We start from the raw sequence: 57,671 nt of genomic DNA on the forward strand, positions 1-57,671 counted from the left end.
TTTTCTTTGTAGTAGAATTACGACAATTTTTAAAAAACTTAAAAAATAATGTTATCTCTATCGAGATGGTGATCTGCCTTACCGACCTTTATAGATTTTTTACAATTTTATCCTCCTTAATTTTTTAAATGGGATCATAATTCTTTTTTAATTTGACTTAACCGAATCAGATCATCGACAAAAGTGTTTGAAAATATAATACATTGTCAGTGCTAACAGCGAACATGCTTTGGAACAGCCTCCAATTTAAAAAATCATGAATAAGGCAAAAGTGAAGATTACAAGTCGGTAGAATCCCTATATCTATATTAGTTGATAAGTTATTTGAAAACTAAAAAAAAGCAAAATTTGATAATCAAAGACGTAATTTTTACCATTTCAGACGTTTTATTATATTATGATTTGCTATTTTTGTTAGCATGAAATCAAAAGGAAAACTAGTCATCATTGGTGGTGCTGTAAACAAAGGCAGCTTTACAGAAACCAGTTTTGACCAAAATGTTGAAAAAAACCTCAACTTTTTTGAAAGAGGTATCCTCAGAAAAATTATTGATGAGTCCAAACATCAGGAAAACTCTGTCATAGAAGTCATTACCACAGCTTCACAAATCCCTGATATTGTAGGTCCCGAATATAAAAAAGCTTTTGAATACTTAGGGATTAAAACCTGTAACATTCTTGATATCCAAAACCGCGAGCAGGCCAATAGCGATGCTATCGTAGCCCGTATCAATGCCGCAGACGTCGTGATGTTTACCGGTGGTGACCAACTTAGACTCACTTCTATTCTTGGTGGAACAAGATTTCATGATGCAATCCTTACCAAATACCAGAATGAAGACTTTATTTATGCCGGCACTTCCGCTGGGGCTGCAGCTGCTTCGGAGAACATGATCTATCAGGGATCAAGTTCTGAAGCTTTACTGAAAGGCGAAATTAAAACTACACAAGGACTAGGCTTTATAGAAAATGTAATTATTGACACGCATTTTGTTCAACGCGGCAGAATTGGCCGCCTATTTCAGGCAGTGGTGAACAACCCGAGAACCTTAGGTATAGGGTTGGGAGAAGACACCGGGCTTTTTATTGATGATGATAAAATGACGGCTATTGGTTCCGGCCTTGTGATTATTGTGGATGGCCTTCAGATCAAGGATACCAACCTTACCAACATCGAGTTGGGACAACCTATCTCTATCAAAAATATGATTGTCGATGTCCTCTCGATGAATGACACGTTTGACCTGAAAACAAGGGAAATGACAATTGTTAATTCCCAATACAACCCTATCCCTCATGTCAATTCTGAGGAATAAGGAATCCTCAGTTACACACGAATTTTTGTCTGAGGCTCTTAAAGAATGTCAGTCTGAGGTTCTCGAAAACCCCACAAAAACTAAAACTCCATCTTAATGAAAATAATCATCCATGGCGGATTTTTCTCAGAAAGCAGCCAAAGCCACGAAGTGAAATTAGCCAAACAGGAATCACTGAAAGCTATCACCCAAAAATCTTTTGAATTTTTGAAGGATCATTCGGCATTCGAAACAGTTGCTTACGCCGTTTCCCTCTTGGAGAATGATGAGCTATATAATGCCGGCATCGGATCTCAAATCCAAAGTGATGGCATTATCCGCATGAGTGCCGCTATTATGAATGGAGAAACCCAGAAGATGAGTGGTGTAATCAACATTCAGGATGTTAAAAACCCAATTTTTGTAGCGCAGTCTTTAATTAACGAGGACGACCGCATCCTGGGCGGCAATGGCGCCAATCAATACGCCAATCAGCACGGATTCGCAAATTTTTCCACAGAAACACCTCAGCGCAGGCAGGAGTATGAGGAAAAACTAAAAAGCGGTGGCAAAGGGACTGTGGGCGCCGTTGCACTGGACAAAAGCGGCAAGCTTGCTGTGGCCACCTCCACAGGAGGAAAAGGCTTTGAAATCCCAGGAAGAATCTCAGATTCGGCAACTGTAGCAGGCAATTATGCCAACCCATATTGTGCAGTAAGCTGTACAGGTGTAGGTGAAGATATCGTCAGCAATGCAACGGCGGCAAAAATTGTAACCCGCGTTACGGATGGGCTTTCCATAGAAAATGCCTTTGACAGGACGTTTGAAGAACTTAAAGACATTGATGGTTTTGCAGGTGCCATTGGCATAGACTCCGAGGGGAATATATTTCATCAGGATTCCTATCCTACGATGGTTTTTGCAAGCTTTGACGGTGAGGATTATGAAATCTTTGAGTAAAAATAAAAACGCTTTCTTAATAGAAAGCGTTTTTATTAATTTTATTGTTAAAAAATCACTCTAGCCAGCCTTGTTCGCGCATCCAGTCGTCGTTATAGATCTTCCCTACATAACGGGAACCGTGATCGTGAAGCAAAACAACAATCACGTCATCTTTTGTAAATTGGTCCTTCATCTGAACCAATGATGAGATGGCACTTCCTGCGGAATAACCACAGAAAATTCCTTCCTCTTTCGCAAGCCGCCTAGCGTAGATGGCTCCATCTTTATCAGTGACTTTCTCAAAATGATCGATCACGCTCATATCATAATTTTCGGGGATAATGTCTTCGCCAATACCTTCGGTAATATAAGTATAGGCATGGTCATAATGCAGTTCGCCTGTCTCATGAAACTCTTTCAGGATAGATCCGTAGGTATCCACACCAATGATTTTGATATTGGGATTTTTCTCTTTAAAAAATTTCCCACAACCAGTTACTGTACCGCCTGTCCCTGCTCCTGCTACAAAATGGGTTAGTTTTCCATCGGTTTGCTCCCAGATTTCTGGTGCTGTACTCTCGTAATGAGCCTGCCTGTTAGAGAGGTTATCATATTGGTTCACATACCATCCATTAGGCGTTTCATTGGCCAGTCTTTTGGAAACCGAATAATACGAACGTGGGTCGGTTGGCTTCACATCGGTTGGACAAACGATCACCTCGGCACCCACGGCACGGAGAATATCGCATTTTTCTTTGGACTGCTTGGAGTTGGTTACAAAAATACATTGATAACCCTTCTGGATTGCTACAAGCGCCAATCCCATCCCAGTGTTCCCAGAAGTCCCTTCGATAATAGTTCCGCCAGGTTTCAGCCTACCATCCGCTTCTGCATCCTCTATCATTTTAAGAGCCATTCGGTCCTTTACAGAATTTCCAGGATTAGTCGTTTCAACTTTAGCCAAAACCAAAGCCGGAAAATCCTCCCCTAATACCCTGTTTAGTTTTACCAAAGGTGTGTTGCCTATGGTTTCAACTATATTATTATAATATTTCATAACGTTTTATCATTAATTATTGATGAGGAATAAATACTCTACCGATCATCGTTTAGCACTTATATGTTAGCTGTACTTGATTGCTTTAAGTGGAGAAATTCTGCTAATCAGATAGCTAGGCAAGATCATGGCAATACCGGAAACAATAAAAATACCTACAGAAACCGCAACAATGTACAACGGATTAAGCTCTACAGGAACCGTGCTGATGAAATAATTTTCAGGATCCAGCTTGATGATGCCCGTGTATTTTTGAATCAGTAGTAATCCGATACCGATGATGTTTCCGGCCAAAAGACCAGGCACCATAATCAGCAACGTGTAATTGATAAAAATAGATCTGATCTGCGCATTAGACGCACCAAAGGTCTTAAGAAGGCCTATGGAATTGGTTCGCTCGATAATCAGGATAAGGAGCACCATGATGATGTTTATCACCACCACAATTAGCATAATGGCAATAATCAGTGATATATTTTGATTAAAAATGTTAACCCAATCTAGTATCTGAGGATATTTCTCCGTCACCTTTTCCGCATAATTTTTGTAACCAATATACTTTTCGATTTTAGGAAAAACAGAATTGATTTGACTGGTATCATCCAAGAAAATATCCAGGCCTCCCACTTCTTTCTCTCCCATGTTCATCACTTTTCTCACGTGGTTGATATCGCCAATCATGTAGAGGTCGTCAACCAGCTTGATGTCGGTTTTGTAGATCCCTTTAATCAGGAATTTTCTGTATATCGGTTTTTGGTCTTCCTTAGAAAAAATAGCAACAATACTATCATTGGCTTTTAGGGAAAGATCATTGGCAACCTTCTCAGATAGGATTACCTCATTATTATATCCATCTTCCTTATAATCCGGGATAGAACCTGCAATCATAAAAGGCTGAAAGCGCGTTTTATCAAAATCCTTGCCTACTCCCTTCAAGATAACGCCCGCAAAATCTTTGTCCGTCCGTAAAATCCCGCTGACCGAAGCATAAGACTGAAGTCCTGCCACACCGGAAATAGATTTCAACGCTTTTACATCCAAACCTTTGGTATCCAAAACGGAAGAATTATATGAAGAATTGGACCTTGTCGACTTTACAGAAATATCACCGCTAAAGTTGGAAATTCTATCCTCTATCGCCTTTTTGGAACCTAGACCTGTAGAAATGGTAATTAATGAAACAATGATGCCCAGCGCCACAGATAGCCTGCCGATGTAGACAATCACTTTGGAGAGATTATTTTTGTTATCTTTGGAAAACGCTATTTTTTTCGAGAAATATAACGGAAAATTCAAATCAATGATTTTAAACCTCAAAAGTAAAACTTTAGTTTTTATCCTGCTAATTTATTTTGGTACATTAACTTTTATTAAGTCCCAATCCTCTTGCAAAGACTGTTTTGCCGCTGCCGCTGACCGTCCAGAACTTTACTTGCCGCTTCTCAAAAACAAAAATGTAATTGTAGCCGCCAACCAAACCAGCTTGCTGAAAAACAAGACACATCTGGTAGATTTTTTGGTGGAAAATAATATTAAGATTAAATCCATTTTTGCTCCGGAACATGGTTTCCGTGGTATTGCTGATGCTGGCGAGCATGTTAAAAGCGGCAAGGACAGCAAAACAGGCCTTCCCATTGTTTCGCTGTATGGCGACAACAAAAAACCCAAAGCGGAATATCTTAAAGGTGCGGATGTGATATTGTTTGATATTCAGGATGTGGGTGTCAGGTTTTACACGTATATTTCTACTTTATCATATATCATGGAAGCCGCGGCAGAAAACCATGTGGAAGTGATCGTACTAGACAGGCCAAACCCCCATGACGGGTATACCGACGGCCCGGTGATGAAAAACGCATGGAAAAGCTTTATCGGCCTCCATAATGTTCCGGTTGTTTATGGCCTTACTATTGGCGAATATGGCAATATGGTGAACGGTGAAAAATGGATGAAAAGCGGTGCTACCGCAAAATATACCGTTATCCCAATGCTGAATTATCATAAAAAACAACGGTATGGTGTTTCCGGAAAACCTTCGCCCAACCTACCTAACGACAATGCTATTAATCTCTACCCCAGCTTATGTTTCTTTGAAGGGACACAGGTGTCCGTGGGACGTGGGACAAGTTTACCTTTCCAAATTTATGGATCACCATGGACTAAGGATTTACCGTATCAATTCACACCTCAGCCAACAGAAGGTGCCAAAGATCCTTTCCTGAACGGCAAATTATGCTATGGAGAAAACCTCAGCAAAAAAGATTATAACCTAAGGGAAATTGACCTTGGCTGGCTTCTAAAGGCTTATAAAAATTACAAAAATCCGGCACAAGATTTCTTCTTAAAAAATTTGTTTTTTGATAAACTTGCCGGCAGTGATGTTTTGAGAAAGCAGATCGTGGCCGGAAAAACAGCAAAAGAGATCAAGGAAAGCTGGAAGAATGACCTGGATCAATTTGAAAAAATAAGACAGAAATATGTGATCTATCCTAATTAAAATACAGGAATCTACAATAAAAAAAGGTGAATTTAAAATAAATTAAATTCACCTTTTTTTATTGAGCAATCTTTTCTTTAAGGTCCTTGATGTATTTCTTGAGTTCCTTATCAATTTTTGAAACATCGCGGATGGTGTCGCAGGCATACATTACCGTAGAGTGGTCTTTCCCTCCCATTTCTTCACCTATTTTAGTAAAGGTAGCATTCGTGTATTCTTTGGCAAAATACATAGCCAATTGTCTTGGTAGCGCAATTTCACGCTTTCTGGTTTTGGAAAGCAACTGTTCTCTTTTGATCCCAAAATAATCGCAAACAATCTCCTGAATGTACGGGATATTGATGGTTTTCTTTTGTGTCGTCGCCAGTTTATTGATGGTATCTTTTAACAGATCCAGACTAAAATCAGACTTATAAACCGTTGAGTAAGCAATCACGGCATTCACCACGCCAATCAGCTCACGCACACCATTGGTTTTGACTTCTGATGCCAAATAATCCAACATATCATCAGTCAATTCTATCCCGTCGCGGTTGAGTTTATCAACAATAATCTTTCTTCTGGTTTCAAAATTCGGGGATTTGATTTCCGCAGAAAGTCCCCATTTGAAACGGGAAATAATTCTTTCCTGCGTATCCAAAATATCTGCAGGCGCCTTATCAGACGTTAAGATAATCTGCTTGCCATTCTGGTGCAAGTAATCAAAAATATGGAAAAAACTATCCTGTGTTGCAGCTTTCCCAGACAAAAACTGGATATCATCGATAATCAAAACATCGATCATCTGATAATAATGCTGAAAATCGGTCTTGTTTTGGGATTTAGCGGCCTTCACAAAATCCTGAATGAATTTTTCCGAAGACTGATACAGTACCACTTTTTCAGGGTAAGACGCCTTGACTTCCAAACCAATAGCCTGAGCCAAGTGCGTTTTCCCAACGCCATAACCACCATAAACAAATAATGGGTTAAAAGCCGTAGAACCTGGTCTTTTGGCAATATTCTTTGCAACAGTGTAAGCAAATTTATTGCTCTCGCCTTCTACAAAATTGTCAAATGACTGATCTGCCTTCAGGTTAGAATCAATATTGACTTTTTTGATGCCCGGCACCACAAAAGGGTTCACATTGCTTTCTTTAGGGATAGGTCGTGCTTCCTGAATTTTAGGAGCCTGCGTAGAGATGCCTTTTACGTTGACCGTAATTGGTTTTTCTTTACCCGCAGGTTTATTCTCCATCACAGAGTACCATAACTTAACCCCTTTCCCGATATTTTTTTTGAGCGCAGCAGACAGCAAAGACAAATAATTGTCTTCTATATATTCTTTGTAAAAATCACTGGGTACAAGCAACGTGAGATTATTGTTCACCAAAGAGATTGGCTGAACTTTATCAAACAGTAAGTCAAAAGAGTTTTCTAACTTTTTGAGGTCTGTATTATCCTCCGCTGCGTTTAGATTGTCCCGCATAAATTGGAGACACCTATCCCAGATTAATACTAAATTTTCATTCATTTTTCTGCTGCTATTACCGGTAAGATTTTAGTTTTTTTAGAAGAAGACAAATATCTAATTATTAATCTTTATAAAAAAATTAATTCACTATTGATTATTTAAAAATATATTTGTATGACCTAAAAATAACGAAAAATGATACACACAAGTCACACATTACGAGTGCGTTACGGAGAAACCGACCCAATGAAATATGTCTATTACGGCAACTATGCAGAATATTTTGAAGTGGCAAGGGTTGAACTTTTCCGGGAGCTTGGGATGTCTTATGACGAGATAGAAAAGCGAGGCGTTTTCCTGCCCGTTTCCGAATATAAAATCAAATACCTGAAACCCGCTTTTTATGACGAAGTTTTAGAAATCCACACCCTTATCAAAAAAATACCAGGTGTCAAAATTGAGTTTGATTACGAAATCTATAACCAAGCCGGCACTAAGATTACCCAAGCTTCCACCACTTTGTTTTTTCTGACTTCGGACACCAATAAAATTATAAAATGCCCGAATTTCCTCATGGAATTAATAGAAAAAAATTGGAAAGACTGATTTTTGCTCAGAATTTGTATTGCAATTGTTTTAGCAATCAACTTTTACAAATTCTACAGCATGAAAAATATTGTACTCATCGCCTTCTTACTTAGTTTATGTTCGTGCGTACGGACCGATATGGATCTCAAAACGCTTCAAAATGTTATCAGTAAAAATTCTTTTACCAATAAATTAACTATTAATGATGAGATGGTTTTTTACCAGCCAAATGGCAAAAGGGATACCCGGTTTGAAAATTACCTACGCAAACATAACGTAATGACGATGATGTCTGGTGATTTTAACCACGATGGCGAGGAGGATTACCTGGCCAATGTTTCCAACAGTTATAACAGGACTTCTGCCGTGCCATCACAATATTTTCCCATTATTATTACATTGAAGAACGGCAAATATTTTATCTACAGGTTGGATCAATTCTACAACGCCAAATCGGTTGGCTCCAAAATACAGGTGAAAGACAAGGATTATATTCTATTGTTTTCAAAGGATTTGAAAAAAGACAATCAGGTGGTAAAAGACACCTTCACTTTTGCCCACAATAATATTATGATGTTTAACAAAGACTCTATCCAATAAACCATTACAAGCAAAGATCATTTGGCTCCCGATTAATTTGGGAGCTTTTTTTATATTGAAACACAACAATATTATTTCTATTTAATTCAACAAATTTCACATTAAGACTAATTTTAATTAATAAACTTAATTTTAAAAATAAAAATATTCAACAATCAGCTAATAATAAGATTAATTTTATAAATTTATACTTCATTATAGATTTTAAAAGAGAATGGAGTTTTTTCTGACATCAGAAGATAACGATGACCGGGAGGTTTATTTGACAGGAAATTTTAACCAGTGGAATCCCAAAGATCCCAAATACAAACTGGAACAGCTGGATCATAAGCATTATTACATCCATATTCCTGATGAAAAACTGGCAGATCATATCGAATATAAATTCACAAAAGGTGGCTGGGAAAATGTCGAGATTGATCAATACGACAACATCACGCCCAACAGAAAAACCAACAAAGAGAAGAAGAAAACCCAGGATAGAGTTGAGAAATGGAGACTAAATTGGGGACCATTTAAGAAAGAATTTTTCCCGATTGTGGAACTGGTAGATGATGATTTTTATATTCCTCAGTTGGATAAAACCAGGCGCGTATGGGCACTTTTGCCCTATGATTACTATGAATCTGAGAAATCATACCCTGTGCTTTATCTTCAGGATGCGCAGAATTTGTTTAATGAAGGTTCTGAATTTGGAAACTGGGAAATTGATAAAAAACTCGCTTTGCTGGCAGAATATGGCCGTGGCGATCTGATTGTAATTGCGGTGGAACACGGCGAAGATGACCGAATTAAGGAATATATATTTGATAACGAGGATGTCACCAAAAATGCGGAAGGCAAAAAGTATTTGAGGTTTATAACAGATACATTAAAACCCTGGATTGACAAACATTACAGGACCAAAAAAGACCGGGAAAATACAGGAATCGGGGGAAGCTCTTTGGGCGGTTTAATCAGTATTTATGGGGGATTTCTTTACCCGGAAGTTTACTCCAAACTGTTGATTTTTTCGCCGTCACTTTGGGTAGAACCAGAAAATGATTTCCCAATGATTAGCTTTACAAACCCTTACAAAATCAAGGTTTATTTGTACGGCGGTAGGCTGGAAGGATCCCGGATGGTGGGCAGGATCAGGTTATTTGAAAAGTCTTTGAAAAAACTGACCACACAAAATTTATTTGATTTTGAAGTCAGGACACATATCAATGACAAAGGCACACATCAGGAATTTTTTTGGTCGCAGGAATTCCCCAGAGCTGTAGAATGGCTTTATATAGACAGCAAGGAAAGCCCTGTTAAAATCAAAAATGAATCAGAAGATAATTTAAATTAATAGCTTCAGGCTTTAGCCCAAGCAAAAATTAAAATTTGTATTTGGCTAAAGCCAAAACTTAAAAAGGTTATGATAAAAATTTACAATAAAAAAGAAACAACAAAACAAAATATCTTCCTGTTCAGCGAAGAAGATTGGCAGCAGGAAAAAGCCAAATACCCAAACATTGACGTTTTCTTCAATGGCAAAAAGAATGAAGTTTTCATTACCACAACTGCTGATGACATCAGTTTTTTTATAGGCATTGGGAAAGATGCAAAAGGATTTGAAATACAGGACATCGCTAACAAATTTGCGAATGATTACAAAAAGAACATCCAGCCTGTTGCTACAACAGTTGTTTCAAAATTAGGATTTGATTTAACCGAAGATTTTGTAAAAGGCCTTTACCTGGGGACTTACCTCTACCCATTCGAGAAATCGCATCCTTTTTGGCAGGAGAATTTTGAACTTCATTTTGAAACAATTTCTCAGGAAGAAACGCAACATTTAGCCTTAAAAACAGAAGCTCTTTGCAACGGACAATTTGCGGGAATGGAATGGCTGAACAAACCAGCCAATCACAAAAAGGTTTCTCAAATCTCAGAATTTCTGAAATCCACTGCAGAAAAATATGATTTAAAGTATAAAGTCTTCAATAGAGAAGAATCTATAAAAGAAGGTTTGGGCGCATTTGTAGCAGTCAATCAGGGGAGTTCTCAGGAAGCTGCATTCACAATCCTGGAATACAATTGCGGCAAAGACAACGCAAAAACATTTGGATTGGTGGGAAAATGCGTATTGTTTGACACAGGCGGCATCTCCATCAAATCAGCAGACAATATGCACTATATGAAAAGTGATATGGGCGGCGCAAGCGCAGTTATCGGCGCATTGATTACGGCTGCGGAACTTAAACTTCCGGTCAATATTATAGCCATCCTGCCCATCACGGACAACGCCGTTTCAGAAAAAGCTTATCTGCCAAGTGATGTGGTAACCGCTTACAACGGAAAAAACATCGAAGTCCTCAATACCGATGCAGAAGGCAGAATGACGCTCGCAGACGGGCTTTCTTACCTGTCTAAAAATTATAAAACCGATGTTCTGATAGATTTGGCAACATTGACGGGAAGTTCGGTGAGGATGTTTGGTTACACTTGTGGTGCTTATTTTTCCAACAATGATGACTTGAAAAAGAAACTGGAAACCTCGGCTGATAAAACCAATCAACGACTTTGGAACCTTCCGCTTTGGGACATTTGGAAAGAGGATTTCACTTCGGATGTGGCAGATTTTAAGAACATCTCGATGAAGCCGTTTGGGGATTGCATTATTGCTGGGAAGTTTCTGGAACAATTTATAGAAGGCCATCAAAAATGGGCGCATCTGGATATTGCAGGCGTGGCATTTGGCAATGTTGGTTATGCCAAAGACAAAGCGGCAACAGGCTATGGCGTTCAGCTATTACTTGATTTAATTGAAAACTATTAAATAAAACTAATCATAAGAACATCAGGCTTCGGGCTTCCGACATCTGACCTCCGAAAAAAATAAAATATGGAAAAAACGATTGTCTGCATCTCTTGCTATTACAAAGGTTACGACTTTATGGACGAGTGTAAAAAACTCGGGAACAAAGTCATTTTGATCACTTCGGAAAACCTCAAGGAAAAACCTTGGCCTTGGCACGCCATAGACGAGATTTATTATATGCCGGAGCTGGAACCATCGGTTTGGAACCTGGATCATCTCGTTCAGGGATTTGCTTATCTGATGAAGAGCCATCAGATAGATGCTGTCATTGCTTTGGATGACTATGATGTTGAAAAAGCCGCAATGATCCGCGAAACGTATCGCATCCCTGGGATGGGACAGACAACGCACCGCTATTTCCGCGACAAACTAGCCATGCGCCAGCAGGCCAAGGATAACGGCATTTCTGTCCCTCAGTTTTCCTCGATTTTTAATGATGCAAAACTGCATCGGTTTACGCAGGAAGTTCCCGGGCCTTGGGTTCTGAAACCACGTTCCGAAGCTTCTGCAAACGGAATCAAAAAAATCAATTCTGTAGAAGAGCTTTGGCCGGCGGTTGAAAACCTTGGCGATGAGCGCTACAAGTTCCTTTTGGAAGCCTTCAAACCTGGCGACGTTTATCACGTGGATTGTTTGGTTTATAATAAAGAAATCGTGTTTTCCTGCTTTTCAAAATACCTTTCGCCACCAATGAAGGTCTCCCACGAAGGCGGTGTTTTTCGTACCAAAACGCTGGACAAAAGTTCGGAAGAAGCACAAGGTTTGGAGAAAATCAACCGCGAAGTATTGTCAAAATTCGGGATTCAAAACGGTGCTACACACAGCGAATATATCCGCGGAACAGACGGCACCTATTACTTTTTGGAAACCTCTTCCCGAGTGGGTGGCGCGCACATCCCCGATATGGTGGAAGCCGCAACCGGTGTCAATATCTGGCGGGAATGGGCAAAACTGGAAAATGCACTCTTGGATTCGGAGAACTATACCGTCACCGAAACCCTTCATCTTTTCGGCGGTCTGATTGTCGCTTTGGCCAAAGAACAGCATCCTGACACCGGCGCTTTGCAATGTGAAGAGGTGGTAAAATTCCTGCCTATCGATTATCATATTAGCATCGTTTACCAATCTGACAGTCCCGAAAAAATACAACAGAGACTGGATGAAGCCGCGCAGATTGTCACAGATCAGATTCTTAACATCCTGCCACCAAAAGAAAAACCTACCAGTTAATCTGGCGCTTCGAAAGCCTCAACCAGACAACGGTCGTAAAAAAATCATTTATCAATTATCATCTATCACTTATAAAAACTCTATGCCTCAGATTACCCATACAGATTATTACTCACACATCCTTGGGATGAGCCTTCCCGTGGAGGTTACAGGACATTTCGGTTATCCGATTATTATGTTCCCGACTTCGCAGGGTTCTTATACCCAGAATGCAGATTTCCATCTCAACGGAAGCATCTCTCAATTCACCAACAATGGAATTTTGAAATTATTCAATGTTCAGACGATTGATAAATTCAGTTTTTATGACAAAGGGATTTCGCCTTATGAAAGAATCAGGAATTATGAAATGTATGTCCAATTTTTGGTTCAGGAGTTTATCCCTTACATCCAAAGAACGCACAACACACATCGTGTAGCTGTTGCCGGAGCCAGTTTTGGAGGTTATCACGCTGCCAATTTCGCGTTCAGGTTTCCAGATTTGGTTTCCCACCTTTTCTGCTTGTCGGGAGCCTTTTCCATCAGAAATTTTATGGATGAATATGATGATCAGCTGATTTATTTCAATTGCCCGGACGAATTTGTGAAGAATGATGCAGCCTGGCGATACAAACATATGCACATTGTCCTGAGCACTTCGGATGGCGATATCTGCCTGGGACCAACCAGAAAAATGGCAGGAATTCTTACCGAAAAAGGAATTAATCACTGGTATGATGAAGCCAAATGGATCAGCCACGACTGGCCACTTTGGCGAATGGAATTCCCTAAATATATCGGCAGATTTTTTGGGTAGCCTTAAAATTTACATTAACAAGACAAACATACAACTTCGGATTTCGGACATCCGTTTTCCGATCTAAAAACAAAAAATTATGGCAAAAAAAATTGGAATTTTATTCGGGATGGAAGATACTTTTCCTTGGGCTTTTATCGATAGGGTCAACGAACTCGGGAAAGGCGAATATATCGCAGAACCAGTCACTATAGACAAGCTGGAACAGGGAGCAGATTACGGTTACGCCGTGATCATTGATAGGATTTCTCAGGATGTGCCTTTCTACAGGGCGTATCTCAAAAATGCGGCAGTCAACGGCACTTACGTCATCAACAACCCGTTCTGGTGGAGTGCCGATGAAAAATTTTTCAACAATGCGCTGATGTCCAAAATCGGGATTCCGTTACCGAAAACCGTTTTGCTGCCATCGCATGAGAGACCGACCAATACTTCGGAAACATCGTTCAGAAATCTAAAATTCCCGCACGATTGGGAGTATATTTTTAATTACATCGGTTTTCCTGCCTATATGAAACCGCACGATGGCGGCGGCTGGCGCAATGTTTACCGTGTGGAAAGTCCTGAGGATCTTTGGGCGAAACACGCTGAAACCGAGCAGTTGGTAATGATGGTTCAGGAAGAAATTGTGTTCGAGGATTATTACAGGGTCTATTGCCTGGGCAGAAAGTATGTCCACATTATGCCTTATGAGCCGAGAAACCCGCATCACCTCAGATATGCAACCACGCATCAAACAGAAGGCAAAGAGCTGGAAAAACTGCTAAAAACCATTACAGATTACACCATCAAAATGAATGAAGCTTTGGGCTACGATTTCAATACGGTGGAATTTGCAGTGCGTGACGGCATCCCTTACGCCATAGATTTTTGTAATCCGGCACCGGATGCCGACAGGAACTCGGTAGGGGAAGAGAACTTCCAATGGATTGTGGAACACGCTGCAAAACTCGCCATTGAAAAAGCAAAAACCTACAAACCCGGGAAAATTAACATCGAATGGGGAACATTTGTAACCAACAAACTGTAATTTTTTTGGGCAGCTAATCCGTCCTCCGTTCCCGCTATTTTTTTGCCAATCATTTTCCAAGCAAAAAAAATGAGCTCCACTCAGGCCGGGCTGCATGCCATTCGCTGTTGCAAAACGTGTAAAACTAACGACTACTAACTTAACTAACACAAGAAAAAAAATGCATAAATTCACCATAGGCGTGGAAGAAGAATACCAGATTATCGATGCCGAAAGCCGCGATCTGGTTTCCCACGTTTCCAAAATCATCGAAGGCGGAAAAGCCGTGCTCAGTGAAAACCTGAAGCACGAGATGCACGAATCCGTTGTGGAAATGGAAACAGGTATCTGCGAAAATATCCAGCAGGCTCGCCAGGAACTGACAGACCTCAGAAGAAAACTTGTTAAAATAGCCCACGAGCAAGGCCTTCGTGTTTCCGGTGGCGGCACACATCCTTTCTCGCATTGGAAAGACAACATCATTACAAAAGATGCCCGCTATGACAAAATCGTGAGCGATATGGGCGATGTGGCAAGATCGAACTTGATTTTCGGATTGCACGTCCACATCGGGATTCCGGATCGTGAAGAAGGGATTAGGATTCAAAATGTGATGCGGTATTTTCTGCCACACGTTTACGCCTTGTCTACCAATTCGCCATTTTGGGTGGGGCGTTTGACAGGATTTAAATCTTACCGGCAGGAGGTTTTTGCCAAATTCCCGAGAACGGGATTGCCAAGTTATTTCAGCAGCGTGGCAGAATTTGATGCCTATGTCAACCTGATGGTGAAAACAGGAACCATTGATAATGCCAAAAAAATATGGTGGGATTTGCGCGTGCACCCCTTCTACCCGACTATCGAATTCAGGATTTGTGATATGCCGATGACCATTGACGAGACGGTTTGCCTGGCTGCCATCATGCAGTCTCTGGTAGCAAAAATATACAAAATGCATCAGCAAAACACCAGCTACAGAAGCTACCGAAGACTTCTTCTGACAGAGAACAAATGGCGCGCTTCCAAAGATGGTATCGATGCAGATTTGATTGATTTTGGAAAAGAAACCAGCGTTCCTTACCGCGACCTTCTGGAAGAACTGTTGGCATTTATCGATGATGTGGTGGATGACCTTGGTTGCAGAAAAGAAGTAGAATATGCGCGCGAAATCTGCAAGATGGGAACCGGCGCAGACCGGCAGCTCAAGGTTTTTAAAGAAAGCGGCGGCGACCTGAAAAAAGTGGTGGATTATATGATCTATGAAACTGAAAAAGGACTTTTGTAACTACCCAAGCAGAATTGTTTTGAATGGCACGCAATAGGGATGGAAGTGGTTATCCTTTTTTTGCGGCTGCAGCCCCGTGAGAAAAAAAAGATATGAACGGACAGCCCGACCCGAGCTGCTGCAATGCAAGGGAGAGGGGATTGCCCAAAATATCACAAAAAATTGCTCCGTTTTAAAATTCTTAATTTTGTAAAAAATAATGTTTATGAATAAAAATGATGTAAGAATTGCACTTTTGGATATGAATAACAACCATCCGAACCAAGGGATGAGAAATATCAAGGAACTCGCAAAAACATTTCAGGAAGCGTCTGAGTTTGCAGTTTCGGTAGATATTTTTGATGTTCGTTATAAAAATGAGATGCCAAATATGGCAGATTATGACATCTATATTTCTTCGGGCGGGCCGGGAAATCCGCACCGTGAAGGCTATGTATGGGAACAGAAATATTCTGATTTTTTAACTCAGGTCTGGGAACATAACCAACATAGTGAGCAGAAAAAGTTTGCGTTTTTGGTTTGCCATTCTTTCCAGTTGGCGGTGATCCACTTTGGGATTGCCAATGTTTGCAAGCGCAAATCCTACTCTTTTGGCGTAATGCCAATCCATAAATCCGAAGACGGCGAGCAGGAATTCTTGTTTAAAAACCTACCAGACCCTTTCTACGCGGTAGATTCGAGAGCTTATCAATGTATTGAGCCGAATCAGGAAAAATTGGATGAGCTGGGAATGAAAATCGTGGCGCTGGAAAAAATCCGTCCAACAATACACTTGGAAAGAGCGCTGATGGCGGTTCGTTTTTCGGATGAGATTTTTGGTACACAATTCCACCCCGAGGCAGATCCTGTAGGATTTATTAAAAACCTGGAAGATCCAAAAAATAAGGAAGCCATGATAGAAACATTTGGGATGGAAAAATACCTGGAAACAATTGACAGGATGGACGACGATGACAAAATTGTACTCACAAGGGCACAAATTATCCCAAGGTTCTTGCAATCTGCTGCAGAACAAATTACTGAAAACTTAGTATTCGGTTAATTTTCTCGTACAATGTAAGATGTACAATGTATTTTGTACTTTTTACTTGATACATTCATACATTTTACAATTAAAACTATGATTCCAAAATACAGGGCACAATTCAACAAAGAATTTTCGGCAGAGAAATATCAACAGGTTAAAGATCTTGCCAATCAAAATTGTGGTCAGGAGGCTGGCTTTCGTATTTCGGAAAGTCCTATTTTCCTGACAAAGGATTTTTGGGAAAAACTGGATGACGCCTCCTCTTCTATTATTTCACAAATCAAAAAAATGCCCAATGAAGAGCTCGAAAAAGCCATTCCGGCTAGCTGCAACGTCCCCAATGATACGGAAAAACCTCATTTTATAGCGATTGATTTTGGAATCTGCCAAGATGAGAAAGGCGACATCATCCCGCAACTGATAGAGCTGCAGGCCTTCCCAAGTTTGTTTGGTTTTCAGAAATTGTTTGAAGATATTTTGATTGACGTTTACCCTTTTCTTGAAGAATTGAAAAACTCATTGCCCAAGGAAGATTATGTCCAAAAGCTGAAAGAAGTTATTGTAGGAAACGAAAATCCTGAAAACGTTATCCTTCTGGAAATCTACCCCGAAAAACAAAAAACGGCAGTTGATTTTGCAGTTACCGAGCAATATTTAGGAATCAAAACGGTTTGCCTGACCAAAATAAAAAAGGAAGGAAAACAATTGTTTTATGAAAATGACGGCAAATTGGTTCCTATCAAACGGATCTACAACCGGGTGATTTTTGATGAACTGGATAAGATCGAAGGCCTTGAAACGGAATTTGATTTCCGGGATGATGTGGATGTTGAATGGATTACGCACCCGAACTGGTTTTTCAAAATTTCAAAATATATTTTGCCGAAACTGAAACACGAATTTGTCCCAAAAAGTTATTTTTTATCAGAATTTCCTGAGAATGAACCTTTGGAACATTTTGTCCTGAAGCCTCTTTTTTCCTTTGCGGGCAGCGGGGTGAACCTGAATCCGACGCAGGAAATCATCAACGAAATTGAGGATAAAGGCAATTATATAATGCAACGAAAAGTGGATTATGCACCGGTTTTTAAAGATATCAACGGTGAATTTTCAAAAGCAGAAATCCGCTTGCTTTTTGCCTGGAACCCGAAGGAAGAAAACCCGGAACTCCTTGTGAATCTTGTGAGAATGACCAAAGCCGCTATGGTAAACGTGGATTTTAACAAGAAAGACGCGATCTGGATCGGGAGTTCTATGGTATTTTTTGAAAAATAATTATTAATCTGATAGCTATGAAAATTTTAAAACTTTTTCTGCTTTTCGCATTCTTTTCTCAAATTTGCTCTGCCCAACAGACTTTACCATTGGACAGCCTAGCAAAAAACCAGATTAACCTAAAGCAGAACCTTCAAATGATCCAACAGCAACTGGCTTTATCGGGCAATCAAAAGACAGAGGCCAATAAAAAATTTCGTTTTACATTGGGCAAAGAAAATAAAGGTCTTTACAGGGACAATTTTACCAATAAACTGTATTACCAAAATGGTTTTGGTAGAACTAAAGTTAATACTAATCAGTAAAACAAAAAATTTACAAGTCTGAAATTTTTGCAGGATCCAATTCGTCAAAATGGTGAATTACCAGATCTGCTAATTCATAATTTTGATTTTTGCTGTTCGCGCTTTTGTAACCGATGCAGAAGATTCCTGCAGCATTAGCAGCCTGGATGCCGTTTGTACTGTCTTCTATAATGATACAATTGGATTTCTCATTCCCTGATAATCTCTGCGCTTCTATAAAAATCGCAGGATCCGGTTTGGACTGTGGAAAATCCTCACCACTAACTAAATGTGAAAAGTACGGAAATAGATTAAAGCGTCTGAAAACCCTGTTAATTGTAGATTTTGCGGCAGATGAGGCCAATATCAATTGAAAATCAGCATCGTGAAGATTCTTTATCAAAACTTCTACACCATCCAAAAGCTGCAGTGCCGGATCTGCATCAAAAAGCCCATAAAAAATCTGTCTTTTTCTCTGGATCAGCGCTTCTGTATCTGTATTAATCCCAAAAATTTCTTTTACCATTTGATAAACATTCCGGGTAGATTTGCCGGTGAATTGAGAGAACAAATTGGCATCGACCTCTGCGCCCAACTCGTTAAAATGCTGATAATAAGCTTTTTTATGAAGCGGTTCTGTATCCACAATCACGCCGTCCATATCAAAAATGACTGTATTTTTCATCCTCAAAATTCTATCTTTCAGGTTTCTATAATTTGCTGCAAAAGTAAGGATTCTAGAATTGCTGACTATAATCTAAAAAAATTTATCGAATAAGATACCTGATTCTAACTATAAATTAACATTTTGAAATTGAACTTTAATATTTTATTATAACATTACAATGATGTTGCAAAGTACTTTTACAGAACTTATGCATGTTGATTTTTACAAACCTAAATCAGAAATTTTATCTCAATATATAGAAGGTTTTTATTTTATGAATAAAAACCAAGTCTACCCTTTTCAATATTTTACATTCCCAAACAACTTTTGTATTCTTAGCCTAATTAAAAACGCTATTTTGGAGATCGGCGACAATGAAGTTGTCATAAAAAAATCTGAAAGCGCTAATCAAATTTCCAGTCTCACTTATCGTTACAAAACACAGCTAAAAATCAATTATAAAGAGCCAGTTGAAGAGCTTACCATCTATTTTAAACCTAATGCAATTAATCATTTTGTAGAAGGCATGATTAATTTTTACATCCCAGAATCGATGAAATCGTTCGAGCCTTATAATGATTTTAAAGAACAGTTTTTTGAAATTTTTGAAATCACAGAAAGACCTTTACAAGTTAACTCCTTGGAAAATCTGCTTTTATCAAAATTTAATGAGAAAAAAGATGTGCTGATCGAAAACCTGTTGATGGATATCGAAAGTGATCTAAGTATCGAAAAAATTGCCGAGAAAAACGGAATTTCGAGACAGTATCTCAATCAATATTTTAAAATAAAAACGGGGAAATCGCCTTCGGAGTTTAGAAAAATATCAAGATTCCGAAAGCTTCTTGAGAATTACAAAACCACAGAAAAAAGCCTGACAGAAATCTCTTATGATCATCTTTTCTTTGATCAGTCCCATTTTATCAAAGATTTTAAAACTATTACAAAGCTAAGCCCTAAGGAGTTTCTCACGAGAACGGATCTTCATCAAGATAATATCTGGCTTATTATTTAACATTTTTTTGTTTACATTTTTACAATTGGGAGGCTTTCAAAAAACCTATTTTTGCATAATAAGCTCCATAAAATGAAAAAACTAATACTTCTTTTTTTACAGTGTCCGCTCATCCTATTTAGTCAAGAAAAATTACAGATTTTGGATTCGGAAACATCAAAACCAATCTCAACTGCCAGAATTATCTCCGGACAAAATGTCTACTATCCCAACGAGGAAGGTTTTATCCAATTACCTGACAATTCATCTAATCTGGCTATTTCGGCTTTCGGATACGTCACCCAAAATGTAAAATACTCACCAGTTATAAAGCTCCGGCCGAAATATCAAGATATTGATGAAGTTAAGATAACCTCCATTGATGTAACCAAAATACTCAAAAAAGTTTCCAAGGCGTATGAGGATGTGTATTACAGCAAGCCTCAACTTTATGATATTACCTTCAGCCAGCGCTCTTTTGAGAATAATAATATGAAACTGCTAATGATTGCAGATGGAAAATTCTGGAGCAAAGATGGTATGTACAATGCCAAGGAAGCTTACAATAACAAATACAACAACTTTTTGCAGATAGATATCGAACATTTGCGTTATCTGAAGTCGGAACGTTTCGAAAACCCCATCAAAACAAAAAAGCAGGATATGTCGCATGATAACATAGGCGATATGTTTTTCAGTTACGAAATTTTTCGGACACTGCGACTCGCCACTAATAAGCATGTTAAAACAAGTGGTAAACTTTTGTCTGAAAGTGGTGATGAGCAGGACATTTCTTTTATGGTAAAAACGGATACAAATATGGTTTACAAAGGTTATATCCTTTACAATAAGAAGGACAATGCCATCACGCATTTTGAATTGGATTTTACCCAAAGTTCTTCCAAACCATATCAACTAAAAGATGAAAACGGATTGGATTACCAGAAACAGCTTGGTGACGGTGTTATAATGTTTGATTTTTATAAAAATGGGGAAAAATATGTTCCGTCAAAAATATCGGTATTGGGATATGGTTTTAAAACAATCGTAGGTGACAAAACTTATGAGTACCGTTCTGCGAGGGACATTATATTTAAAAATTTTAAGGAAACAGGTAAAACCGGACTTCCTAATCCTGTTGAAATTAATAATGCTTTTTGGACAAAACTGAATATAAGTGACGATAAAGGGGAAACGCTGCTAACCAAAGAAGAACGGGATTTCATTAATGAAAAACAGAATAAAAATGAAGACTAATTTTATCATTTTTCTATTGCTACTTGGCAGTTTCACACAAGCTCAAAACTACCGTTACATCTATGATGTGATTTATAAAAAAGATTCTACTTCTGAGATGATGACCAAAGAGAATTATAATCTTGACATTGATAAAGATGAAATACTCTATTACACACGCGATTATTTTATTGCCGACTCTTTAATCAATAATAATATTCCTTTTCCTAACAATTCAAAACTAAATACTTCCAATATCCTAAGGCACAAGCCTGGAAGCAATGATTTTGAAGATTACGATCTCTTGGAAAATACAATTCTAAAATTACAGACCAAAGACTCACAATTGTGGAAACTTACCGACGAAAAAAAACAAATCAATCAACTGAAAGTTCAAAAAGCTACAAGCCATTGGGGTGGCAGAAACTGGACAGCATGGTTTTGTGAGGAGTTACCTTTTCAGGAAGGTCCATACAAATTCCGGGGACTTCCGGGATTAATTGTTGAATTATATGATGACAAAGGCAACTACCGTTTTGAGTTGGTCAAATCTGAGAAAATAAACACCTCTGATGAAAACCAGTTTATTGCAGCAGCAAAACAAATGGGAACTCCCGTGACTTGGGAAAAGTACAAATCTTCTAAACTCAAATATTACGAATCTCCCGTAAACTTTATCAAAAACGCAATTGGAAGCTCTCAGAACTCCGAATTTTTTCTCAACGATGGCACTGTTGTCAATTCAGTCAATGCAAGAGATATCAATGCCAGCCTGCGGAATGTCATCAAAAAATATAATAACCCGATAGAACTCAATCGGATGATTAATTATCCTTAAACATAATTACTCAAAACTCATTCTTACGATTTTATCTTTTCCGGCCAGAATTAATGTATTTTTATCCAGCCACTCGCACGCGTAGAGATTTTTTTCATCGGAGATTTTGGTCCAGGTTTTTCCGTAATCCGAAGAGAGACTGATATGCTGGTCTCCCAATGCCACAATATCTTTACCCTTAGTTTTTGGACGGAATTTGACACAGGTCATATAACCGGCATTTTGTCCGCTTGCCTGGATTTGCCATGTTTTGCCGCCATCGTTGGTTGTCGCAATATTATTGACATTATCGGATTGTTTGGTATAATCGCCGCCGACAGCGATACCCAAGTTTTGATCATAAAAATCGATGGAATAAATACCTTGCGAAGATGTTCCCTGAACAAATGGCGTTTCGAAAACTTGCCAATGGCAATCTTTATTTTTCATCTTGTAAATTCTGGATTTTGTACCTCCTGTCGCGATCCAGATTATATTACCAACAGATGCAATATTTGTATTACTGGCGGCAAAAGCGGCTTCACCTTTTTCTAGATAAGGGAAATCTTTGCAATCATTGCAATGAACCCATTTTGAGCCGCCATCTCTTGTCTGGGAGATATTCAGTCGTTGATTAGCAGATGGATCACTAAATGCTATTGCAAAACTATGATCTGTAAATTTCAACGCATCATAAAAAGCAGTAGTATCACCATCTATGTATATTATCTTGTAATCAAAAGACTTGCTATCTATCTTAAAAAAATTGGCGGGACTTTCTATATTGATGGTGTAAAAATACTTTTTGTTCTGTGCCAGCGTTCTAAACTGCAATTTTTTATCAGAAAGTTGTATTTGTCTTTTGTCAGTTTTATCATTAAGATTTACATATCCGAATTTGGAATCCGTTCCTGCATACCAAACTTTCCCTTCCCAAAGCTGGATTGCCCGGATGCTGATTTTATCGGTAAATAATGTATCTATTGTGAATTTCTGACACTGAAGGGATATTGAAATAATTGTGAAGATAAGTAGTATTAATTTTTTCATTTTATAAAAATAAAGAAAGTTTCTCTACATTAATGATTATTGACAAAATATTGATTAGTTGATCAACCGCCTAGCCCCGATAGCAGCGGCATCCTTTTTTGAGTGAGGCGGCGGAGCGCAGCGGAGCCGACCGAGCGAAAAAAAGATACAGCAGATAGCGGGAATTGCTCCAAAACAATCGATGCAGTCCAACAACTGAAAAAAAAAATTCCGCAAAGATTGCGGAATTTTATATTATTGTTTGTTATCGATATCTATATCAACATCTTCTAATGGCTCTTGTTCTGCCTTGAAGGTTTCACCATAGCCACCATTTCGGAGTTTTGAATTCCTCCTGCTATACAGGAAATAAACCACAAAACCTATCGCCAACCAACTCAAAGAATACATTTGCGCCTCTTTGCTTAATTTATAGATCAAATACAAATTAATGGAAATACCTAGTATTGCGATAAGCGGCAGTGCTGGCACCCGGAAATTTCTCTGAAGTTGTGGCTCTTTAATTCGCAAAACCCAAACGGCCACGCAAACCATCGTAAAAGCAAATAATGTCCCGAAGCTGGTCATATGCGCCAGGTCGTTAATTGGTGTAAATGAGGCTACAACAGAAATTATAAATCCTAGTATAATTAAGTTTTTGGCCGGTACACCTGTAACAGGATTTACTTTGGAGAAGGTAGGTGGGATTAGCCCATCTTTTGACATTCCCAAAAAAATCCTGGATTGTCCCATAATCATTACCATCAAAACTGAGATCAATCCCACTGTAGCTGCTACTGTGATAATATAACCGGCCCAAGCTTGTCCTGCTATATCAAATGCATAAGCCACAGGTGCTTTGATCGCATCGGGATATTTGCCTAAAGGGTTAAAATCTGTGTAGTGCATCATTCCGGTAAGGACCAAAGAAACAAGTATATATAATAAAGTACAAACAACCAAAGAAGCTATAATAGCAAACGGCACATCTTTTTTAGGATTAATAGCTTCCCCAGCTTGCGTGGAAACAGCGTCAAAGCCTACATAAGCAAAGAATATAGCTGCTGCACCGGCTACTACACCAGAGAAACCATAAGCCGAATGGCTCACCCCGTTTTCCGTAATTGTTGTAGGCTCCGGAATAAATGGGTGCCAGTTCTCTGTATTGATGAAAAATAGTCCGGCAATTATAACAAAGATAATAGCGGAAACCTTTAGCATTACTATAAAATTGTTGGCCTTTGCAGCTCCCTTTGTTCCACGAAGCAAAATACCTATAACCACCCAAACAATAAAAAACGCTGGCAGATTCATAGAAAACCCACTGTTTCCTGCTGCAAGATATGTTTGCGGATCGGTCGTAAGCCAGTCGGGAAGGTGGATATGAAACATTTTAAGAAGTTTGGCAAAATACCCCGACCAGGAAACAGCTACTGTCATAGAGCCCATGGCATACTCCAATACAAGTCCCCAACCTATTATCCAAGCAAAGATTTCACCTACGGTACCATAGGCGTAAGCGTAAGCAGAACCTTCTACAGGTAGTATAGATGCAAACTCAGCATAACATAATGCTGCAAAAACGCAAGCAATACCAGCAATAACGAAGGAAAGCGCTAAAGCAGGCCCGGCATTATAATATGCCCCCGTACCCGTTAAAACAAAAATACCACCTCCAATGATGGCACCAATTCCTATGGCTGTTAAGCTCCACTTTCCTAAAACACGTTTTAACTGGCTCTTTTTAATGTCCGCTTCATAAGCTTCCATCGGTTTTTTAATCCAAATATTCGACATAACTCAATTTTTTGATTATTACCCCTGGATTAGCAAGGGTTTTCTTCCTATATATTTATTTTGATTTACGAAAGTATTAAAAAAATGCTTTCCTTAACTTTTTTTAACTAACTAATTTTAGTTATCTGTATTAATTATGGATACCAGTAGATATTTATATGCTTTTATAATTATCTTTGACCACATGAATTTTTTAGAAAGTATTGCGGCACAATATAGGTCATACGATACCTATCTGATTGTTTTAGAAATTATCGCCGTTTTTTTTGGAATGGCAAGTGTTTATTGCTCCATCAGAAAAAACATATGGGTTTACCCGACAGGCATTATTTCCACAGTTCTTTTTATTTACATTATGTTTGTATTTGGGCTTTTGGGCGACATGCTCATCAACGTTTATTATACCGTAATGAGTATCTACGGATGGATTCTCTGGTCAAAGCATTCTAATGACCATATACATGTAGAGGTGAAAAAGGCCAGTCAAAAGGAATGGAAAACAGGCATCATACTATTTATAGGAAGTTTAATATTTGTTGGATTGGTTTATTATTTCAAGCCATTTATAGACAATAGGTTTTCAATGAACGGTGTAAAATTGGGCCTGTATCATCTTGATTGGGCCAATTACACCGACATATTCACCACATCCCTGTTCCTTGTGGGAATGTATTTTATGGCCAAACGAAACCTCGAAAACTGGCTATTCTGGATTGTCGCAGATATGATATGCGTGCCCATGATGTTTTACAAAGGATTAGCATTCACAGGATTGCAATATTTCGTCTTTACGGTAATGGCCATTATAGGCTATCTGGAATGGAAGAAAAACTTAGTTAAGGCCTGATAATTTTTCCGAATATTCTTTGGCAAAAAGCAATTTATCTTCCTGCAATTTGTCGACGGTTGCAGGTAAAACATAATGGAAAATGTATTGATTGTCGTCATTCAAAAAGACAATTTCTTTCTCTTCGCCATCAATCATCTGTGCAAAAATATCCCACATAGACTGGTCTTTGGCCTTTAACAATTCAAAAAAATCAGTTGCTTTTATCGTAATATTTTTACTCATCCTTTTTTATTTATCTATTGTATTCGTGATTCTCCATTTCATTTTAATTTTTTGGGTGTGTCCCTCTCATCCGCAATTCCAACGCTCGGGTCGCTACGTCCGCTTCAATCTTTTCTGTCTATATTTCGACAGGCTCAATATGACAAAAAAGGATTTCCGCTACCATCGCTCACACAATCAAACATCCTTTATAAAATCCTCGTACTCGTAATAGAACCGCTCAAATCCATCCATTTTCTCCACAAAGAATTCGAAAATATCCGGCCAGGTTTGTTTATTAAAAATGCTAACTCCTGTTTTCTCAACCCAAATCCTGCTGATGACTTTGCCATTATCCAAAGTGTAAAATTCATCTTTTATAAATTCGCCAATCTCGTCTTCTAAAATGGATTCTAAAGACCAAATTTTATCGTAGTAAGCATTACGGAACAGCTCGTCTTTCATCTCGATATCCAAAGACACTTCCGCTTTTTTATTATCCGCCAAAAACTTGAAAGAGAAATCTTTGATTTTGGTATCGTACAAAAGCCATTTCCTGGGGAAAGCTTTTCCGAAAGCCGTCCAGAATTCCGTTTTTAATTGTTGCGCTTCTTGTTTGGAAAACACGATTTTTATGATTAATGATTAATTATAAATAATGAGCAATTCTACGATTTGCCTTTTGGTTTGAAGTGACTACTCTTTGTCAGGATGAAGCTCCCGAAGCTTTTACAAACTCAAATCCACCTTCGATTCATTGAATTCTTTGATTAAGTTCTCAAACACCTTTTCTACGGGAAGAATCTCATCAATCAAGGTAGAAACCTGACCAATCTCCAATTCTCCTTCCACCAGATCACCTTCGAACATTCCACGTTTTGCACGCGCTCTTCCAAGAGTTTCCTTCAAAGCCTCAACATTTCTGCCCGTTTCATATAAACTTTCCAAGTCGTGAAAAAATTTATTTTTGACTAAGCGAACCGGTGCCAATTCTTTTAAAGTTAATTGCGTGTCTCCTTCGTTCAACTCAACAATTTTGTTTTTGAAATTCTCGTGAGAACTAGCTTCCACTGTCGCTGCAAATCGGGAACCGATCTGTACGCCATCTGCGCCCAAAGTCATTACTGCTCTCATCTGACTTCCCAAACCTATTCCGCCAGCTGCAATCAAAGGAATATCGATATGTTTTCTGACATTCGGTATGAGGCAAAGCGTGGTGGTTTCATCCCGTCCGTTGTGTCCGCCCGCTTCAAAACCTTCTGCTACAACTGCATCTACGCCAGCATCCTGACATTTAACCGCAAACTTGACACTCGAAACAACGTGAGCCACTTTGATGCCTTCTTTTTTAAGAATTTCTGTATAAGTTTTGGGATTCCCGGCGGATGTAAAAACGATTTTCACGCCCTCTTCCAAAATGATATTAATAATCTCTTCCAGATTGGGGTAAAGCAAAGCAATGTTCACCCCAAAAGGTTTGTCTGTTGCCGCTTTACATTTCTGAATATTTTCTCTAAGGATATCAGGATACATACTTGCAGAACCTATGAGCCCCAATCCGCCATTGTTGGAAACCGCCGAAGCCAACCGCCAGCCAGAATGCCAAATCATCCCACCTTGAATGATGGGATATTTTGTTCCGAAAAGTTGTGTGATTCTGTTCATTTTGTTGTATTGCTTTTGGGCGATTCCAAAGTCTATGAAGCTGGACATTGATTATTTTTTTCAAAAGTAAGAAAACTAAAAATATGCTGAAAACTTTATATAACAACAGAAGTTTCAACCCTGCCAAGCGCACCCCGACCTGAGCGGTTATCCTTTTTTGTGAGAGGCTATGCCGAGCAAAAAAGATAATAGCGGAGGGCGGAGAAGGTGCCCAAACTGAGAAAAAACAATTAAATAAAAAATTATAGTTTATTTTTACCAAAAATTACAACTTGGATTTATCCTTACGAACGGTTACGGTTACACGCTACATCCTGCCTTTGCGCGAAGGTGGGTCTTTGCCGGCATTGGCAGAGGCAGATGACGACTTCAAATATGTTCTGAAATTTCGTGGTGCGGGCCACGGCGTAAAGGCCTTGATCTCTGAATTGATTGGCGGAAAAGTGGCGCAGGTAATGGGAATGAAGATACCAGAGCTGGTATTTGCCAACCTGTCCGAAGATTTTGGAAGAAGTGAAGGTGATGAGGAAATTCAGGATCTGCTGAAAGCTAGTTGCGGCCTCAATATCGCGTTACATTATCTTTCCGGAGCTATTACTTATGATCCAGGAGCGGTGAAAATTGACCCAAAAACGGCTTCTGAAATTGTATGGATGGATGCCTTTCTCACCAATATAGACCGTACTTTCCGCAATACCAATATGTTGATCTGGCACAAAGAACTTTGGTTGATTGACTTTGGTGCTTCGCTGTATTTTCATCATTCCTGGGACAATTGGGAGAAAAACGCCGTCAGCCCTTTTGTGATGATCAAGGATCACGTGCTGCTGCCTCAGGCCTCTGAACTGGATGCTGCGAATGAGAAATTCAAGGCATTACTAACAGAAAATGTTTTGAGAGAGATTGTCGATCTGATCCCTACCGACTGGCTATATTGGAATGATACCGACCTGACACCGGAAGAAATCAAGGATGTTTATTTCCAATTCCTCAGCCTGAGACTCGCCCATTCTGATAACTTTTTAAATGAAGCCAAAAATGCAAGAGCAAAAGTTATATGAGTATGCGGTAATCCGCCTGGTACCAAAACCTGAGCGCGAAGAGTTCTTCAACGTTGGGCTGATTATGTTCTCCAAAAGGGAAAAATTCATCAGAGTAAAAATCCACCTCTGCCAGGATAAATTCCGGCTGATGCATTCTAAAACGGAATATGATGAAGTCCTGAAACATCTGGAATCTTTTGAAAACATTGCACTCGGCAACAAGTCTGCGGGATCTATTGCTCAACTTGAAATCCCCGAGCGTTTCCGATGGTTGACAGCTGTTAAAAGCTCTATCATCCAGACATCAAGGCCACATCCAGGAGCTAGCTCAGATTTAGAGAAAACGTTTGACAGGCTTTTTGAAGAACTGGTTTTATAATGATTCTTCCCTGTTCACAAGGTCTATTGAAAATGCAGGCAGGCAAATGGAAATATAGTCGCAAGGTTCTGTAAAAGGATTAGAATAGCGCACGCGCGCTCCTTTTTCTATCAGGATGCTTTGTCCTTTTTCCAGAATGATTTCTTCGCCATCTATTTCAAAATGTTTTTTACCTGAAATAATTAAGGTAAATTCATCAAATTCCGGGGTCTGATGGGGTTCTGTCCAGTTTGGCGGTGCCACCATATGAGCGATGGAAATTCCCGCATTGCCGGTGGAATTTCCCCAATACTCTTCTATCAATTTGCCATCTGTTGTTGGCACTACAAATGGATTGGACTGGATTCTGTATTTTTTCATTTCACAAATTATCAAGTTCAAATTTATGAATCTATTTTTGAAATTTCATAAACCACGTTTAGGCGATCCGGTTCGCCATAATAAGCCACAGCAGCTTCGCCCACTTTTTTGGCACCGAGTTTCTCCATTGCTTTTTGTGAGCGGATATTATCTTTCCCAACGTGAAAATTGACTTTATCAACCCACTGCAAAATATAATCCAGCATCAGTTTTTTGACTTGGCCATTCATTTTTGTCCCCCAAAATTTCCTCGCATAAAATGTATAGCCGATAAAAATGGAATTTTCTTCTTCATTAAAGTTATAAAACCTGCTGCTGCCAGCGATTTCCCCAGTATTTTTTTCGATGATTTTAAAAGCACCTCCACTTTCCATCGCGCCTTGGAAAAAATTCTGGAAGACTTCCCTTTTGTAACGGTCTTTATTAGGATGCTGCTCCCAAATCAAATGATCGGAAGCTACTTCGTACAATTGCTCAAAATCATTGTTTTGTAATGGTACGAGTTTGACATAATCATTTTCTAAAGTAGGTTGAAGGTTCATAATTGATAGATTATTATATGGATAGATGATAGACTGATGGATAATAGACGTTGAACTATCCGGTTATAAAAATGAGCAGAAATTATACCAGATCAACATTTAATTTCTAGCTTCCTTTTTTCTTTTATCCCTCAAAACAAAATTGCTTTTTCCAGTTCCAGCAATTTTTGTTTCCTCCAAATTCCACCGCCATAGCCCGTTAATTTGCCGTCGCTGCCGATGACTCTGTGACAAGGGATAACAATCGAAATTTTATTAAGACCATTGGCATTGGCCACAGCTCTAACTGCCTTTGGTTTTCCCAAGATATTGGCCTGATCCTGATAGCTGCGGGTATTGCCATACGGGATGGTTCGCAGGATTTCCCAAACATTTTTCTGAAAATCTGTACCAACAGGTGAAAGTGTTACCGTAAATTCGGTTCTTTGCCCGTTAAAATATTCGTTCAATTCCTTTTCCAAAACTTTGAAATGAGGATTATCACCTTGTATAATATTGGCACCAAAATGCTTTGAAATTTCTTTCAATTCTGTTGGAAGGGCTTTCCTGTCGGAGAACTCTAGCATACAGATTCCGCTTTCACTAGCGCAGGCAATCATTGTTCCCAAGGGCGTTTCGATTCTTTTGAGGTCAATAATTTTTTCCATTTTCGAATTTTTTGGAGAAACACCAAACACATTTTTAAATCCCTCATTGAAACCACTCAGGCTCTCGTAACCATTATCCAGAGCTACATCCAAAACATGTCCTCCTTCCTGCAACTTCTTGAAAGCCGAATTAATCTTAAACATCCTTTGAAAGGCGTGAAACGTCATCCCGTGATGTTTCAGAAACCACCGCCTTACACTTGCCGGCTCCATTCCTCTGCTAACCAAATCGTAATCTTTGAATTTCAGTCCCGGATTTTCTGATAATTCATCCAGCAATTTCTGAATTTTTTCAGGAGTCTCATCGGGGTTTTCCAACGGTTTGCAAACTTTGCAAGGCCTGTAACCCTTTAGGATTGCAGCTTTCGTAGTGTAAAAAAATTCTACATTTTCAGGTTTAGGTTTCCTGGCAGTGCAAGTTGGGCGGCAGAAAATACCCGTTGTTTTCACACCCATCCAAAAAACACCTTCAAAATCGGGGTTTTTGTCAAACGAAGCCTGATACATTTGTTCAAAACTGAGTTCCATTGTCATAAAAGATAAATGATTTCTGCAAATGTAAAGTGATGGACCATGGAATAACAACCGAAAAATGGACAGGTAATTTTTATCTGATGTAGAATATTTGGATTTCTAATTAATTTTTTTCAGATCCAAGTCTTCAAAATCAAAACTAAAATCGGTTACATCCGATATAGGCTTCATCTTGGCAGAAATGGCTTTGCCGTTTTCGTCAAAGTTCAACATAAAAAATGCATCAGCATCATAACTTCTATCATCCCACTTCGCTATAAAAGCATTATCTGAATAAGGAATCAAATCCCCCTTCAACCTTGGAGAAGATTTGGAAATAATCCGGTAACCTTTGCCTTGTTTGGACACCTCTACAATGCCAAACCATTCATCTTTATACCAACCGATGAATTGGTCATCTTTCAAATCTGATTTGAATTTTGAAGCCTTATCATAAACATCCTTCTTCTGTTTGGCGAAGGTTTCTTCATTCTTTTTATTCCTGTCTCCGTAAAGCTTCAGCCAATCCCGCTTTTCGATGCCAAGATAAGCATCTTTTACCGAGTTGGTAATCGTGGAAAAAGCTGCGCCAGATTGCTGATTCGTCAAAACTACAATGCCCAGTTTCAGATCCGGGATCAATGTAAAATGCGTCACCGTTCCTATCAAACCTCCCGAATGCTGCACCTGCAAATGACCTTTGACATCGCTCAAAAACCAACCCAATCCGTAACCATAAAAATGAGTGTCATAAGGTGAGGTCAACCCCACTTTATCCGGAATCTGGAGGCTCCATAATTCATGCGCATTTTTCTCGGACACCAAACGTTTTCCGTCTTTGGTCACAAATCCATTCAGAAGGAAATTTGCCCATGTTGTCATATCCTGGATGTTGCTCATAATTCCGCCGGCTGCGTTCGCTGTTTCGTTCCAATCGTGGGGAACAGCAATGGCTTTTCCGTCAACCGGAGCATGTGCATCAATAATATTTGATGAGTTTTTTGCCCTATTATAAGATCCAAAACTTGATGTCATCCCCACAGGTTTCATAATCCGCTGCTCTATAAAATCTGCCCATTGCAAACCGGAAACCCTATGGATAACTTCCCCAGCTACGATGAACATGATATTATTATAATCCAAAGTCGTCCGGAAAGGATTTTCTGGCTTTAGGAATCTCACATTATGGATAATATCATTAATAGTCAAACTGCCACCTTCCGGGAAAAACATCAAGTCACCTTGTCCTAAACCCAAACCTGCTCTATGAGTTATCAAATCCTTTATCGTCACATTTTGGGAGACGTAAGGGTCAGCCATCTGGAATTCCGGGATATATTTGCTTACTTTATCGTCCCAGTTAATTCTTCCTTCATCAGCCAAAATTGCCAAAGCGGTGCAGGTAAATCCTTTGCTGTTGGAAGCAATTCCCACCAGGGTTTTGTCGTCCATAGGCTGATTATTTTTGAGAGAGCGAACACCGAAACCTTTGGCATAAATCAATTTACCATCTTTTACAATGCCAACCGACATGCCAGGGACATCAAACGTTTTAAGCGAATTCTGGATCAGATCATCCAGTTTTTTCTCTTCTATTTGGGCATTAATCAGGAAAAAAGAACAAAGAAAAATTAAAAAGGAGATTTGTTTTGTCATTTTAAAAAAGCTTTGTACGAAGATAAGAATTTGTATTTTTTAATTGTCAATGATTTAGGGTTAATTATCTTTACAAGTAAAATTAAATTAAAACATACAATGTCATACTGCCAAGCGATAGAAACCATGCAGCCAGAAGAGCGAAAAGCGTTGCACAAAAAATACCATGATAACCATTATGGTTTCCCGATTCATAATGATGATGAGTTGTTTGGGAGACTGATTATGGAAATTAACCAGGCAGGGCTAAGCTGGGAAACCATCCTGAAAAAGGAAGCTGCTTTCCGAAAAGCTTACAGTAATTTCAGTATTGAAAAAATAGCCGTATATACTGAAAAAGATAGGGAAAGACTCTTGTCCGACGCCGGAATTATCCGCAATAAACTGAAAGTGAACGCTGTCATAGAAAATGCAAAAACCATTATCGAACTGAAAAAGGAATTTGGTTCTTTTGAAAAATGGCTGAATCATCACCATCCGAAAAGCAAGGAAGAATGGGTAAAACTGTTCAAGAAAACGTTTAAATTCACGGGTGGCGAGATTGTTGGTGAATTTCTGATGAGCATCGGCTTTCTGAAAGGTGCGCATGCTGAGAGTTGTAAAATAAATGAAAAAATTTTTGCTGCTAATCCGAAGTGGCGAGAAGTATAGACTACAGTTTGGAAAATTAAAAGATTATAAAGGATCATTTCAACAGTCAGTTTATCATTGAATAGGAATCCCCACAAAACTGTTTAGGTTTCTACGGAATGATAAATTATGTTTTTTCTTCTCAAAACTTTTGTGCCTTTTGTGGTTTAAAAATTCGCCTTAAATTTGTAACAATCTAAAGAAAGTAAATGGAAAGTAAAAAAGAATTCTTCCTGGAGTGTTATAAACTCGGGATTATAAAATTTGGACGTTTTACCCTCAAAAGCGGCATAGAAAGTCCGTTTTATGTGGATCTTCGCCCACTCGCATCTGACCCAAAAATCCTGAAAAAACTGGCTAATTATCTGCTGGATATGCTTCCATTAGATAATTTTGACATCATCTGCGGTGTGCCTTACGCAGCACTTCCAATGGCAACAGCCATGTCGCTGGAAAGTTATCTACCACTGATTATCAAAAGGAAAGAAGCCAAAGCCTATGGCACCAAAAAACTGATTGAAGGCATCTATGAGAAAGGCCAAAACTGCCTTCTGGTAGAAGATGTGATTACATCCGGGAAGTCTTTGGTAGAGACAATTGATGAAGTTGAAAATGAAGGTATTAAAGTTTCTGACATCGTTGTGGTTCTTGACAGAGAACAGGGAGGCAAAGAAAAACTGGAAGCCAAAGGTTATAAAGTACATTCGCTTTTCAACATTTCGGAGGTGGTGGAAATCCTCAGAGAAGTTAATTATATCGATGATGAAGAGGTCGCTAGAATTCAGGATTTTGTCAACGGAAACCAAGTAGTGTTCGAAGAAAAGAAACGATTGTCTTACGAGCAAAAACTTGAAATTGCAGAACATTCTTTCACTAAAAAAATCCTCGAAATTGCCATTGAAAAAAGGTCTAACCTGATTGCTTCAGCCGATTTTATCACCACAAAAGAATTATTGGATTTTGCTGATATTGTAGGCCCACACATCGTCGCACTCAAGACGCACGTCGATATCCTGAACGATTTTGATGCCGATGAAACCATTCTTCCACTAAAAGATCTCGCCACAAAACATAACTTCCTGATAATGGAAGACCGAAAATTTGCTGACATCGGGAACACGCAGGAATTACAATTCTCGTACGGAGCATTCAAGATTTCCAACTGGGCAGATCTTGTAACCTCGCACGTGATTGGCGGTAGCAAAAGTGTTGATTGTTTTGTAAATGCAGGTGTTGTAGCAATTTTGGGAATGTCTTCCGAAGGGACTTTGACTGACGCCCATTACCGTGAAGAAGCCCTTAAAATCGTTGAGAACCATCCTAATATAATAGGCTGTGTGGCACAAAATAAAGTACCTGATAATGTTTTGCTCTTTACGCCGGGCGTTAATTTATCTGCCACCGGCGACAGCAAAGGGCAACAATATAATTCGCCGGAACACGTGATTTCCCAATATCACACAGATTTTATCATCGTGGGACGCGGCATCTACAAATCTGACGAGCCAGAACAGGAAGCAGTTCGCTACAAAACTGAAGGCTGGCAGGCTTATCAGAATGCTTTGTAACTGTTAATATCAATAAAAATAAAGACCCTTTTAGCTTTGGCAATGCTGAAAGGGTTTTTTATTTTGCATCAATGCGATCTTTTTATTGCATAACGTATTCGCCTGTTCGGTAAAAATTAGTAGTTTTAATTATTGGATAATTTCGATGAGGCATTTTCTGTTGGCTTTGATGATTTTGGGTTTTCATTTCTGTGCTATGGCGCAGAAAGACAGTCTGCGGCTACATGTTAAGTTGAATGACGATCAAAGAACCATTGAAGTGGAGCAAACCTTGATTTACCATAATCCTCACAACCACCCTATCCACCAAATTAAACTGCTCAATTGGGTTGCTGCTTACCAAAACCGCAAAACCCCACTGCTCAAAAGAAAAGTGGAAGACCGTAAAAAAGACCTTTATTTTGCCAAGGAAAATCAATTGGGGAAGTTGGAAAGCCTACAATATGCTTACAATAATAGCACAGGAGAAATTCTGAATAAAAGCAAGGAAAACCTGTTTATCCCATTGTCCGAACCACTGGATCCAGGAAAGAGTGTCAGCATCAAACTCTATTACCTAATGAGGCTGCCCGATGCGCGTTTCACCGGTTATGGTACGGATAGCAAACATATTTTGCTCAAATATTTTTTTCTGGTTCCCGAAACTTACGAAGATGATGCCCAAAACGCTGCCTATTACCGCGATATCGAAGAAACGGCTAATGCGGGCTCACACTGGACAGTTGATTTCCATTTGCCCGAACATTGGAAATCTTACTCGAATCTTCCGCAAAGCTCCACATCAGCATTTGAAGGATTTTCCGTCAATGATCCGGAATTTCTGCTATCCCGTGAGGTTTATCCAGAATTTTTGGTAGATGTGGATGGGCAACAAGTCAACATCCAATTGGGTTATCAGATAACAGAATTTCAGCGGCAGACGCTTAATTTTATATTACCCACTCAGCTAAAATTTATTAAAGCCAGAACAGGAAACCTGCCGGACAAGATGTTCATCACTCAAAAATTTTTTAATAAAGAAGAATTTATTGGGATTGATGACATCAAGTTTTGGAAACTGAAATACCAGATGTTTACCGATTATGAAAAAACAGATCTGGATTATTTTAGTGTGATCTCAAAAAAAGTGATGGATGATTATTTCATTACCAATAAGTCCACAGATCACTGGTTGAAAAACGGCATCAAATCTTACTTAGAAAATCAATATCTGAAAAATTTCTACCCCAATCACAAACTCTTGGGCAACTTGCCAGACAATGCCAAGATCCTTGGGATGAAACCGCTAAAACTCTTCCACGCATCTGACCTAAAGCTGACAGAGCGTTATGGCTTGGCCTACCATTATATCTACACCCAAAATCTGGATCAAAAAATCACAACACCTTACGCGGCACTCAGCAACTTCAACACCACGGCTATCAGCCAGTTTGAGACAGGGAGCCTTCTAAATTACATTGCAGAATATCAGGGAACTGCCTCTTTTGACTTCTTCCTGAAGCAATATCTGACGCACAACTATAGAAAACAAGTTTCGGGAGCAGCATTTCTCGATCGTCTGGAAAATTTCACAGAGGGGAAATCAGCATTTTTGAAAACAATGATGGGTGAAAAGCATAGGATCAACTTTGACCTGAAAAGCATCCGTGAAAAAGAATCATCGTATACGGCGCGCATTAGACAAAAAAATGCCAACGATACCCCATTGAAAATAGAAACCATAGACGTCAGCGGAGACCGAAAAACCTATTGGAAAGATAAGATTGCTGATACAGTTTCATTACCAAAAAATGATATAAACAAAGTAATCCTAAATGACGATTACATCTTCCCGGAGACCAATTTTCGTGATAATTATATCTATACCAAAGGTCTTTTTGCTAATACTAAAAAGCTTAAATTAAAATTGGTAAAAGACATCCAAAATCCAGAATTTAACGAGATTTTCATAACCCCCAGGTTAACCTTTAACGCTTATGATAAGGTTTTGCTAGGACTTAATTTTAAAAATCAAGGGATCTTTGACCAAAAGTTAACCTACTCATTAACGCCTTATTATAGCTCGGGAACAGGCAGATTGACGGGATCCGGCGCAGTAGGTTACTCCATATTACAACCAAACAGTTTCTTCCGAAGTTGGAATTTTGCGGTTTCTGGATCTTACTTTCATTATGATAAAGATCTGGCATATAAGAAATTTGGTGCCGGAACATCTTTTATTTTCAACAAGGATCCGAGAAGTGCTATTGGAAGGAGCCTCTATTTTTCCTACAACTACTATGAGCGAGAGCTGACACCACTGATGGTTCTCAATAACCAATATGCCAAATACAATCTCTGGAGCCTCGGTTACTCCTATTCTGATAACCGGCTGATCCACGAGAAGTACATCAGTACCAATATTCAATGGATGGAAGATTTCCAAAAGTTATCTGCAGAAGCCTTCTATCGTTGGGAATTTGCCAAGGATAAAAAGATTAGTTTCCGATGGTTTGCCGGGTATTTTTTGAAAAATGAAACCAAGAATTCTTTGTTTAATTATGGGGTTTCGCGGGTCTCAAACTACTCGTTTTCGTACGGGCTCTTGGGGCAGAGCGCTACCTCGGGGATTCTTTCTCAGCAGTTTATCATGGCAGAAGGTGGTTTCAAGTCATTTTTCAATACATCCGTCAACCAATTTATCACGAGCATCAATGTTGATTCTCATCTTTGGAAATGGTTTAATTTGTATGCCGATGCAGGTATATATAAAAATAAAGGACACAATGCTCAATTCATTTGGGATTCGGGAGTGAAGGTCAAGGTCATTCCGGATTTTTTGGAAGTTTATTTTCCTGTAGCATCAAGTCTTGGGTTTGAACCTTCATTCAAAAACTATGGCTACCGAATCCGCTATACAATAGTATTAAATCTTGGTGCACTAATCAACAACCTGAGAAGAGGCGTTTATTAAAAAGCAAAAAGCCACCAAAAATCCGGTGGCTTTCTTAATATTGTGAAAAACTACAATTAGTTTTTGATCACTTTTTGAGATACCCTTTCTCCGTTTACAGTTCCTGTAACGATGTAAGTTCCTTTAACCAAAGCAGAAACATTAAGTGTAGAACCTTCTGTTACTTTAGCAGATTTTACAGCTTGTCCTGCTGTATTTACGATTTGGATATCGGCATTTTTAGCAAAAGATATACTTTCCCCAACTACAGTATTTTTAATAAATTCAAAGTTAGTTTTATTAACATCTGAAACAGCTAATTGAACAGTTGTTCCTGCAGAGTTAGTAGGTGTTGGTGTTCCAGCTACAAAATCAGTAGCATTATTATTGGTATCGTTCCCAACTGGAATTCTGCTAATTGATGTAGCGTTAGTAGTAATTGGTGCTGGTCCATTGCCTTCATAAATTGTTGCCGTAGGTCCCCAACCAACTAGATCAATAACTGAAGCATCAGTTGCAGAAGTAACAGGAGTACTGCTTGTTGTTAAAGCCACTTTACCTGTTGTTCCACTTATAGAAGCCGCAATTGTTGCATCAACTGTTGGTAAATTAATAGAACCTCCAGTTCCTGCAGCAGCTTGAATTAAATAATATTTTCCAGCAGGAATAGTGATCGGAGTTGGTAATGCATAAATTGTTGGAGTTGATCCAGTCCCACCAAAAACACCAGTTGCAGGACCATACTGGATATAAGCTCCTGTTAAAGTTACTGGAGAAGTTCCTCTGTTATAAAGTTCTATGAAATCATTTTTCAATAATGCTCCGGAGTTTCCTCCACCACCATAAACTTCATTAATAACCACTTGTGCATTTATTACTGTTGAAACAGCTACTACACCTAAAATAGTAAAGATTTTTTTCATAATATAAAAGTTTAAAATTATTATTTCCTATATGACAAATATAAAATTTTAATGGCCACTATAATTTTAAAGGCCTATTTTCCGTTTTAAATAATTGTTAATTCGCCGTAAGTCCTATTATTAGTACTTTTACGCATCATACAAAAAGGGTGACCAAGATCAATATCTTTTTTTTCACAATCTTTACTTTTTTTGCAATAACGACCGTTAATGCACAGATTTTCAGTTGGAAAAACCCCAATATTCCACAAGATTCACTAGAAAAAGACAGCGTGATCATTTCCAGAATTAACAGCGATTTTTTCACCAAAGACACCCTCGACTTTATCAAAAAAAGGAACCATGTGATTTATGATGAAGAAGTCCTAGTTAAAAATGATAAAAAAAGAATCCTTGGCGAACTCAATTCCAAAGGTTCTATAATTAGAGGAATCACCTTTGGGAATAATCAGGGATCATCCGTCCAAAGTTCGATGGATATGCAGATTTCGGGCAAGCTAAGTCCAGACGTTTCTATTTTGGCTTCTATATCAGATCATAACCTGCCGGTACAGGCGGATGGTTACACGCAAACCTTGCAGGAGTTTGATAAAATCTACATCCAACTCAATATCAAAAACCACAGCATCATACGCGCCGGACATCTGGACCTGAATGACGACACCACCTATTTTGGCCGCTACCAAAGTCGGAGCATGGGCTTGCAATTCCTCACCAATTGGGAAAAGAATGGGAATAAAACCTCGGTAGATGTTTCCGGAGGCGTTGCCCGAAGCGAGTTCTACAGGATGCGTTTCCAAGGTATCGAGGGCAATCAGGGGCCTTATCGCTTAACGGGAAAAAACGGCGAATTGTTCATTACCATTATTTCCGGATCGGAACAGGTTTATATTGATGGTATCCTCATGAAACGGGGCGAGAACCTTGATTATACTATTAATTATAACACCGGCGAAATTACCTTCACCAGTTTCCGTCCGATTTATAAGCAGAACTTCATCAACGTCTCTTATAATTATACCAACAGAAATTATACAAGATTCCTCATCACCGGAAGTATCAAACATCAGCGGGAAAAACTGAAAGCCTGTTTCAGCTGGTTCTCGGAAAATGACAATAAAAACGCTCCACTATCCCTCAACCTGAGCGATGAAGACAAACAAACATTGGTAAATGCCGGTAATAATGCTGATATGATGTATGCCCCGTCGGGCGTAGCAACAGACTATGACGTAAACAAAATTCTGTACAAGAAAATATTTGTGGACAATTCTTTCTACTACGAGTTTTCTACGGATCAGACCCAGAAGCTTTATCAGGTATCGTTCACCTATTTTGGCAGTGGAAAAGGCGATTACCAGCTGCAGCAAACTACCAACAACGGTCGTGTTTTTAAATACCAAGGCGCCGGATTGGGCGATTATCGCGCGGTGAGGAAACTGCCAGCACCGGAAAAAACGCAGGTTTACTCGGCTAATGTAGAATATGCGCTAGAAGATGGCGCCGTAGGTACGGATGTCTCAATGAGCAATTATGACCTCAACCTGTTTTCTTCTAAAGATAATACGCAGAATATAGGTTATGCAGCGAGGATCTACGCACACAAAACTTTCCGCAGCAGCAACTGGACTGGAACGCCAATGGTGGAATACCAGGTGATTCAAAAGAATTTCCATGTTCTGGATAGGATTAATAATGTTGATTTCTGGAGGGATTTTAACCTGACTAACGAATTCAGTCAGATTACTCAGAATAGATTAATTTTCTCTTTCCTCAATGACTTTAATAAAACTTCTAAAATCAATTACAAACTTAATTACTTGGAAGAAAAAGACACCTACAAAGGCATCAAAAATGATATTGACGCAGTTTTGAAAATCGGAAATCTGAATAACTTGGCCGCAGTTTCTTATTTGGACACTAAGTCGACCGACCTTAACACCAGCTTTCTCCGCGGCACTGTTTCCTCAGAATTAACCGGCAAAAAAGGCAGCTGGATGATTGGCGGCGCTATGGAGCATAACGAGAAAAAATACAATGCAACCCAAACGCTGGATTTGACAAGTTATAGCTGGAAGGAAATTTTTATTCAGAAGAAAATAGCCGATTCGGCAAGGACCAAACTGTTGACGAAACTCTATTTCCGTGGGAATGATTCGGTGCTGGATAACCGTTTGCAGAAAATGAATAACATCCTCGGAATCCAGGCAGAAAGCCAGATTATCAAATCAGAAACCACGCAACTGTCGGCTTTGGTACATTACCGCAAATTCTTTTACGAAAATCAAACTTTGGCCAATGGTCAAAATCAGGATTTTGTGGTAGGTAATATGCTTTATAACCAACAGCTTTTCAAAAACGGGATGCGTCTTCAGCTATTCTATGAATTAGGAAATGGTCAGGAAGCGCAGCGTGAATTCCAATACATCAAAGTAACCGATGGACAGGGCATCTACAAATGGACAGATTATAACAGCGATGGCATCCAGCAGCTGGACGAGTTCGAAGTGGCAGAATATGTTGATCTGGCGCAGTACATTCGGGTTTATACCAACAGTGTCAATTATCTTGCATCTAACAAAAACAAGCTTCAGGTGGCTCTATTTGTTAATCCTTCTGCGATTATCAGTTCAGAAAATGCATTCTTGAAACGCTGGAACTTCAACTTATCAATGCTTTCTCAGAATTCTTATTTGAAAGGTAGCCAAGTATTAGTATGGAATCCATTCGAAAAACAAAAAGATCAACTGCTCAGGACTCAGAATATCCTGGCTTCTGCGCTATTTAATTCTAATGACAAATCTGGCTGGAACGGTAGCTACCGTTATACAGTTAATGATAATCTGGTGAATGCCAATTTTAGCAACGAGGCGCATTCCCAAAAATCACATTATGTCAATTTGGGCTACTCATTCACCAAAGCCTTCCGCGCAGATTGGGAAAATACGGTTCAAAACATAAGCAACAGTTCTCAAGTTTACGCCACTAGAAACTATCTGCTGCAAAACTGGGAAACCAAGCCAAAAGCCACCTATAAACTCACCGAAACATTACAGACAGAATTATTCGGGGCCTTGCGTCAGAAAAAAAGAACGGATGGCGAAGAACTTCTTAAAACCTATGAACTCTCGGGAACATTGCAATGGGAAAGGACAAAAACCTCTGTGCGGGCGCAATTCTCTTTTATCAATAATAATTTTAGCGGTAACAATTACAGCATTGTAGGAAACCAAATGTTGGAAGGCCTAAAGCCCGGAAAAAACCAGGTCTGGACTTTATACATCCAGCAAGCCATTAATTCCTTTATCCAACTGAATGTCAACTACGAAGGGAGAAATTCCGGCGACAGAACCATACACATAGGCAGCATGCAGGTTCGGGCAAGTTTTTGATTTGGAGGTTTGAGAGGTTTTATTTGTTAAGAGTTATGTTTGTGTGACATTTTTTTGGCTGAGATTCCCGAGGTCCTTTTATTTTAGCTTAGCATTCAAAAAAAAATTACAACTATTACTGCCCATATTCAATCGCACTCTTCCACTATTATACTTCGTTTCTGCTCCATTCGCTCCAGCTTCCAACATAAAGATTCGGGATGTCAAAACCTGCATAATCCAGAGCCAAAAGGCTATGGCAAGCAGTAACGCCACTCCCGCAATGAAAGATAATCTTATCTTTATCATAGTTTTCAAATAATTGACTATAAATTGCTCTAAGTTCATCTACACTGCGGAAAGAGCCATTCTCATTCAGATTATTGATGAAAGGGAAATTTTCCGCATTCGGAATATGGCCAGCCACCAAATCGATAGGTTCGGAAATACCGTCGTAACGAAAAGACTCCCGGACATCGACAATAACAGAACCAGGATCTTCTGTCGCCAACTTCACATCTTCCCGCAACACTTGTGGCAACTGCCAGCTGTTATATTCTGACACATAAGATGTGGCTGGATAAGTGTTATCACCTGTTTCTAAAGGATAGCCTGCATTTTCTGCCCATTGAAAGCCACCATCCAAAACCTGAACATTTCTATGGCCAACTGCCCGCAACATCCACCAAAATCTTGCTGCTGCATTAGCACCGCTTTTATCATCATAAATCACAACATGAGAATCACTTTTAATCCCCAAGTTTCCAAGTGTTTTGATAAAATCCTCATATTGAGGAAGCGGATGTCGACCTCCATTTTTGGGGTCGTCAATATCCGCAAGGTCTGAGTTTAAATCTACAAAGACAGCATTTTTAAGATGCTTTTTCTGATAGACGCCTTTGGGATCCGGACCTGTTCTGACATCGAAAAGCAAAATTTTATGTTCATTGACCAAAGTCTGAAATTCATCAAATCGTATTATAGGTTGCATTTTTAATTTTTGAAGAAAGATAAAAAAAACCTGCGAGTATCAGAAATCCATTTTTAAATTCTTTCTTATCATTATCATCATTCTTTGACTAATTTGCACAAAAAACACCATTATAAATTACTTAAAATTTTACCAAATTGTTATCAATTTAATAACTTAAAACAAACCGATGATTAGACATAAAATAGCATTCAAAAAGACCTAACAACGATTACAATGGAGGTCTTATTGAAACAATAAATCAAATTTCACCTTCTCATTAAGAGCATTGTAAAGAATAAAAATTGCTTAAAATTAATTAGATTTGCGGATCAATAAAACGTAAAATGGAGACAAGCACAGAAAAAATTCTAATCACCGGAGCATTAGGGCAAATCGGAACCGAGCTGACAGCAAAACTCGCAGAACTATATGGCAAAGAAAATGTGATTGCTTCAGGTCTTGACAAATGGAAAGAAGGCATTACCGAAGCCGGATACTATGTCCGTCTCGATGTAACCAACTTCCAAGCTGTTACAGAAATCATTAAAGAGCATCAAATCACAACGGTTTACCACCTGGCATCGCTATTGTCCGGCACTTCGGAAAAGCAACCACTTTTTGCATGGAAACTCAATCTGGAACCGCTTCTTCATCTATGCGAACTAGCTAAAGAAGGCCTGATCCAAAAGATATTCTGGCCGAGTTCCATTGCTGTATTCGGAAAGGGAATACCTAAAAATAATGTTGGTCAGGAAGTTGTGCTTAACCCAACCACAGTTTACGGAATCTCCAAAATGGCAGGTGAAAAGTGGTGCGAATATTATTTTGAAAAATATGGGGTGGACATCAGAAGCATCCGCTATCCCGGGTTGATTTCTTGGAAAGCACCAGCCGGTGGCGGTACTACAGATTATGCTGTAGAGATCTTTTACGAAGCTGTAGAAAAAGGAAATTACACCAGCTTCATCAGTGAAAATACCGCTATGCCAATGCTCTACATGGATGACGCTATTGACGCAACCATCAAGCTGATGACAGCACCAAAAGAAGATGTCAAAATCAGATATTCTTATAACCTCGGCGGCATGAGTTTTACCCCAAAACAATTGGCGACAGAGATCCAAAAAACCTTACCGGATTTTGAGATAAAATACGAACCCGATTTCCGCCAGGCCATCGCAGATTCTTGGCCGGCAAGTATTGATGATTCTGCCGCTAAGAAAGATTGGGGATTGGATTATAAGTTTGACATATCATCGATGTCAATAGACATGATTAATAATCTTAAGAAAAAACTCTTGAAATAGATTACAATCAATAAATAATTTAAATACCTCAACTTTTAACATCTGATTTATAATGATTTAAGAAATAAATTTAAAATTTACTTTAAGTGATATTATTAACATTTAACTTAGCCTTACCATCTTACAAGGCTGATCCATCAAAAAAAATAGGCTCCAACCAATTGATTTCATCAATCGAAGAAAATACAGACTCCATCTTATCTGTATTAGACAAGCATGGTTTTCTAGCTACTTTTTTTGTGGAGATTTCATTGATTCCAAATCTTGAAAAGCAGCTTAAAAAAGTGGTCTCAGGTGGTCATGAGGTAGCATTATTCAATATCAATTCGGATGTTGAATTGGTGGAAAAAACAAAGTTAAATGTTGAACAAATATTACAAAAACCAATCCGGGGAATCAGGCAAAAGTACCACCAACTAACGTATGAGGAAATCAAAAAATCCGGTTTCAATTACCTCTCCGAAATAGAAGAATCCAGCATCAATTTCCTTTGGCGAAAACTGACGACAAAAACCGAAATTCATATCAAAAATGAGTTGACGATAATCCCGGAAAGCCAGTCACCTTATTCGCAACTCCCTTTCAATGATTATGTCTTACAAGTGACTCCAATGAAATACTATGAAAGCATGATTTTGGAGAGTCTTAAGAATAACGAATATGTAATGATATACAGTAATATTTGGCAATTTCTCAATAAAGAAAATCTCCCATTTGAGCTTCCTTTCTACAAAACAATCAATATTGGCAAGCGTTTTGAGCAACGCATAGAGAAGCTACTACAATACTTGGACGAGAATGAAACAGCAGTTTCCAGGATGAAGGATTACCTGTTTTAACAAAGCAAAAGCTTAGAAATTCTAAGCTTTTGTTATCTTTATACAGATGAGTAATTAACTCAATTCAAACACCGTAATTTCAGGCAGCACGCCTACCCTACCGGGATATCCGATAACACCAAAGCCACGGTTAACATACAAATATTTTCCTTCGCTCTCATAAAGGTCAGCCCATTTTGGATACTTATACTCCACTGGTGACCATCGGAAGTTTTTGAGATCGATCCCAAACTGCATGCCGTGTGTATGCCCGGAAAGCGTGAGCTGCACATTGGCAGGGTGATGTTTTACAACCGCATCAAAATGCGATGGGTCATGCGACATCAATATTTTTGCTGCATCCACAGGGACGCCTGCTGCCGCTTTATCCAGATCCCCAAATTGTGGAAATGGAGGAATACCCCAATTTTCAACCCCTAGGATATAGAGTTTTTCCCCGTTTTTCTCGATAATTCGGTTTTCATTACGTAACATTTCAAAGCCTGCTTTTTTCTCGTTTTCTATCAGTTTTGGAATATTATTTTTTCGGTCATCAACGGATTTCCAAACACCATATTCGCCATAGTCATGATTACCTAGTACCGCAAACTTCCCATCCCGGCTTTTAATCTGGGAAAACAGATTGATAAAAGGCACAAACTCATCTGCATAGTTATTGACCATATCGCCTGTAAAAAGAATCAAATCGGCATCCTGCTTATTGATGAGATCAATAGCGTGCTGAAGATGCTTTGGATTCTGGAAACTACCACTGTGGACGTCAGAAATCTGCACGATTTTATAACCTTTGAAACTCTCGGGCAAGTTTTTTAATTTTAACCGTACAATTCTTGCCCTGTGGCGGTACTTCCCAAAGATAATCCCGTCCAGAAACATACCAGCCAGAACAGCGCCCGAGCCTAAGCCAACAAGGCTGATAAAACGCCGCCTTGAAGGATAATGCGCATGCTCTTTTGAAATAGACTGTAAACCAAAGCCCAAAAGCCTAACAACATCCTCCAACAAAAGAAAAACAGCCACCAAAATCTTTGGCAAAACAAAAATCAGGATAACAGAAAAGACAATCTGCAGCCTGAGATAACTATGGGAAGCTTTGTTAAATGTGAGCACAGAATAAAAGAGGAATATATAAACCAGAACAGTGGGAATCCAGTAAATCAACCTGGAATTGACGGTACGGAAAGCTGTCTTAAAGGCCTGGTAAACATAAATTTCCAACAAAAGAAAAAGAACCAGAAGGGTAAGTATTGTTTTTTGCATAATGATATAAAAAAGAAAAAGGAATCGCAATCAATTCCTTTCTATAATAAACGTTTAAATGTTAGTTTTACTTTATCCGAGCCGAATTAAATTTTCCCTTCCGGGAATTTATAAACCACGCAGTTGATATTCATCCCAGCTCCTACGGATGTGAAAAGAATGTAAGATCCCGGCGTAAACTGCTGCCCTTCCAACTTATTTTTCCTGATAAGGTCAAACAAAGTTGGCACCGTGGCTACAGAAGAATTTCCCAGTTCCTGAATCGTCATTGGGGAAATAGAATGATCATATTCTCTTCTGCCATACAATTTGAAAAGCCTGCCAATCATCGCATAATCCATCTTGGCATTCGCCTGGTGGATTAATATTTTACTAATGTCGGTGATATCAAGTCCAGCCTTATCAATGGTCGCTTTGATTGCATCAGGCACATTTTTCAAGGCATATTCGTAGATTTTGCGGCCACGCATCCTGATATACAATTTACTTTGATCAGAATCCAGATTAAGTGATGGCCCGTTCTCCAGATAACACAGTTCTTCGCCATTATCGCAAAGCGTATTATCTGCCAAAACACCTACATTTTGCTCATCTGTAGCAGTCACCACAACAGCTCCTGCACCATCGGCAAAAATCATCTTGTTTCTGTCAAAAGGGTCGGTTACCCTGCTTAGCGTTTCGCCGCCAACAACCAAAACTGTTTTTGCCTTACCAGCTTTAATCATGGTGTCTGCAAGAATCAATCCTTCTACCCAACCCGGACATCCAAAAATCATATCATAATTGATACAGTCCCTTCTTTTGATGCCTAATTTACCTTTGAGCCTTGCTGACAAAGAAGGCATAAAGTTGGGAACACCATCTACACCCACTTCACCAAAATTGGTAGCAAATATGATGTAATCAATCTCTTCTTTATCAATACCTGCATCACGGATGGCCTCTTCGGAAGCCCGCAGTGCCAAATCAGAATTAAAATCTTCTGCATTGGCATATCGCCGTCTTTCGATCTCTGTAATATCTACAAATTTTTGAACGATCTCCTCGGTAGGTTTCTCAATCAGCTCGTGATTATCGTCGTAAAAAACAGCATCTTTGAAATAAGAACCATCTATAATGTTTTCCGGGATATAGCTACCGGAACCAATGATTATTGTATTAGGCATTGATATAAAAAAATTTTACTGGCAAAATTACACAAAAATTAATTGAATAGATTTTTATTTTGACGCTTTTATGTAAGTTTCAGATTTTCAATGCGATGAAATATACCGTTTATCTTAATTCAGTAATAAATCAGCATCTACATTGAGATTCTACAGGAAATCTTTATTTTTGGATCATGTTTGAATTCCAAACCATACAACAACCCGTGGAAGACACACTTTTGAAAGAAAAAAGCAGTAAATTTATTGGTTTTGCCTATCCCGTAAATTCTGATAACGAAATCAAAGAGAAGCTGCACCATCTTAAAGGACTTCACCCAAAAGCCACACACCACTGCTACGCGTACAGATTGGGAATCAATGGAGAAAATTACCGAGCCAATGATGACGGAGAACCGTCCGGAAGCGCCGGATTGCCAATCTACAACCAGCTGCTGGCACACCAGGTTACCAATGTTTTACTAGTCATTATCAGATATTATGGCGGCACCAAACTGGGCGTTGGCGGACTGGTGAAAACCTACAAAGAATCTGCAAAATACACCCTGGAGCAAGCCAACATCATCACCAAAGAACTTGAATCCCAACTTGAAATTAAATTCAAATTCTCTCAACAGAATCTGATTTTTACCTTGCTTAATAAATTTGACGCAAGGATTAACCACTTCGATGCCCATGAGATTTGCATCATTAAAGCAAGTGTTAAAACATCAAAAAAAGAAAACATCTCAGACGAGTTGTCCGAGATGCTGTTGGAATTTAATTTTTCATAACTTTTATTCCCTTATCTTAATCCCTCCTGTTTCCTGAGAGCATTGATGCAAAATAAATTAATTGTGCCAGAGACCCAAGTGCCGCCACAACATAAGTTCTTGCTGCCCATTTAAGGGAATCTTTAGCACCGGCATACTCGTCCGGCGTTACCGTTCCAGAAGCCTCCAGCCATTTCAGCGCCCTGTTGCTGGCATCATACTCTACCGGAAGCGTGATAAAAGCAAACAATGTAGTCACTGCAAACAAAACCACCCCTATCGCTAGAACGGTTGTGTTCCCATTAGGGTTATCGATACTTCTGGTAGCAACCATAATACCAATACCCGCCATCAATACAAACTGTAAAAGTTTGGAACTGATGTTTACCACAGGAACCATTTTGGATCTCAGCTGCAACATAGAATAACCTACTTTATGCTGCACAGCGTGGCCACATTCGTGGGCAGCAACTGCGGCAGCGGCGGCATTTCTCTGCATGTAAACAGCTTCTGAAAGGTTAACCGTTTTATTTTCCGGATTGTAATGATCTGTCAATTCGCCAGGAACAGAAACTACCTGCACGTCAGTGATACCATTCTCTCTCAACATCTTCTCCGCAATCTCTTTTCCGGACAAACCGTTCCTGAGATGCACTTTGGAATAATAATCGAACTTGGATTTTAGCCTAGATGACACAATCCAGCTAAACAACATTGACAGTCCAATAATTATATAATATCCACTCATTTTTTCTTTATAATTTTATACGAAATAAATACCTGATTTTAAGTAAAAATTATGCCAAAGACTTGCTGTTTTTACCTTAAAACCTATCTTTGTCTAATAGATGCGCAAGAATATGAAAAACATCATTGTAAAGCAAGTGGTTACACAAAATGACCTGACAGATTTTATAAAATTCCCGATGGATTTGTACAAAAACAATCCTAATTATGTTCCGCCGTTGATTAACGAAGAAAAAAACATCTGGAAAAAGGAAGAAAATCCTGCGCTGCAGTATTCGGTTGCTAAACAATTTCTAGCTTATAAAGACGGGAAAGTTGCCGGGAGAATTGCGGTCATAATCAATCATAAAGAGGAAAAGGAATTGGGCATCAAAAAAGTACGGTTTGGCTGGCTCGATTTTATCGATGACGAAGATGTATCAAAAGCATTAATTGACGAGGCTATAAAATTTGCTAAAGAGAATAATATCACCAAGATCGAAGGGCCAATGGGTTTTACCAATCTTGACAAAGCTGGGATGCTGACCATGGGATTTGACAAACTGGCAACCATGATTGGCCTTTACAATAATGAATATTACCCAAAACACCTAGAAAAGCGTGGCCTCGCAAAAGAAAAAGAATGGGTAGAATTCGAGATTAACTTCCCCGAAGTTTTGCCGGAAAAAGTGGTAAAATTCAGCAGCCTTATTGCTGAAAAGTATAAACTCAAAGTCATCAACTTCAAATCTAAACAGGAAATTTTACCGTTGGTAGAACCTATGTTCAAACTGCTGGATGAAACTTACAAACACCTTTCTACTTACACACCAATCACCGAAGAACAGATTAAAACTTATAAGGAAAAATATTTCCCTTTCATCGATAAAAATTATATCATTTGCATTACTGATGATAAGGACGAGCTGGTTTCTTTTGCGATAACAATGCCGTCCTATTCCAAAGCACTTCAGAAATCAAAAGGGAAACTTTTCCCGTTTGGCTGGTGGCACTTTCTGCAGGCTGGCAAGAAAAATGACCGCGCCAATTTCTACCTTATAGGCATCCATCCTGATTATCAGAGACGTGGCGTGACGGCCATTATATTTAAGGAAATATTTGAACGTTTCCGGAAAATGGGAATCAAATACGCGGAAACCAATCCGGAACTGGAAGAAAATAAAAACGTACAACTCCTATGGCAGGATTATAACCCAGTCAATCATAAAAGGAGAAGAACTTATGCACTCACAATAGAAAATGATTAATCTTAAACATTAGTTTAACAAAAAAGATAAAATTTCTATTTCCTAAAAGATAAAACATGAAAAAGCAACTTTACATATATGGCGTTTTGATTATTGCCTTTGTCTTGTACAATTTTTTGGATCCTATAAAAGATGCAAGAACCGACACAGTCATCAATATCATTTTTGCCAGTGTCCTATTCCTGTACATTGCTTATATCGCATTTTTGGTACTCAAGAGAACCAACAAGCCCAGAAAGTAAATCTTATTTATAATTATTCTAAATTTACCAAAACAGACTTTTGCCCTCACTTACCGATGGCGATAAATTAACATATTAAATCTTTATTTAGTATTTTTGCATAGTTAAATTTCGATTTTATGAATTTACCAGAGAATTATATTCCTATTCTAATGCAGGCAGCAGTTGGACTAGGCTTTGTAGCAGTTTCACTGCTTGGTGCTCACTTTTTGGGTCCAAGACAGAAGAAAGGAAATTCTGTAAAAAACCAGAGTTGGGAATGTGGTGTTGCCTCGGAAGGTAACGCAAGAACCCCTTTTTCCATCAAATACTTTTTGACAGCAGTTTTGTTTGTCTTGTTTGATATAGAAATCGTATTTTTTTATCCATACGCGGTCAACTTCAGAGAGTTCGGGATGCACGGATTTTTAGCGGTTCTTACATTCGTTGCGATATTCTTTGTAGCCTTTTTCTATGTTTGGAAAAGAGGCGCGCTGGATTGGGATAAATAATTGCAATATCGAAGAATTGTAAAATTGTCAATTTGCAGTTTTACAAATTAACGAATTAACACTTTTACTAAAAAAGAAAAAATGTCAGATCAAAAACCAACAATAATAACCAACGCACCTGCTCCCGAAGGTTTTGAAGGAGAAGGCTTTTTTGCGACAAAACTGAGCAGCGTTATTGGTATGGCGAGAAAATTTTCGCTTTGGCCTTTGCCGTTTGCAACATCTTGTTGCGGTATCGAGTTTATGGCCACGTTGAACCCAACTTATGACGCATCGCGTTTTGGGATGGAGAGAAACTCGTTCTCACCAAGACAAGCTGATATGCTGATGGTTTGCGGAACAATTTCTAAAAAATTAGGCCCGGTTCTTAAAGAAGTTTACACCCAGATGGCTGAGCCAAAATGGGTTGTTGCCGTTGGTGCGTGTGCTTCCAGCGGAGGTATCTTTGATACCTACTCTGTTTTGCAGGGAATTGATAAAATTATTCCTGTGGACGTATATGTACCTGGATGCCCACCAAGGCCGGAACAAATTATAGAAGGTGTAATGCAAGTTCAGGCACTTTGCGAAAGCGAAAGTCTTAGGAGAAGGGATATGCCGGAATATCAGAAACTATTGGATTCTTACAACATAAGCAACTAAAGACAATGACGAACGAATTTGTATTAGAAGCCATCACAAGGGAATTTCCCGAGTCTGTAATCTTAAGTTCAGAACCTTATGGGATGTTGACTGTGGAAATCAGAAAAGATGATATCAAGAAAGTGATCCATTACCTGAAAGATTCATCTTTGGAATTTAATTTCTTGACAGATATCTGTGGAATCCACTATCCGGAGAATCCAGCACAAGAGATTGGCGTTATCTATCATTTGCATAATATGATGACCAACTTTAGGATCCGCCTCAAGGCTTTTATGATAAGAGAAGATATGGAGATCGATTCTTTGACAGATCTTTATGCCGGAGCCAACTGGATGGAACGTGAAACGTTCGATTTCTACGGAATCAAATTTAAAGGACATCCTGATTTGAGACCAATCCTTAATATGGAAGACCTTGGCTACCATCCGATGCTGAAAGAATACAAGCTGGAAGACGGTACTAGGACAGATAAGAACGATGCCATGTTCGGAAGATAAAAGCTTATGGCAAATGGCATTTAGCCAATAGCCGGTTGCAAATAGCTAAAAGCAAATATTATGAAAGACCAATCATTATCCAATATACTTAACCAATACGACTCCAGGGAACAGATCGACGGACAACTCTATACGTTGAACCTTGGCCCTACGCACCCTGCGACTCACGGTATCTTTCAAAACGTCCTTACCATGGATGGTGAGAGAATCCTGCATGCAGAACAGACGGTTGGTTATATCCACCGGGCATTTGAAAAAATATCCGAAAGAAGGAATTTTGCACAAATCACGACGCTTACAGACCGTATGAACTATTGCTCTGCACCTATCAACAATATAGGCTGGCATATGACTGTGGAAAAGCTGATTGGTGTAGAAGTTCCTAAACGTGTAGACTATATGCGTGTTATCCTCATGGAGCTTGCAAGGATTGGCGACCATTTGATCTGCAATGGAGTAACAGGAATGGACTCCGGAGCCATCACAGGATTAACTTATATGTTCATCGAAAGAGAACGCATCTATGATATGTACGAGCAGATCTGTGGCGCCAGGATGACGACTAATATGGGAAGAATTGGTGGTTTTGAAAGAGATTTCACGCCCAAGTTTCACGAGTTGATCAAAGATTTCTTAAAAACCTTCCCTGCAAGATTCCAGGAGTTTTGTAATCTGTTGGAAAGAAACAGAATCTTTATGGACAGGACTATCGGTACAGGAGGAATTTCGGCAGAAAGAGCTTTGAGCTATGGTTTTACCGGTCCCAACCTGCGTGCTGCTGGTGTAGATTATGACGTGAGAGTGGCGCAGCCTTATTCTTCTTATCAGGATTTTGATTTTATCATTCCTCTGGGAACAGCAGGTGATACTTATGACCGTTTCATGGTTCGTCAGCAGGAGATTTGGGAATCTATCAAAATTATCAAACAAGCTTACGAAAACTTGCCGGAAGGACCTTTCCACGCAGAAGTACCAGATTTTTACCTTCCTGAAAAAGCCGACGTTTACCAAAAAATGGAAGCATTAATCTACCATTTCAAAATCGTAATGGGCGAAACAGAAGTTCCGAAAGGTGAAGTTTACCATGCTGTAGAAGGCGGAAACGGAGAATTAGGCTTCTATCTTGTAAGTGACGGCGGAAGAACGCCATACAGGTTGCATTTCAGGAGACCTTGTTTCATTTACTATCAGGCCTATCCGGAAATGATTACAGGATCTGTAATATCAGATGCCATTGTAACCATGTGTAGTATGAATATTATTGCGGGAGAATTAGACGCATAAAATTGTAAAAAGTACAATGTATTATGTACACTGTACTTTTAAATATATAGTTAAATAAATACTTTGTACCTTGTACAATGTACATTTTACAACATAATAAAATGAGCGAAACAATTGCTTTTAAACCTGAGAGCTTAGCACAGGTTCATAAAATTATCGCAAGATATCCCGAAGGAAGACAAAAGTCTGCCCTTATCCCTCTCTTACATTTGGCACAGAAAGAATTTGGTGGCTGGCTGGATGTTCCAGTGATGGATTATGTGGCAGAATTATTGAGCATCACACCTATCGAAGTATACGAGGTGGCTACATTCTACACGATGTTTAATATGAAACCCGTTGGGAAATACGTTTTGGAAGTTTGCAGAACCGGACCTTGTATGGTAAACGGCAGCGAAAAAATCCTGGATCATATCCGTACAAAACTGAATATAAAAGATGGTGGAACTTCCGAAGATGGCCTATTCACTCTGAAGCCGGCTGAATGCCTTGGTGCATGTGGCTATGCGCCAATGATGCAACTTGGAAAATTCTATCACGAACATTTAACTATAGAAAAAGTAGACGAAATCCTTGACCTTTGCAGACAAGGAGCGATTGCTTTAGATTAATATTAAACTGATGAGTAAAAAACTTTTACTTAAAAATGCACACATAGAGGGCATCCGTTACTTCGAAACTTACCGCAAACACGGCGGTTACGAGGCTGCGGAAAAAGCACTTAAAATGAAGCCTGAAGAAATTCTGGAGGAAGTAAAAGCTTCCGGGCTTAGAGGCCGTGGTGGCGCCGGTTTCCCTACCGGGATGAAGTGGAGTTTCCTTGCAAAGCCCGAAGGCGTGCCGAGACACTTGGTAGTTAATGCGGATGAATCCGAGCCAGGGACTTTTAAGGACAGATACCTGATGGAGTTCCTTCCTCACCTTTTGATTGAAGGAATGCTAATTTCGTCTTACACTTTAGGCTCCAATACATCATACATCTACATCCGTGGAGAATATTCTTGGATTCCTGATATTCTGGAACAAGCCATTGATGAAGCCAAAGCAGCGGGATTTCTTGGAAAAAACATTCTTGGAACTGGCTTCGATTTGGAGATTTATGTTCAGAGAGGTGGCGGCGCTTATATCTGTGGTGAGGAAACAGCATTGCTGGAATCGCTTGAAGGAAGAAGAGGTAATCCAAGACTTAAACCACCATTCCCTGCAGTAAAAGGACTTTGGGAAAGACCAACGGTTGTTAACAATGTAGAATCCATTGCAGCTATTGTCCCAATTATCTATATTACCGGTGCAGAATATGCCAAAATCGGTGTGGGAAGATCAACAGGAACCAAATTGATTTCTGCTTGTGGAAACATTAATAAACCGGGCGTCTACGAAATCGACATGACCATTACGGTGGAGGAATTTATCTATTCTGATGAGTATTGCGGCGGAATCCCAAATGGTAAAAAACTGAAAGCCTGTATCCCAGGAGGAAGTTCTGTTCCGATTGTCCCAGCCAACCTTTTATTAAAAACTATCAACGGGGAACCACGATATATGAACTATGAATCTTTATCTGACGGCGGTTTTGCAACCGGAACCATGATGGGCTCCGGAGGTTTTATTGTGTTGGATGAAGACCAGTCTGTGGTAGAACATACGATGACATTGGCAAGATTTTACAACCACGAGAGTTGTGGGCAATGTACGCCGTGCCGGGAAGGAACCGGATGGATGTACAGAATCCTGAAAAAAATATGGAAAGGCGAAGGAAAAATGGAAGATATCGATCTGCTTTGGGACATCCAGAGAAAAATCGAAGGAAATACCATTTGTCCGCTTGGAGATGCAGCAGCTTGGCCTGTTGCAGCGGCTATACGCCACTTCCGTGATGAGTTCGAATGGTATGTCAACAACCCGGAACTTAGTCAAAAACAAAATTATGGATTGGCCAATTATGCAGATCCAATCCCTGCAGTAGCTAAATAATGTAGACGCTAAATGAAGAATTTTTTTGCAGTGGCAATGATGATCCTGGGAGCACAGATCGGATTTGCACAAGATATCGATCATCATATTAACAGTAAACCTGAACCACTATCAAAAAAAGGGCAAATGTTTGTTTTTTTTGGATGGAACAGAGGCGCATTCAGCAATTCTGATATTCATTTTTCCGGAAACGGATATGATTTCCAGCTGAACAATGTCTCGGCAAAGGACAGGCCTACCAAGTTTGGAATTGTTTATTTTGACCCGTCGTGGTTCACGGTGGTGCAGTACAACTTTAGGGCAGGGTATTTTATCAAAGATAATCTGGCATTGGTTCTTGGTATCGATCATATGAAATATGTGATGAACCAAAACCAAACGGTCAATTTTTCTGGACATATATCAGACCCTAAGTATGCAGCAATGGTTCAAAACGGGCAAGTCAACTTGGCAGATGAGCAGTTCTTGACTTTTGAACATACCGATGGGCTTAATTATGAAAATTTAGGTTTAGAAAAATATAAAAGCCTAATTAATAATAAGAATGTTGATTTGGTTTGGTCTTATGGAGCGGGAATTGGCGTAATGTTTCCAAAAAGTAATGTGAAGCTTTTTGGCAATGAGCGAAGTGACCGTTTCCATGTAGCGGGTATCGGAACAGACATTAGAACCAGCCTTAACCTTGTCTTCTGGAAACATTGGATGGCAAGATTGGAAGCCAAAGCGGGTTACATTAATATGTGGGATATCAAAACAACACTTAATAATAAGCCGGATAAAGCGAATCAGGATTTTGTTTTTGGGCAGGTTTTGGCAGGTGTAGGATATACATTCAATACAAAAAAGTATAAATAATACAGCTTATTTGCTAAGGCATAAGAAGCGAAAAGCATAAGATATGAGCGAGGAAGTTAAAAAATTTAAAATCACAATAGACGGACAAACAACCGAAGTTTTGCCCGGCACTTCTATTTTGGAAGCCGCAAGACAAATCGGTGGCAAATCGGTGCCTCCTGCCATGTGCTATTATGGCAAGCTGGAAAGCAGCGGCGGTAGGTGCAGAACATGTCTGGTAGAAGTTTCTAAAGGTTCCGAAGCAGATCCACGACCAATGCCAAAATTGGTAGCCAGCTGCAGAACAGGTGTGATGGACGGCATGGAAGTGAAGAACCTGACCTCCGAAAAAGCACAGGAAGGCCGCAAAGCGGTTACCGAGTTCCTACTGGTAAATCACCCGTTGGATTGCCCAATTTGTGATCAGGCAGGAGAATGCCATCTTCAGGATCTTGGTTACGAGCATGGCCTTGAAAGAACCAGAACAGAATTTGAAAGAAGGACTTTTGAGCCGGAAGATATTGGCCCGTATATCAAGCTTAATATGAACCGTTGCATCCTTTGTGCAAGGTGTGTACTAGCAGCCAATCAATTGACCGAGAAAAGGGAACACGGCATCCTCTTCCGTGGTGATCATGCAGAAATATCCACTTACCTAAACAAGGCGCTGGATAATGATTTCATCGGTAATGTGATAGACGTTTGCCCAGTTGGTGCTTTAACCGACAGAACATCCCGTTTTGCCAGCAGAGTGTGGTTTACAAAACCAGTTAATGCAACTTGCGAATGTGATAAATGCAGCGGTAAAGCTGTTCTTTGGATGAAGGGTGATGAAGTAATCCGTGTGACGGCAAGAAAAGACCAGTACGGTGAGGTTGAAGAATGGATTTGTAATGAATGCCGTTTTGAAAGAAAGGATGTCAAATATTGGAACATAGAAGGACCTCGACAAATCGACAGGCACTCTGTAATCTCCCTTAACCATTACGAGAAAAAAACGGATAGTTATAATGTTCTTGAAAATCCAGAAGCTAAAGAAATTGGATTAAAAGACGAAAAAGAAATTGAAAAACTAGATAACGAGATAATTTGAGATTATTTCACTTCTAATTTCGAATATAATACCTATGGAATTAATTACATTCAAGATCATATTGGTAGTTGCCTTATTTCTCTTGGCACTCACCATTGCAGCGTATTCTACTTGGGCAGAACGAAAAGTAGCGGCAGTGATGCAAGACAGGATTGGCCCTAGCAAAGCTGGACCATTTGGGTTGTTACAACCTCTTGCCGATGGTGGAAAATTTTTCTTCAAAGAAGACTTTACGCCGGCCAATGCAGAAAAGTTTTTGTTTATCCTGGGGCCTTCCCTAGTGATGTTTATATCCCTGATTACCGGTGCTG

The 57,671-nt window shown here is 39.2% G+C and carries 56 protein-coding genes and 1 pseudogene (1 of these 57 running past the window's edge); 38 read left to right on the plus strand and 19 right to left on the minus strand.

Annotated features, from left to right (window positions below; translation table 11 throughout):
- The first annotated feature begins 419 nt into the window (after positions 1-419).
- Both AC00Y6_RS11125 and AC00Y6_RS11130 read left to right on the plus strand, forming a co-directional pair.
- A complete protein-coding gene (locus AC00Y6_RS11125; RefSeq protein WP_474490684.1) occupies positions 420-1,316 on the plus strand; it encodes a cyanophycinase in 897 nt (298 codons plus the stop codon).
- A gap of 96 nt (positions 1,317-1,412) precedes the next feature.
- Positions 1,413-2,255 carry an isoaspartyl peptidase/L-asparaginase gene (locus AC00Y6_RS11130; protein WP_474490685.1) on the plus strand — a complete coding sequence of 281 codons (843 nt, stop codon included), beginning with the start codon at positions 1,413-1,415 and terminating at the stop codon, positions 2,253-2,255.
- A 55-nt stretch (positions 2,256-2,310) separates the two neighbouring features.
- On the opposite strand, the gene AC00Y6_RS11135 is transcribed toward AC00Y6_RS11130, so the two are convergent.
- Positions 2,311-3,294 (minus strand): PLP-dependent cysteine synthase family protein, encoded by a 984-nt coding sequence (locus tag AC00Y6_RS11135; protein ID WP_474490686.1) that lies wholly within the window; start codon positions 3,292-3,294, stop codon positions 2,311-2,313.
- Between the two features lie 66 nt (positions 3,295-3,360).
- On the minus strand, positions 3,361-4,590 hold the full coding sequence (locus tag AC00Y6_RS11140) for an ABC transporter permease (RefSeq protein WP_474490687.1): 1,230 nt from the start codon (positions 4,588-4,590) through the stop codon (positions 3,361-3,363).
- Positions 4,591-4,594: 4 nt separating this feature from the next.
- On the opposite strand from AC00Y6_RS11140, the gene AC00Y6_RS11145 reads away from it, so the two are divergent.
- Positions 4,595-5,791, plus strand: a complete 1,197-nt coding sequence (locus tag AC00Y6_RS11145; protein WP_474490688.1) for an exo-beta-N-acetylmuramidase NamZ family protein — start codon at positions 4,595-4,597, stop codon at positions 5,789-5,791.
- Between the two features lie 58 nt (positions 5,792-5,849).
- Here AC00Y6_RS11145 and dnaA read toward each other — a convergent pair whose 3' ends face one another.
- The gene (gene dnaA, locus AC00Y6_RS11150) at positions 5,850-7,304 is read right to left on the minus strand and encodes a chromosomal replication initiator protein DnaA (RefSeq protein WP_474490689.1); all 1,455 of its coding nucleotides are present in this window, start codon (positions 7,302-7,304) and stop codon (positions 5,850-5,852) included.
- A 135-nt stretch (positions 7,305-7,439) separates the two neighbouring features.
- On the opposite strand from dnaA, the gene AC00Y6_RS11155 reads away from it, so the two are divergent.
- The 11 genes from AC00Y6_RS11155 to AC00Y6_RS11205 all read left to right on the plus strand — a co-directional run bounded on the left by AC00Y6_RS11155 (position 7,440) and on the right by AC00Y6_RS11205 (position 18,210).
- The gene (locus AC00Y6_RS11155) at positions 7,440-7,850 is read left to right on the plus strand and encodes an acyl-CoA thioesterase (RefSeq protein WP_474490690.1); all 411 of its coding nucleotides are present in this window, start codon (positions 7,440-7,442) and stop codon (positions 7,848-7,850) included.
- 60 nt (positions 7,851-7,910) lie between these two features.
- Positions 7,911-8,432: a hypothetical protein gene (locus AC00Y6_RS11160; RefSeq protein ID WP_474490691.1), complete on the plus strand. Its 522-nt coding sequence runs from the start codon at positions 7,911-7,913 to the stop codon at positions 8,430-8,432.
- Positions 8,433-8,646: 214 nt separating this feature from the next.
- Complete coding sequence (locus tag AC00Y6_RS11165) at positions 8,647-9,768, plus strand: alpha/beta hydrolase (protein ID WP_474490692.1); 1,122 nt, start codon at positions 8,647-8,649, stop codon at positions 9,766-9,768.
- A gap of 69 nt (positions 9,769-9,837) precedes the next feature.
- Positions 9,838-11,241: a leucyl aminopeptidase family protein gene (locus tag AC00Y6_RS11170; RefSeq protein WP_474490693.1), complete on the plus strand. Its 1,404-nt coding sequence runs from the start codon at positions 9,838-9,840 to the stop codon at positions 11,239-11,241.
- A 66-nt stretch (positions 11,242-11,307) separates the two neighbouring features.
- Positions 11,308-12,513 (plus strand): ATP-grasp domain-containing protein, encoded by a 1,206-nt coding sequence (locus AC00Y6_RS11175; RefSeq protein ID WP_474490694.1) that lies wholly within the window; start codon positions 11,308-11,310, stop codon positions 12,511-12,513.
- Positions 12,443-13,309 carry an alpha/beta hydrolase-fold protein gene (locus AC00Y6_RS11180; protein ID WP_474490695.1) on the plus strand — a complete coding sequence of 289 codons (867 nt, stop codon included), beginning with the start codon at positions 12,443-12,445 and terminating at the stop codon, positions 13,307-13,309. The genes AC00Y6_RS11175 and AC00Y6_RS11180 overlap by 71 nt, the downstream gene beginning before the upstream one ends.
- 79 nt (positions 13,310-13,388) lie before the next feature.
- Complete coding sequence (locus AC00Y6_RS11185; protein ID WP_474490696.1) at positions 13,389-14,339, plus strand: ATP-grasp domain-containing protein; 951 nt, start codon at positions 13,389-13,391, stop codon at positions 14,337-14,339.
- Between the two features lie 160 nt (positions 14,340-14,499).
- Positions 14,500-15,603, plus strand: a complete 1,104-nt coding sequence (locus tag AC00Y6_RS11190) for a carboxylate-amine ligase (protein WP_474490697.1) — start codon at positions 14,500-14,502, stop codon at positions 15,601-15,603.
- Positions 15,604-15,808: 205 nt separating this feature from the next.
- Positions 15,809-16,645, plus strand: coding sequence for a type 1 glutamine amidotransferase (locus tag AC00Y6_RS11195; protein WP_474490698.1), 837 nt, complete (start codon positions 15,809-15,811; stop codon positions 16,643-16,645).
- Positions 16,646-16,723: 78 nt separating this feature from the next.
- On the plus strand, positions 16,724-17,905 hold the full coding sequence (locus tag AC00Y6_RS11200) for a hypothetical protein (RefSeq protein WP_474490699.1): 1,182 nt from the start codon (positions 16,724-16,726) through the stop codon (positions 17,903-17,905).
- A 17-nt stretch (positions 17,906-17,922) separates the two neighbouring features.
- Positions 17,923-18,210: a hypothetical protein gene (locus tag AC00Y6_RS11205; protein WP_474490700.1), complete on the plus strand. Its 288-nt coding sequence runs from the start codon at positions 17,923-17,925 to the stop codon at positions 18,208-18,210.
- A 10-nt stretch (positions 18,211-18,220) separates the two neighbouring features.
- Here the strand turns inward: AC00Y6_RS11205 and AC00Y6_RS11210 are convergent, their stop codons facing one another.
- On the minus strand, positions 18,221-18,874 hold the full coding sequence (locus AC00Y6_RS11210) for an HAD family hydrolase (protein ID WP_474490701.1): 654 nt from the start codon (positions 18,872-18,874) through the stop codon (positions 18,221-18,223).
- A 256-nt stretch (positions 18,875-19,130) separates the two neighbouring features.
- Here AC00Y6_RS11210 and AC00Y6_RS11215 point away from each other — a divergent pair, with 256 nt between their 5' ends.
- From AC00Y6_RS11215 to AC00Y6_RS11225, 3 genes are all read left to right on the plus strand, one after another.
- The gene (locus tag AC00Y6_RS11215; protein WP_474490702.1) at positions 19,131-19,871 is read left to right on the plus strand and encodes a helix-turn-helix domain-containing protein; all 741 of its coding nucleotides are present in this window, start codon (positions 19,131-19,133) and stop codon (positions 19,869-19,871) included.
- A 72-nt stretch (positions 19,872-19,943) separates the two neighbouring features.
- Entirely contained in the window at positions 19,944-21,107 is a 1,164-nt protein-coding gene (locus AC00Y6_RS11220; protein ID WP_474490703.1) for a hypothetical protein, read from the plus strand.
- Complete coding sequence (locus tag AC00Y6_RS11225) at positions 21,097-21,924, plus strand: GLPGLI family protein (RefSeq protein WP_474490704.1); 828 nt, start codon at positions 21,097-21,099, stop codon at positions 21,922-21,924. The genes AC00Y6_RS11220 and AC00Y6_RS11225 overlap by 11 nt, the downstream gene beginning before the upstream one ends.
- A gap of 6 nt (positions 21,925-21,930) precedes the next feature.
- On the opposite strand, the gene AC00Y6_RS11230 is transcribed toward AC00Y6_RS11225, so the two are convergent.
- Both AC00Y6_RS11230 and AC00Y6_RS11235 read right to left on the minus strand, forming a co-directional pair.
- Positions 21,931-22,953 (minus strand): WD40/YVTN/BNR-like repeat-containing protein, encoded by a 1,023-nt coding sequence (locus AC00Y6_RS11230; RefSeq protein WP_474490705.1) that lies wholly within the window; start codon positions 22,951-22,953, stop codon positions 21,931-21,933.
- A 234-nt stretch (positions 22,954-23,187) separates the two neighbouring features.
- A complete protein-coding gene (locus AC00Y6_RS11235) occupies positions 23,188-24,729 on the minus strand; it encodes an APC family permease (protein ID WP_474490706.1) in 1,542 nt (513 codons plus the stop codon).
- A gap of 184 nt (positions 24,730-24,913) precedes the next feature.
- Here AC00Y6_RS11235 and pnuC point away from each other — a divergent pair, with 184 nt between their 5' ends.
- A complete protein-coding gene (pnuC, locus tag AC00Y6_RS11240) occupies positions 24,914-25,576 on the plus strand; it encodes a nicotinamide riboside transporter PnuC (protein WP_474490707.1) in 663 nt (220 codons plus the stop codon).
- Here pnuC and AC00Y6_RS11245 read toward each other — a convergent pair.
- The 3 genes from AC00Y6_RS11245 to AC00Y6_RS11255 form a co-directional block, all read right to left on the minus strand.
- Positions 25,562-25,801: a hypothetical protein gene (locus AC00Y6_RS11245; protein ID WP_474490708.1), complete on the minus strand. Its 240-nt coding sequence runs from the start codon at positions 25,799-25,801 to the stop codon at positions 25,562-25,564. The two genes, pnuC and AC00Y6_RS11245, sit on opposite strands and share 15 nt — an antisense overlap.
- Positions 25,802-25,978: 177 nt before the next feature.
- Entirely contained in the window at positions 25,979-26,407 is a 429-nt protein-coding gene (locus tag AC00Y6_RS11250; protein ID WP_474490709.1) for a DUF4268 domain-containing protein, read from the minus strand.
- Between the two features lie 102 nt (positions 26,408-26,509).
- Positions 26,510-27,445 (minus strand): NAD(P)H-dependent flavin oxidoreductase, encoded by a 936-nt coding sequence (locus tag AC00Y6_RS11255; protein ID WP_474490770.1) that lies wholly within the window; start codon positions 27,443-27,445, stop codon positions 26,510-26,512.
- A gap of 272 nt (positions 27,446-27,717) precedes the next feature.
- Between AC00Y6_RS11255 and AC00Y6_RS11260 the strand changes: the two genes are divergently transcribed.
- Positions 27,718-28,506, plus strand: coding sequence for a HipA family kinase (locus tag AC00Y6_RS11260; RefSeq protein ID WP_474490710.1), 789 nt, complete (start codon positions 27,718-27,720; stop codon positions 28,504-28,506).
- Positions 28,484-28,867, plus strand: coding sequence for a DUF3037 domain-containing protein (locus AC00Y6_RS11265; protein ID WP_474490711.1), 384 nt, complete (start codon positions 28,484-28,486; stop codon positions 28,865-28,867). Before AC00Y6_RS11260 ends, AC00Y6_RS11265 begins: the two co-directional genes overlap by 23 nt.
- Here AC00Y6_RS11265 and AC00Y6_RS11270 read toward each other — a convergent pair.
- From AC00Y6_RS11270 to AC00Y6_RS11290, 5 genes and pseudogenes are all read right to left on the minus strand, one after another.
- Positions 28,862-29,227, minus strand: coding sequence for a cupin domain-containing protein (locus AC00Y6_RS11270; RefSeq protein ID WP_474490712.1), 366 nt, complete (start codon positions 29,225-29,227; stop codon positions 28,862-28,864). The genes AC00Y6_RS11265 and AC00Y6_RS11270 overlap by 6 nt on opposite strands.
- A 23-nt stretch (positions 29,228-29,250) precedes the next feature.
- Positions 29,251-29,769 carry a GNAT family N-acetyltransferase gene (locus AC00Y6_RS11275; protein ID WP_474490713.1) on the minus strand — a complete coding sequence of 173 codons (519 nt, stop codon included), beginning with the start codon at positions 29,767-29,769 and terminating at the stop codon, positions 29,251-29,253.
- Positions 29,770-29,900: 131 nt separating this feature from the next.
- Positions 29,901-30,416, minus strand: coding sequence for a methylated-DNA--[protein]-cysteine S-methyltransferase (locus tag AC00Y6_RS11280; RefSeq protein WP_474490771.1), 516 nt, complete (start codon positions 30,414-30,416; stop codon positions 29,901-29,903).
- Between the two features lie 21 nt (positions 30,417-30,437).
- A pseudogene (locus AC00Y6_RS11285) lies at positions 30,438-30,950 on the minus strand (bifunctional transcriptional activator/DNA repair enzyme AdaA); the annotation flags it as partial.
- A gap of 99 nt (positions 30,951-31,049) precedes the next feature.
- Positions 31,050-32,585 (minus strand): serine hydrolase, encoded by a 1,536-nt coding sequence (locus AC00Y6_RS11290; RefSeq protein ID WP_474490714.1) that lies wholly within the window; start codon positions 32,583-32,585, stop codon positions 31,050-31,052.
- A gap of 99 nt (positions 32,586-32,684) precedes the next feature.
- Here AC00Y6_RS11290 and AC00Y6_RS11295 point away from each other — a divergent pair, with 99 nt between their 5' ends.
- From AC00Y6_RS11295 to AC00Y6_RS11305, 3 genes are all read left to right on the plus strand, one after another.
- Positions 32,685-33,236: a DNA-3-methyladenine glycosylase I gene (locus AC00Y6_RS11295; protein ID WP_474490715.1), complete on the plus strand. Its 552-nt coding sequence runs from the start codon at positions 32,685-32,687 to the stop codon at positions 33,234-33,236.
- 188 nt (positions 33,237-33,424) lie between these two features.
- Entirely contained in the window at positions 33,425-34,783 is a 1,359-nt protein-coding gene (gene pyrF / locus AC00Y6_RS11300; protein WP_474490716.1) for an orotidine-5'-phosphate decarboxylase, read from the plus strand.
- A gap of 145 nt (positions 34,784-34,928) precedes the next feature.
- Complete coding sequence (locus AC00Y6_RS11305) at positions 34,929-37,736, plus strand: aminopeptidase (protein ID WP_474490717.1); 2,808 nt, start codon at positions 34,929-34,931, stop codon at positions 37,734-37,736.
- Between the two features lie 56 nt (positions 37,737-37,792).
- Here the strand turns inward: AC00Y6_RS11305 and AC00Y6_RS11310 are convergent, their stop codons facing one another.
- On the minus strand, positions 37,793-38,638 hold the full coding sequence (locus AC00Y6_RS11310; RefSeq protein WP_474490718.1) for a lamin tail domain-containing protein: 846 nt from the start codon (positions 38,636-38,638) through the stop codon (positions 37,793-37,795).
- Positions 38,639-38,787: 149 nt separating this feature from the next.
- On the opposite strand from AC00Y6_RS11310, the gene AC00Y6_RS11315 reads away from it, so the two are divergent.
- On the plus strand, positions 38,788-42,030 hold the full coding sequence (locus AC00Y6_RS11315) for a hypothetical protein (RefSeq protein WP_474490719.1): 3,243 nt from the start codon (positions 38,788-38,790) through the stop codon (positions 42,028-42,030).
- Positions 42,031-42,178: 148 nt separating this feature from the next.
- Here the strand turns inward: AC00Y6_RS11315 and AC00Y6_RS11320 are convergent, their stop codons facing one another.
- The gene (locus AC00Y6_RS11320) at positions 42,179-43,000 is read right to left on the minus strand and encodes a sulfurtransferase (protein WP_474490720.1); all 822 of its coding nucleotides are present in this window, start codon (positions 42,998-43,000) and stop codon (positions 42,179-42,181) included.
- Positions 43,001-43,326: 326 nt separating this feature from the next.
- On the opposite strand from AC00Y6_RS11320, the gene AC00Y6_RS11325 reads away from it, so the two are divergent.
- Positions 43,327-44,289, plus strand: a complete 963-nt coding sequence (locus tag AC00Y6_RS11325) for an NAD-dependent epimerase/dehydratase family protein (protein ID WP_474490721.1) — start codon at positions 43,327-43,329, stop codon at positions 44,287-44,289.
- 86 nt (positions 44,290-44,375) lie between these two features.
- Positions 44,376-45,128 (plus strand): polysaccharide deacetylase family protein, encoded by a 753-nt coding sequence (locus AC00Y6_RS11330; protein ID WP_474490722.1) that lies wholly within the window; start codon positions 44,376-44,378, stop codon positions 45,126-45,128.
- 54 nt (positions 45,129-45,182) lie between these two features.
- Here AC00Y6_RS11330 and AC00Y6_RS11335 read toward each other — a convergent pair whose 3' ends face one another.
- Together AC00Y6_RS11335 and AC00Y6_RS11340 are read right to left on the minus strand one after the other, a co-directional pair.
- Positions 45,183-46,388, minus strand: coding sequence for a metallophosphoesterase (locus AC00Y6_RS11335; RefSeq protein ID WP_474490723.1), 1,206 nt, complete (start codon positions 46,386-46,388; stop codon positions 45,183-45,185).
- An 86-nt stretch (positions 46,389-46,474) separates the two neighbouring features.
- Positions 46,475-47,554 (minus strand): 3-oxoacyl-ACP synthase III family protein, encoded by a 1,080-nt coding sequence (locus AC00Y6_RS11340; protein WP_474490724.1) that lies wholly within the window; start codon positions 47,552-47,554, stop codon positions 46,475-46,477.
- Between the two features lie 176 nt (positions 47,555-47,730).
- On the opposite strand from AC00Y6_RS11340, the gene AC00Y6_RS11345 reads away from it, so the two are divergent.
- Positions 47,731-48,327 (plus strand): IMPACT family protein, encoded by a 597-nt coding sequence (locus AC00Y6_RS11345; protein ID WP_474490725.1) that lies wholly within the window; start codon positions 47,731-47,733, stop codon positions 48,325-48,327.
- A gap of 16 nt (positions 48,328-48,343) precedes the next feature.
- Here the strand turns inward: AC00Y6_RS11345 and AC00Y6_RS11350 are convergent, their stop codons facing one another.
- Positions 48,344-49,054, minus strand: a complete 711-nt coding sequence (locus tag AC00Y6_RS11350) for a zinc metallopeptidase (protein ID WP_474490726.1) — start codon at positions 49,052-49,054, stop codon at positions 48,344-48,346.
- A gap of 112 nt (positions 49,055-49,166) precedes the next feature.
- Between AC00Y6_RS11350 and AC00Y6_RS11355 the strand changes: the two genes are divergently transcribed.
- From AC00Y6_RS11355 to nuoH, 11 genes are all read left to right on the plus strand, one after another.
- Positions 49,167-50,300, plus strand: a complete 1,134-nt coding sequence (locus AC00Y6_RS11355) for a GNAT family N-acetyltransferase (RefSeq protein ID WP_474490727.1) — start codon at positions 49,167-49,169, stop codon at positions 50,298-50,300.
- 56 nt (positions 50,301-50,356) lie between these two features.
- Positions 50,357-50,542 carry a hypothetical protein gene (locus AC00Y6_RS11360; protein ID WP_474490728.1) on the plus strand — a complete coding sequence of 62 codons (186 nt, stop codon included), beginning with the start codon at positions 50,357-50,359 and terminating at the stop codon, positions 50,540-50,542.
- Between the two features lie 119 nt (positions 50,543-50,661).
- Positions 50,662-51,033, plus strand: coding sequence for an NADH-quinone oxidoreductase subunit A (locus tag AC00Y6_RS11365; RefSeq protein ID WP_474490729.1), 372 nt, complete (start codon positions 50,662-50,664; stop codon positions 51,031-51,033).
- Between the two features lie 81 nt (positions 51,034-51,114).
- Positions 51,115-51,675: an NADH-quinone oxidoreductase subunit B gene (locus AC00Y6_RS11370; protein WP_474490730.1), complete on the plus strand. Its 561-nt coding sequence runs from the start codon at positions 51,115-51,117 to the stop codon at positions 51,673-51,675.
- 5 nt (positions 51,676-51,680) lie between these two features.
- Entirely contained in the window at positions 51,681-52,175 is a 495-nt protein-coding gene (locus AC00Y6_RS11375) for an NADH-quinone oxidoreductase subunit C (RefSeq protein WP_474490731.1), read from the plus strand.
- Between the two features lie 60 nt (positions 52,176-52,235).
- Positions 52,236-53,459, plus strand: coding sequence for an NADH-quinone oxidoreductase subunit D (locus tag AC00Y6_RS11380; RefSeq protein ID WP_474490732.1), 1,224 nt, complete (start codon positions 52,236-52,238; stop codon positions 53,457-53,459).
- A gap of 101 nt (positions 53,460-53,560) precedes the next feature.
- Positions 53,561-54,070 (plus strand): NADH-quinone oxidoreductase subunit NuoE family protein, encoded by a 510-nt coding sequence (locus AC00Y6_RS11385; protein WP_474490733.1) that lies wholly within the window; start codon positions 53,561-53,563, stop codon positions 54,068-54,070.
- A gap of 10 nt (positions 54,071-54,080) precedes the next feature.
- A complete protein-coding gene (gene nuoF, locus AC00Y6_RS11390; RefSeq protein ID WP_474490734.1) occupies positions 54,081-55,433 on the plus strand; it encodes an NADH-quinone oxidoreductase subunit NuoF in 1,353 nt (450 codons plus the stop codon).
- Between the two features lie 12 nt (positions 55,434-55,445).
- Positions 55,446-56,288: a hypothetical protein gene (locus AC00Y6_RS11395; RefSeq protein ID WP_474490735.1), complete on the plus strand. Its 843-nt coding sequence runs from the start codon at positions 55,446-55,448 to the stop codon at positions 56,286-56,288.
- 43 nt (positions 56,289-56,331) lie between these two features.
- Positions 56,332-57,360 carry an NADH-quinone oxidoreductase subunit G gene (locus tag AC00Y6_RS11400; protein ID WP_474490736.1) on the plus strand — a complete coding sequence of 343 codons (1,029 nt, stop codon included), beginning with the start codon at positions 56,332-56,334 and terminating at the stop codon, positions 57,358-57,360.
- Positions 57,361-57,394: 34 nt separating this feature from the next.
- A protein-coding gene (nuoH, locus tag AC00Y6_RS11405) for an NADH-quinone oxidoreductase subunit NuoH (protein WP_474490737.1) crosses the window boundary here: on the plus strand, positions 57,395-57,671 show its 5' portion. It continues 785 nt past the right edge of the window; only the first 277 of its 1,062 coding nucleotides appear in the window; the start codon lies at positions 57,395-57,397; the stop codon falls past the right edge of the window.

It is taken from the genome of Epilithonimonas sp., from assembly GCF_056329745.1.

Bases quoted from the DNA above. Each gene is read 5' to 3' on its own strand.
- AC00Y6_RS11125 (WP_474490684.1), top strand. From the start codon at position 420: ATGAAATCAAAAGGAAAACTAGTCATCATTGGTGGTGCTGTAAACAAA.
- AC00Y6_RS11130 (WP_474490685.1), top strand. From the start codon at position 1,413: ATGAAAATAATCATCCATGGCGGATTTTTCTCAGAAAGCAGCCAAAGC.
- AC00Y6_RS11135 (WP_474490686.1), bottom strand. From the start codon at position 3,294: ATGAAATATTATAATAATATAGTTGAAACCATAGGCAACACACCTTTG.
- AC00Y6_RS11145 (WP_474490688.1), top strand. From the start codon at position 4,595: ATGATTTTAAACCTCAAAAGTAAAACTTTAGTTTTTATCCTGCTAATT.
- dnaA (WP_474490689.1), bottom strand. From the start codon at position 7,304: ATGAATGAAAATTTAGTATTAATCTGGGATAGGTGTCTCCAATTTATG.
- AC00Y6_RS11155 (WP_474490690.1), top strand. From the start codon at position 7,440: ATGATACACACAAGTCACACATTACGAGTGCGTTACGGAGAAACCGAC.
- AC00Y6_RS11160 (WP_474490691.1), top strand. From the start codon at position 7,911: ATGAAAAATATTGTACTCATCGCCTTCTTACTTAGTTTATGTTCGTGC.
- AC00Y6_RS11165 (WP_474490692.1), top strand. From the start codon at position 8,647: ATGGAGTTTTTTCTGACATCAGAAGATAACGATGACCGGGAGGTTTAT.
- AC00Y6_RS11170 (WP_474490693.1), top strand. From the start codon at position 9,838: ATGATAAAAATTTACAATAAAAAAGAAACAACAAAACAAAATATCTTC.
- AC00Y6_RS11175 (WP_474490694.1), top strand. From the start codon at position 11,308: ATGGAAAAAACGATTGTCTGCATCTCTTGCTATTACAAAGGTTACGAC.
- AC00Y6_RS11180 (WP_474490695.1), top strand. From the start codon at position 12,443: ATGAAGCCGCGCAGATTGTCACAGATCAGATTCTTAACATCCTGCCAC.
- AC00Y6_RS11185 (WP_474490696.1), top strand. From the start codon at position 13,389: ATGGCAAAAAAAATTGGAATTTTATTCGGGATGGAAGATACTTTTCCT.
- AC00Y6_RS11190 (WP_474490697.1), top strand. From the start codon at position 14,500: ATGCATAAATTCACCATAGGCGTGGAAGAAGAATACCAGATTATCGAT.
- AC00Y6_RS11195 (WP_474490698.1), top strand. From the start codon at position 15,809: ATGAATAAAAATGATGTAAGAATTGCACTTTTGGATATGAATAACAAC.
- AC00Y6_RS11200 (WP_474490699.1), top strand. From the start codon at position 16,724: ATGATTCCAAAATACAGGGCACAATTCAACAAAGAATTTTCGGCAGAG.
- AC00Y6_RS11205 (WP_474490700.1), top strand. From the start codon at position 17,923: ATGAAAATTTTAAAACTTTTTCTGCTTTTCGCATTCTTTTCTCAAATT.
- AC00Y6_RS11210 (WP_474490701.1), bottom strand. From the start codon at position 18,874: ATGAAAAATACAGTCATTTTTGATATGGACGGCGTGATTGTGGATACA.
- AC00Y6_RS11215 (WP_474490702.1), top strand. From the start codon at position 19,131: ATGAATAAAAACCAAGTCTACCCTTTTCAATATTTTACATTCCCAAAC.
- AC00Y6_RS11220 (WP_474490703.1), top strand. From the start codon at position 19,944: ATGAAAAAACTAATACTTCTTTTTTTACAGTGTCCGCTCATCCTATTT.
- AC00Y6_RS11225 (WP_474490704.1), top strand. From the start codon at position 21,097: ATGAAGACTAATTTTATCATTTTTCTATTGCTACTTGGCAGTTTCACA.
- AC00Y6_RS11230 (WP_474490705.1), bottom strand. From the start codon at position 22,953: ATGAAAAAATTAATACTACTTATCTTCACAATTATTTCAATATCCCTT.
- AC00Y6_RS11235 (WP_474490706.1), bottom strand. From the start codon at position 24,729: ATGTCGAATATTTGGATTAAAAAACCGATGGAAGCTTATGAAGCGGAC.
- pnuC (WP_474490707.1), top strand. From the start codon at position 24,914: ATGAATTTTTTAGAAAGTATTGCGGCACAATATAGGTCATACGATACC.
- AC00Y6_RS11245 (WP_474490708.1), bottom strand. From the start codon at position 25,801: ATGAGTAAAAATATTACGATAAAAGCAACTGATTTTTTTGAATTGTTA.
- AC00Y6_RS11255 (WP_474490770.1), bottom strand. From the start codon at position 27,445: ATGAACAGAATCACACAACTTTTCGGAACAAAATATCCCATCATTCAA.
- AC00Y6_RS11265 (WP_474490711.1), top strand. From the start codon at position 28,484: ATGCAAGAGCAAAAGTTATATGAGTATGCGGTAATCCGCCTGGTACCA.
- AC00Y6_RS11270 (WP_474490712.1), bottom strand. From the start codon at position 29,227: ATGAAAAAATACAGAATCCAGTCCAATCCATTTGTAGTGCCAACAACA.
- AC00Y6_RS11275 (WP_474490713.1), bottom strand. From the start codon at position 29,769: ATGAACCTTCAACCTACTTTAGAAAATGATTATGTCAAACTCGTACCA.
- AC00Y6_RS11280 (WP_474490771.1), bottom strand. From the start codon at position 30,416: ATGGAAAAAATTATTGACCTCAAAAGAATCGAAACGCCCTTGGGAACA.
- AC00Y6_RS11290 (WP_474490714.1), bottom strand. From the start codon at position 32,585: ATGACAAAACAAATCTCCTTTTTAATTTTTCTTTGTTCTTTTTTCCTG.
- AC00Y6_RS11295 (WP_474490715.1), top strand. From the start codon at position 32,685: ATGTCATACTGCCAAGCGATAGAAACCATGCAGCCAGAAGAGCGAAAA.
- pyrF (WP_474490716.1), top strand. From the start codon at position 33,425: ATGGAAAGTAAAAAAGAATTCTTCCTGGAGTGTTATAAACTCGGGATT.
- AC00Y6_RS11305 (WP_474490717.1), top strand. From the start codon at position 34,929: ATGAGGCATTTTCTGTTGGCTTTGATGATTTTGGGTTTTCATTTCTGT.
- AC00Y6_RS11310 (WP_474490718.1), bottom strand. From the start codon at position 38,638: ATGAAAAAAATCTTTACTATTTTAGGTGTAGTAGCTGTTTCAACAGTA.
- AC00Y6_RS11320 (WP_474490720.1), bottom strand. From the start codon at position 43,000: ATGCAACCTATAATACGATTTGATGAATTTCAGACTTTGGTCAATGAA.
- AC00Y6_RS11325 (WP_474490721.1), top strand. From the start codon at position 43,327: ATGGAGACAAGCACAGAAAAAATTCTAATCACCGGAGCATTAGGGCAA.
- AC00Y6_RS11335 (WP_474490723.1), bottom strand. From the start codon at position 46,388: ATGCAAAAAACAATACTTACCCTTCTGGTTCTTTTTCTTTTGTTGGAA.
- AC00Y6_RS11340 (WP_474490724.1), bottom strand. From the start codon at position 47,554: ATGCCTAATACAATAATCATTGGTTCCGGTAGCTATATCCCGGAAAAC.
- AC00Y6_RS11345 (WP_474490725.1), top strand. From the start codon at position 47,731: ATGTTTGAATTCCAAACCATACAACAACCCGTGGAAGACACACTTTTG.
- AC00Y6_RS11350 (WP_474490726.1), bottom strand. From the start codon at position 49,054: ATGAGTGGATATTATATAATTATTGGACTGTCAATGTTGTTTAGCTGG.
- AC00Y6_RS11355 (WP_474490727.1), top strand. From the start codon at position 49,167: ATGAAAAACATCATTGTAAAGCAAGTGGTTACACAAAATGACCTGACA.
- AC00Y6_RS11360 (WP_474490728.1), top strand. From the start codon at position 50,357: ATGAAAAAGCAACTTTACATATATGGCGTTTTGATTATTGCCTTTGTC.
- AC00Y6_RS11365 (WP_474490729.1), top strand. From the start codon at position 50,662: ATGAATTTACCAGAGAATTATATTCCTATTCTAATGCAGGCAGCAGTT.
- AC00Y6_RS11370 (WP_474490730.1), top strand. From the start codon at position 51,115: ATGTCAGATCAAAAACCAACAATAATAACCAACGCACCTGCTCCCGAA.
- AC00Y6_RS11375 (WP_474490731.1), top strand. From the start codon at position 51,681: ATGACGAACGAATTTGTATTAGAAGCCATCACAAGGGAATTTCCCGAG.
- AC00Y6_RS11380 (WP_474490732.1), top strand. From the start codon at position 52,236: ATGAAAGACCAATCATTATCCAATATACTTAACCAATACGACTCCAGG.
- AC00Y6_RS11385 (WP_474490733.1), top strand. From the start codon at position 53,561: ATGAGCGAAACAATTGCTTTTAAACCTGAGAGCTTAGCACAGGTTCAT.
- nuoF (WP_474490734.1), top strand. From the start codon at position 54,081: ATGAGTAAAAAACTTTTACTTAAAAATGCACACATAGAGGGCATCCGT.
- AC00Y6_RS11395 (WP_474490735.1), top strand. From the start codon at position 55,446: ATGAAGAATTTTTTTGCAGTGGCAATGATGATCCTGGGAGCACAGATC.
- AC00Y6_RS11400 (WP_474490736.1), top strand. From the start codon at position 56,332: ATGAGCGAGGAAGTTAAAAAATTTAAAATCACAATAGACGGACAAACA.